Origin of the sequence: Paenarthrobacter sp. YIM B13468 (assembly GCF_042788025.1) — a bacterium.
GTDB classification, from domain to species: domain Bacteria; phylum Actinomycetota; class Actinomycetes; order Actinomycetales; family Micrococcaceae; genus Arthrobacter; species Arthrobacter aromaticivorans.
The window spans coordinates 56,799-111,597 of the sequence record NZ_JBHZPI010000020.1; the positions used below are offsets into that span (position 1 = coordinate 56,799).

Genomic DNA, 54,799 nt, shown 5'->3' on the forward strand with positions numbered 1-54,799 from the left:
TCGTCGCCCAGGATACGGCGGTCCTTCAAATCCGCATCGGTGATTTCACCCACGCTGGAACCGTCCACATAAACGAAGCCGACTTCTACCTGGCCAACAATGTTGGCCTTGTGGTCCTTCAGGTCGATGACAGTGCCGTTGTCGCTGAGGATGATGCCTTCGGAGGGCACTCCGGATTCTTCGGCAATGTTTCCGTTGGCAATCAGGTGACGGGTCTCACCGTGAACAGGCATCGCATTGAGGGGCTCAAGGATGTTGTAGCAGTACAGCAATTCGCCGGCGGCTGCGTGGCCGGACACGTGAACCTTGGCCGTCCCCTTGTGGATGACATCGGCACCGAGCTTCAACAATCCGTTGATGATGCGGAACACGGCATTCTCGTTGCCTGGAATAAGGCTGGAGGCCAGGATCACGGTGTCGCCCTGGCCAACAACCACGCGGTGGTCCCCGTTGGCCATGCGTGAGAGTGCCGCCATGGGCTCACCCTGGGAGCCGGTGGACATGAGGACCACGCGGTTATCCGGGAGGTTGTCAATGTTCTTGATGTCCACCAGGATCCCGTTGGGCACATCAAGGTACCCCAGCTTGGCCGCGATGGCCATGTTCCGAACCATGGACCGGCCGACGAACGCAACGTTGCGGCCGTGCTTGGCTGCGGCGTCCAGAACCTGCTGGACGCGGTGAACGTGGGAAGAGAAGGAAGCCACGATGATGCGCTTCTTCGCCTGCCCGAACAACCGGTCAAGGGTGGGGCCGATTTCCTTCTCGGCGGTGGTGAACCCGGGAACGTCGGCATTCGTGGAGTCTGCCATGAAGAGGTCCACTCCTTCTTCGCCGAGGCGGGCGAAGTGACGGAGGTCCGTGATGCGGCCGTCCAAGGGCAGTTGGTCCATCTTGAAGTCGCCCGTGTGCAGGACGGTGCCGCCCTCGGTGCGGATGAAGACGGCCAAGGCGTCCGGGATCGAGTGGTTCACTGCGATGAATTCACATTCGAACGGGCCGAACTGCTCCACCTGGCCCTCGGTAACGGTCAGCGTGTACGGCTTGATCCGATGCTCCTGCAGCTTCGCCTCCACCAAGGCCAGCGTCAACTGGGATCCGATCAGCGGGATGTCGGCCTTGAGGCGCAGCAGATAGGGAACAGCACCGATGTGGTCTTCGTGGCCATGCGTGAGCACCACACCAACAACATCCTGCAGCCGGTCCTCGATGTAAGAGAAGTCGGGAAGGATCAAATCAACGCCGGGCTGAGTTTCCTCGGGAAAAAGTACGCCGCAGTCAACGATCAGCAACTTGCCGTCGATTTCGAAGACCGCCATGTTGCGGCCTATCTCCCCCAGTCCACCTAGCGGAACGATCCGCAGTGTGCCTTGCGGCAGTTTCGGCGGAGTAACCAGTCCAGGAAGGGCTGTTTGGGTCATATTGTGCTTCTTTCCGGCGGAACCGGCCTAGACGTTGAAGTCCATTCCGGCTTCCGCCAAATCCCCGCGGATGGTTTGGATCTCGGCCTCGTCCGGCTCCACGAGGGGCAAACGGACAACCGAGTTGGGCAGGACTCCCTGCCACTTGAGAATCTGCTTGGCGGCTACAGCGCCTTGGACCCGCGTCATGGTTGCACGCACCACGGGTTCCAGTTCAAAGTTGATGGCCCGCGCCTTGGCAAGGTCATTGGCATTGACAGCGTCAATGAGTTCGCGGAATCTCCGGGTGGCCACGTGCGTGGTAACGCCCACGAGGCCTACTGCCCCCATGGCCATCCACTGAAGGGTGAGGCCGTCGTCGCCGGAGTAAAAGACCAAATCAGTCTCGGCCATGACGCGGGTGGCTGCGGCGAAGTCCGCCTTGGCGTCCTTGACGGCCACGATGTTTGGGTGCTTCGCAAGCCCGATCATGGTCTCCGGCGCGATGGCAATGGACGAGCGGCCCGGGATGTCATAGAGCATGACCGGCAGGTCCGTAGAGGACGCAATCGTCTCAAAGTGTGCCCGAACACCGGCCTGGCTGGGCTTGTTGTAGTAAGGAGTGACGATCAGAAGGCCGTCGATGCCAATCTGGGCCGCGCGCTGGGACAGGTGCACCGAGTGCGCGGTGTCGTTGGTGCCGGTTCCGGCAATAATGGCAGCCTTGCCCCCCACGGCTTCCTTGACCGCACGGAACATGCCGAGGTTTTCTTCGTCAGTAAGGGTTGAGGTCTCTCCAGTGGTACCGGTGACCACGAGTCCGTCGCAACCGTCCTGGACCAGCTTCTCCGCCAATGCCGCAGCTTGGTCGTAGTCGACCTTGCCATCCTCGGTGAACGGGGTGACCATGGCGGTCAGCAGGGTACCAAGTGCGGGAATTTGCGCGCGGGAGTCAGACATAAGAAAAACGTTACCCTGTCACGGCCATGTTCCGGGAATAGGTTCCGCGTGATGGTCGTCATCGGCGCTGCTGACTATGCGGGCTTGGGCGTCCTCGCCGTGCCCTCGGAGCAATATTGCGCCACCGCTTTTTCCTTCAACTGTTCCGCCCAGGCAATCAAACGCTGCGAAGCGCGGACGTAGTCGAAGAGTTCCCTCGGGGTGAGGGCCTCAAGGTCTGTTTCAGCCAGGCGACGTGCAAGCTCAGCACCTGGCGCCTGCTCGGCCAGGACCGTTCCCTCCCGGCGCCACTGGACATCTTCCGGCGGTTCGCCTGCCACGAGTTGCCTGAAAAGGAAGTCGACAACGCCTGGACTCATCGCCCTCATGGGTCCGTGGAGGCCTTCCGGAGGCTTTGGAGCATCATTCATGAAGCCATGTTATTCGAACATATATTCGAAGACAAGGCCGGTGAGCCAGCCTCACACGTCCTACATACTGGTTCCATGCGGGAGACGACTGTGCTGGTCGAGGGCGAAAGTGACCGGCTCGCGGTGGAGACACTGGCCGTTCGCCTTGGCCATGACCTGATGGCTGAGGGCGTGTCTGTGGTGCCGATGGGAGGCGCGACCAACATCGTCCGTTTCCTTGACCGCTACGGCCCGAGTGGCACTGACCACCGCATACTCGGACTATGCGATGCAGGCGAAGCGCAAGGCATCGCCCGCGCGCTCAGCCGCGCAGGCCTAAATTCCGGCTCCTTGTCCGAGAACGGCTTCGAAGTTTGCCACGCGGATCTGGAGGACGAACTCATTCGCTGCCTTGGGGTTGATGCCGTGCTCAACGTCATTGCGGCCCAAGGAGAGCTCGCCTCATTCCGTCTGCTCCAACGCCAGCCCTCACAGCGCGGCAGACCGGCATCGGCGCAGCTGCGCAGGTTCTTCGGGGGACGCAGCGGCAACAAAATCCGATATGCGTCCCTGCTGGTCGACGCACTGCCGGCAGGACAGGCACCCCCACCACTCGCCCGCCTCGTGGGATCACTTCCGCAATGAGCCAGCTGCCGGGAAAAATGCTTCCGGCCCTCTTCACAGCACGGCCACAGTCCCTTATGAGACGATCGCAGCATGACTTCGCAAGAGACGGCGCCAGCCCGGAAGGTGCCCAGGGGACGCAAAGTCTCCACCCGCCTTACGGGCATAGATGCCGCCCGCGGCCTGGCCTTGCTCGGAATGATGGCCACCCATCTGATGCCGACTTTCGGTCCCTCCCCCCAGTGGGAACCCACTTGGGTGGGACTGGTTTTCTCGGGCAGGTCCGCTGCGCTGTTCGCAGTCCTCGCCGGGATCGGGTTGGCACTCACCACCGGAAAGCAGGAGCCGCGCCAAGGCCTGGACCTCTGGGCGGCGAGAAGCGGTGTCGCGATGCGCGCGTTGGTGATTGCCGTCGTCGGGCTGACACTTGGGGGCCTGGACGTCAATATCGCAGTGATCCTGGTGCACTATGCCGTCCTGTTCCTGTGCATCCTGCCGTTTCTGGGATTGCGGCTGAAAGCCCTCTTGTTGTGGGCGCTCGGCTGGGTACTGGTGTCACCGGTGATCGCCTACCTCGTTCGGCCCTGGCTGCTCGACGCAAACCCTCCCTTGCAGTTGGGGCACAACCCAAACAGCGAGGACCTTGAGACGCCGGCACGCTTGGTCGCCGACTTGTTCTTCACGGGCTACTACCCCGTGTTCCAGTGGATCGCCTATTTGCTGATCGGACTGGCGATCGGCCGTTTGGCGCTCACGACGGCGAACGTCCAGTTGCTGCTGTTCACCTGCGGAATCGCCGTGGCCGCCTTGGCCAAAATCGTAGGAACCCTGGCGATGGAGGTATGGGGCGGCCGCGCCGCACTGGAAGCACTGCCCGGAACGCGGGGATACCCGCTGGAGAGCATGCTCCAAGTGAACCTGACCGGCTTGCAGCAGGTGGATTCGTGGTGGTGGCTGGCAAGCGCGGCACCACATGCCGGCACCACCCTGGACCTGCTTCATACCGGTGGGGTAGCTGCCGCCGTCGTCGGGCTCTTCCTGATGCTTGGCACCCTTGCCGAACGCATCAAGGTCAACTTCCTCATACTCCTCAGCGGTCCGGGCGCCATGACCCTTACGCTGTATTCACTCCATGTGTGGGTGGTCTCAGGTTTCCACAACAAGCCACTGCCAGCGGGGTGGACTGCCGAAGGAATGTATTGGACGCAGGCGCTGGCCGCGGTAGGCATCGGCGTGTGCTTTGCCCTCTTCCGACGCCGCGGACCACTGGAGTGGCTGGCCCACCAGGCGTCGCGCCTGGGCAGTTACCGCCCGGCCGCAGTGGGCTGAGAGCGGAACAACTTTACGGCGTCGCGCATTGAAGCGCGGGCACGTTTGCGATCACCGGAAGCGTCGTAGGCGCAGCTCAGCCGGAACCAGGAACGCCAATCCCCGGGTGCTGACTCCGCCTCCGCACGGTACTTTTCGAACTCCGCGTCAGCGGCAGCACGCACAATCCGGCCACCGGGCGTGCGCGGCAGGGTGTCCACAGGCAGGCCACCCTCGGCCTCCAAGACCTTGGCCATCTGTTCGGTCCGCGCCCCAAACAACAGCTCTCGAATGAGCGCCCAAGCGCCAATCATAGGCAATACGAGGTAGGCAGCGCCGATGCCCTTTGCCACCAGATTGGGATCACCAAGCAACAGGATGGAACGTTGGAGGGACACCACCAGGTACAGCACCAACAGCAAGGTGATGGCGCCAACCCAGATTTTGGTGCGGTTTTTCTTCACAGACTGCCAGAGAGTTCCCATGATCCTAAAGCCCCAGGTCCAAGTAGCCGTCCAGGCCCACGGTCAGGCCCGGGTGGTCCGCAACTTTGCGCAGCCCGAGCAGGACACCGGGCATGAACGAGGCACGGTCGAAGGAGTCATGGCGCAGCGTCAGCTGTTCGCCAGGCCCCCCGAAGAGCACCTCCTGGTGGGCCACCAGCCCGCGGAGCCGCACGCTGTGGACACGGACACCCTCCACGTCGCATCCCCGGGCACCGTCCAAGGACGTTTCCGTGGCGTCAGGACTTGCCGGCACACCCGCTTCTTGCCTCGCCTGGGCAATCAGCTGTGCGGTACGCACGGCCGTACCTGAAGGAGCGTCTACCTTGTTGGGGTGATGCAGTTCAATGATCTCCACGGACTCGAAGTACTGCGAAGCTTTCGCCGCAAACGCCGAAGCCAGTACTGAACCCAAAGCAAAATTCGGGGCGATCAGGACGCCTGTTCCCGGTTTCTGTTCCAAGAGCGTCCGTAACGATCCAAGGCGCTGCCCATCCCAACCCGTGGTCCCAACCACTGCATGAATCCCGTGTTCGACCGCGAAACGCACGTTGGCCTCGGTGGTGTCCGGAACAGTCAGGTCCACAACATACTTTGCACCTGCATCGAGCAGTGTCTGCAGGGAATCGCCGCGACCGAGAGCCGCTACCAGCTTCATATCGTCGGCTGCTTCAACAGCCTTCACGGCTTCAATTCCCATGCGCCCATGGGCGCCCAGCACAGCAACAGCAAGTTGTTCGGTCATGCCTTTAACCCTACCGCCGGGCCAGGGTCCGGCAGGAACCGTGACTCCCCGCTTACTCCCCCGAGCCGTCCCCGCTCACTCCCCGGCCCCGACCCATTCCACGGTGCCGTCGCTGAAGAACTGTTCCTTCCAAATGGGCACCTGTAATTTGACCCGGTCCACAAGTTCCGAACAAACGGCAAACGCCTGGCCTCGATGGGCGGCCGCCACGGCACACACCAGCGCGGGATCACCTATCTCCAGCATCCCGATCCTGTGTGCGGCCCAAATCCTGACGGGTTGCTCTGCTTCGCCGGAGTGCTCGGCCACCAACTGCGCGACCACGTCGGCCATGATCCTGTGCGCCGTGGGATGCGCGCTGTAGCTCAGGCGGTCCACAGGCTTACCGGAATCGTGGTTCCGCACGACGCCGCTGAAGCTGACTACTGCCCCGGCCGTTTCAGACTCCACCGCGGCAATTGCCTGGTCCACGGAGATGGGCTCGGCGCTCAGGACCGCGCTAACAACTTCAAAGTCTGTTTCAGTGCCCATGGCTTCCTTCCAATTGATCGCAAAGGTGCCCGATTACCGGATCCAGGACAGTCAAGCCGTCCATGACACCCTTCGGGGAACCGGGCAAGTTGATGATGAATGTCTTTCCTGCTGCTCCTGCGTGCCCACGGCTCAGCATTGCCATGGGCGTCTTTGCAGCGCCCGCCCGCCGGATACCTTCCATAATGCCCGGGATCTCACGATCCAGCAGCGGCAACGTTACTTCCGGCGTCCGGTCGTCCGGGCTCAGGCCCGTTCCGCCACTGGTGATGACGACAGCGGGCTTCTGCGTCAGAAGCGCTCTCAAAGCCGCGCCGACAGGCTCGCCGTCGGGCACCACCATGGTGGGGAAGGCATCAAAGCCATGCTCCTTGAGCCAGTCCAGGATGACGGGGCCGGTTTCGTCGGCGTAGATTCCCGCTGCCGCACGCGTGGACGCTATCACGACGCCGGCCTTCCGCGGCCCGTGGGCGTTTGGTTCGCACGCACTCATGCTTCGGCTCCTCCCGGGCCTGAGGTGCCCCGGCTCCAGTCACCGTGCTTCCAATCCCCACTTTTGCCACCACTTTTTGCCAGCACCTGAATGTCTGTCAGGACTGCGTGCTTATCCACGGCCTTGATCATGTCGTAGACGCTCAGGGCGGCCACGGAGGCAGCGGTGAGGGCTTCCATTTCGACGCCGGTGACACCGCGCGTCTTCACGGTAGCCAGTACATCGATCGAGTCAGCTCCCAACTCAAAATCGACGGTGACTTTGGAAATCGGCAACGGGTGGCACAGCGGGATCAGTTCGGGTGTCTTCTTAGCGGCCATAATCCCTGCCACGCGCGCCACTGCGAGCGCGTCGCCCTTGGGAAGTTCGCCAGCGCCGAGAAGGGCCAGTACTTCGCTGGTGCTGCGCACCGTGGCCGTGGCTGTGGCCTCACGGGTGGTGACTGCTTTCTCTGAGACATCCACCATCTGGGCAGTACCGTCTTGACGTAGATGGGTCAGGCCGCCGGTGTTGCCGGACGTGTTCGTGGGAGTTTCATTCACAGCATCCATACTTCCACTTCGCTTCCCTCCGCGAGTTCCGTGACGTCGCTGGGGATGTGCACCAAGGCGTTCGAGCGCGCCAAGGCGTGCACCAGGTGGCTTCCTGCGCCACCCTCCATTCGGACGGAGCCGTCAGGCAGCACCGTTCCGCGGCGGACTTGATGCTTGCCCTCGGGTGAATGCAGCGGTTCCACCAAGCGCGCCCGCTGTACCGGTCGCGGTGCGGGGACGCCGTGGATCTGCGAAAGGGCAGGGCGCAGGAACATTTCGTAGGAAACGAGGCAGCTGACAGGATTGCCGGGAAAACCGAGGAACGGAACCCCTTCAAAGCGGCCGATTCCTTGCGGGCCTCCTGGCTGCATGGCCACCGGAAGGAAGTCCACATGCTGGCCCGCCATGGCTTGCCGCACTACCTCATAGGCGCCTTTGCTCACCCCGCCGGTGGTTACGATGAGGTCTACCCGGTGCTGGCCGTCTTCGCTGGCCACATGACGATTAAGGACTGCGCGCAACCGTGCGGGGTCGTCGTCGGAGATACCGGTCCGTACCACGTCAAGCCCCGATTGACGCATGGATGCTTCCAGGAGCGTTCCGTTGGAGTCGTAGATCTTGCCAGGAGTCAAGCTCTGGCCCGGTTCGAGAACCTCATCGCCTGTGGTGACCAGCAGAACACGCATGGGCTTGCGGACTTCCGCGGAGGTTAGCCCGAGCGCGGCCAACAGGCCAAGCTGCGCTGGTCCTAAGAAGGTCCCCGCGGGTAGGGCCAGGTCTCCTTCGCCGATGTCACTGCCGATGTGTCGGACATAGGTGCCCGGAGTCGTCGCAGGCAGCAAAACGTCAACGTCCTCCGCCTCTGGGTTCGGGAACGTGCTGGGAAGTGCCCGCTCAATGGGAACCACGGCGTCGGCACCCTCCGGAATCATGGCACCGGTCATGATGGGCGCGGCAAAGCCTGGCTTCAACGGCTCAGGAGCCGCCCCCGCCGGAACAGGTGCCGCTACCCGCAGCTTCGCGCCGTCGTCGGGAATGTCGGCAGAGTTGACGGCAAAGCCGTCCATTTGAGAGTTGGCGAAGGGCGGCAGGGAAAGTGGCGCGTGGAGGTCCACGGCCAGCACCTTGCCCAGCGCCTCGAGCAACGGCAACTGTTCAGTCGCCGTGTTCGCGGCCGGACCGCTCAGTAGTTCCACCACGGCGTCGCGATGGGCAGCAACGGATCTGGGCAAGGACATCCTCCTGTGTGTCACGCTCGCGCCCGGAGATTATCCGGACGTACCCAGAGTAGGGCCTTAAATGACCTTGACGTTGATGGTGTGGTAGCCGGTGGCGCCGTCGGGAGCCACAGGGGTCCGGCCTTCGCTCTGCGGTTTGCCGGTAGAGTCAGTGGCTCGCACCTGGACTTCATAGGTGCCGGGTGTGAGATCAATGCCCAGCTGCCACTGGTACCAGGTATCGGTGGATATCCCTGGTGCGAGCGCCGCCTGCCGCCAAGGGCCGCGGTTCACGCGGAGTTCCACGTGGTCCACGCCGCGATGCTGGGCCCAGGCAACGCCGCCAAACTGCACTTTTCCGGCTTTGACCGTGCGACCACTACGGGGTACGTCAATGCGGGACTGCGTCTTGATGGGGCCGTGATCACTCCAGCCTCGGGGAGTCCAGTAAGCGATATCGTCAGCAAAACGGGTGACCTTGAGTTCGGTGAGCCATTTGGTTGCTGAGACGAAGCCATAGAGTCCCGGCACGATCATCCGCACTGGGAATCCATGTTCCAGGGGCAGTGGCTCACCATTCATGCCAACCGCAAGGAGGGCGTCGCGGTCGTCCGTGAGCGCTTCCAGGGGCGTACTTGCTGTCCAGCCATCGTTGCTGGTGGAAAGCACCATGTCTGCCCCTGGTTTGGGGCCCGCCATGGCCAGGAGTTCCCGTACAGGCCAGCCAAGCCACAGGGCATTACCGATGAGGTCGCCGCCCACTTCATTGGACACGCACGCGATAGTGATGTGCCGCTCCGTCATGGGCTTGGTGAGGAGCGTCGCGAAGTCGAGTTCGACCTCGCGATCCACCATTCCGGTCACCTTCAATTTCCACTGTGGAGGGTCGATGGCCGGAACCGTCAATGCGGTGTCGATACGGTAGAAGTCAGGGTTCGGTGTCACCAAGGGACTGATCCCTTCCAGCGGCAGCGAGGCCCCTGCAGGGATAGCCTGCGGCGTCGTCGATGGAGCTGGCAGCGTCAAAGAGCCCCTGAAACCGGAAGCTACGGTTGTGGCCCGCGTAAGGATGCTGGTGACCACTCCCCCGACAGCCGCCGCAAGCGATGTGGCCCCCAGGGCGTTCAGGAAGCTCCGCCGTGCCAGAGGCGCAGGTTCCGCGTGAGGTGAGGCACCGGCTGGAGCTGATGTCACCACGCCGGATGACGCTTCACGTGCCGGCGCCCAGGTGCCTAGCCGTCGAATCAGCGTGCGGAGCAGCAGCATGGTGACGACGGCGGCCACGATGGGAGCGAAAGCGGCCTGCGGTGTTGTTTGGGCCCGGGTCAGGACGGCGCTTAGGCCCGCCGCGCCTGCCAAGGCCGCCAGAACTAGTCCGAGTCCGGTTCGACGCCGCTCCAGAATTCCGGCCAGGGCAGCCAGAACCACAGCCACGATCAGGATGGAAGCTACCAGCACGATCTTGTCCGCCGTGCCGAAGAGCTGCACGGCAAGGTCCTTCACTCCGGGAGGAACGGAATCGATGACGGCACCGCCTAGTGCCGTCACTGGCGAAACGAGGGGGCTGAGGAACCCGGCGCTCAGTTCGCCTGCTGCAATGCCTGCTGCCCCGGCCGCCACCCCGGCAACCGCAGCCCAGAATCCAGGCTTTCTCATGCTGCGCCTCCTTGGCGATCCACGACAGATGCTGCCGGAAGGGAGCCCGCCGGAAGCGACAGGGCAAACCGGCAACCGCCGTCGACGTTTTCCACCCTCACAGCTCCCCCATGCGCCTTGACGATGCCGGCCACCATGCTCAATCCGATTCCTGCTCCGCTGTAGCTTCCCTGCGGTCCCGCCGGGCTCCCCCGTGAAGGGTCCTTCTGCCAGCCGGTTTCGAACAGGTGGGGAAGGTCCTCCTCAGGGATGCCCCCGCAGTGGTCCTGCACTGCGACCACGGCGTTTCCGTTGTCCCGCCCGACGCTGGTGTGTACGTCCGTGTCCGGCCTGCTGTAAATGATCGCGTTGAGCAGCACGTTCCGGATCGCCCTGGCCATGCTGGGTCCGTCAGCTACGGCCATGCACTCGCGGTCTCCCCCGCCGGTGAGCGTAATGCCACGTTGGGCGGCCAGCGGCGCCAGATCGGACAGGGCATCACTGACAAGGTCGTAGAGGTCCAATGACTCGGCGCGCAACCGAAGGCTTCCAGCCTGGATCTTGGACAACTCCAGAAGATCGTTGACCATGGCAGTCATTTGTTCCGTCTGCCCGATGATCTTCCGGTAGTACTCCGGGATATCGGCCACCATGCCGTCCTCAAGGGCTTCGGTCATGGCGCGCATGCTGGCAAGTGGAGTACGGAGGTCATGTGAAATCCACGAGACGAGTTCGCGCCGCGCGGTTTCAATGGCGGCTTCCCTGGCACGCGATTCCGCAAGGTTCCGGCTGCTGGCCTCCAGTTCCTGGGCCAGTTCAGCGAGTTCCGAGGTCATGGCAGGTTCGGCCCGCTTTCCGTTTTTACCGCTGTGGTCCAGGGTTTCGCCCCGGCCGAGTTTCCTGGCTGCCGCCACAAGGCGCGCCGCGTTCCGGGATACCCCGGCTCCCAGCACGAGCGATAAGGCCACCGCTACCGCCGAAGCCATGGCCAGGATGTACCACATGACCTCAAGGTCCCTGGCAGAAATGAACATGGCGTTGAATGCACTGACCATGCCTGCCACGAGGACAGCCACGGTGGCCACCACTACGAGGCAGATCTGGGCCAACACAGAGGCGCGGCGAAGGACGCGCAGCAGCACGAGCGTGACGGCACCGATGACCACTGCCCATAGGAGTACCCAGGCAAGGATGGTGGCAAGCTCAGTGCCCTCCATGGCCATCCCCCTTGGCGTCGAACCTGTAGCCAATGCCCCAAACGGTCTTTAGGAGCTCAGGTTTGGTGGGGTTGACTTCGATCTTCTCGCGGAGGCGCCGTACGTGGACGGTCACGGTGGAAAGATCGCCGAAGTCCCAGCCCCAGACTGCTTTGATGAGTTCTTCCCGGCTGAAGACCTGGTTGGGCCTGCGCAGCATGAAGGCCAGAAGATCGAATTCACGCACTGTCAACGTCAGCGGCGTTCCAAAATGAGTGACGGTCCGGGACGCGGGATCCAATTCAAAGCCTGCCAATTCGACAGGGGGTTCGGGGGAGAATTCCTTGACGCTGCGGCGAAGCACGGACTTGACGCGAAGGACAAGCTCCCGCGGCGAGAACGGCTTGGTGACGTAATCGTCCGCGCCCATTTCCAAGCCAAGGATGCGGTCATCTTCGGTTCCCAGGGCCGTAACCATGATGACCGGTACGCTCATGCTCTGGCGGAGTCGACGACACACTTCCACACCGTCCAGTCCTGGCAACATGCGGTCCAGAATCACAAGGTCCGGCTGTCGGGTTGCAGCGAGCCTAAGCGCCGAGAACCCATCCCCGGCTACGTCAACCTGGAATCCGGCTTGCAGGAGATAGTCGCGGACGACATCAGCAATGGTCTGCTCGTCTTCGACGAGAAGGATGCGGCGATTACCAGGCTCTGCCGCTGATGATGCCGATTGCATGGTCACGCTTTCAGCATAGGTACGCGGGAGCTGCCCGGCACCGGATACGGGTCACTTCCGGGGGAATGTCCGCATTCCGTAAGAACTGGCTACGGCACGGGACATGACCGCTACCTTCCCAGGAACATCCGAACACTGTCCGCTGAGTGAAACGAAATGTAGCCGGTATCACTGTTCAGGCCGGGGTGGCGTAGCCTGAATTCATGAGTGTTCAGCTAGGTATGCCTGTGCCTCCTTCGGGCAGCGCTGCAGGCGGCCCGGTTCCGCCGCCGCGTCCGGCTGGCACGCCCACCGGTTTGTGGGACCGCTACGGACGCCGGGCGACTGATATGCGCCTATCCCTGACAGACAAGTGCAATCTCCGCTGTACGTACTGCATGCCTGCTGAAGGGCTGGAATGGCTCTCCAAGCAGGCGGTGATGACCAAAGACGAGATCATTCGGATTGTGCGTGTAGGCGTTAACGCCCTGGGCGTGCGGGAACTGCGGCTTACCGGCGGTGAGCCCTTGGTCCGTGCGGACCTGGTTGACGTCATAGCAGGCATCCGGAACGAACACCCCGAACTTCCCATTTCGATGACCACCAATGGCGTGGGCCTGGACAAGAAAGCGGCCGCCCTCAAGGCTGCAGGACTCACCCGGATCAACGTCTCCCTGGATTCGCTCCACGAGGAAACCTTCACCAAGCTCACGCGCAGGCCTTTCCTGGACCGTGTCCTCGCCGGCGTGGACGCCGCGTGGGCCGCCGGTCTCGGCCCAGTCAAGTTGAATGCCGTGCTGATGCGGGGCATCAACGATGCCGAGTCACCGGACCTCCTCGCTTGGGCCTTGGACCGTGGCTACGAACTTCGCTTCATCGAACAGATGCCGCTGGACGCGGACCATGGTTGGACCCGGCGCAACATGATCACTGCAGCTGAAATCCGCGAATTAATGTCAAAGGACTTTGTCCTCAGCCCGGATCCACGCGAACGGGACGGCGCCCCTGCCGAACGTTTTGAAGTACGACGCCGGGAGCAGGCAACGGGTGAAGCTACAGGGGCGGTCCTCGGTACAGTCGGGATCATCGCCTCGGTGACCGAACCGTTCTGTTCAGACTGCCGCCGCACCCGCATCACTGCTGAAGGCAAGATCATGAGCTGCCTGTTCTCCCGTGAGGAGTTCGATCTCCTCGGACTGCTTCGGGAGGGTGCGACGGATGACGAGCTTGCCCAACGTTGGCAGGACGCCATGTGGGTCAAACCCAAAGCCCACGGCATGGACCACACCGGTCTCGGCGCACCGGACTTCGTGCAGCCGGACCGCAGCATGAGCGCAATCGGAGGCTAAACCCTTGCTTGTACGTTACTTCGCTGCCGCACGCGCCGCTGCGGGTGTCGAGGAGGAGATCCATCCGCTCCCGGAAGGATCCAGCCTCGAGGCTCTGCTGGAAGCTGCCCTCGCCGTCGAACGTCCGGTGCCTCCGGAGGGGACACCAACACTTGCCCGCATCGTGGCCCGTAGCAGCTTCCTCAGGAACGAAGTAGCGGTTCGAGACGCTTCTGCTCCTCTAGGCGCCGAGGACGTTATCGACGTCCTTCCTCCCTTCGCAGGCGGCTAAACAGCACAGTCAACAAACCCCGCGCGTCCTGCAGCGCTTGGCCGTCAGGTTTTCCGGAACACGCTCTTGAGCAAGGGACTGAACTCGGCCGTGCCCTCGAGCCGTAGTTCCGCGGTGTGCACCAGGACGCCATCTTCAACACGGAACGCGTGCCGGGCTACGCCCTCCGGCGTTCGCCGTTCCACTGTCAGCGTCCCCGCATGCCATGTACCTCGCACAGGGGCAGTTGGCGGCCGGCCCATGCTGTCCACGTAATACCAGAGCGTTTCCCCATGGGCAGGATCCACCGTGAACATCCCGTGCCCTTCGAAGTGCGTTCCATCCGGCTCACGGTGTCGGTAGCTCTGCACAACGGCGTAGCCCCCGGCCGCTTGCGTGAAAACGGCTTCGGCCTCCGCAGTCCGCGCCGCACCCCAAGGAGACTGTGCTATCTCCGTGATGCCCCGCCAATGTCCGATGAAGTCTTGCAGCAGTTCTGCGGCATGTCCTTTTGGCGGCAGATCCATCACGACTCCAATGTGAGCAGGGCAGCATGATCCTGTGATCATGCTGCCCTGTTTACAGTGCGGGAGTCCAGAGATGGTGGACCAGCTGAACGCGCTGCGTCCTAAAGACCGAAGGTCTCACTTTCTTCAAACGGCCCGACGACGGTGATGGTGCGGGGAGCTGCGGCCAGTTCCCGGGCGAGTTCCTGGACTTCGTCCACAGTGACTGCCTTGATCCGGGCCAATGTCTCGTCAATATCCTGGAACTCCCCGGATACGAGTTCCGCTCGGCCGAGTCTGGACATGCGCGAGCCCGTGTCCTCGAGGGCGAGGACGATGCCGCCGCTGAGTTGTCCCACGGCCTTCCGGAGCTCCTCCTCCGTGATGCCCTCCTTGGCGAGCTTGTCCAACTCAACACCAAGAAGATCAAGCACCTGGCGCACTTTTGACGGCGTGCAGCCTGCATACATGCCGAAATAGCCGGCATCGGCGTACGCGGCGGTGAAGGAATACGTGGAGTAGACCAGGCCGCGCTTCTCGCGGATCTCCTGGAAAAGCCTGGAGGACATTCCGCCTCCCAGCACGGCGTTGAGCATGCTCATGACGAATCGGCGATCGTCCGTTGCCACGATAGTGGGGCAACCCATGATGATGTTTGCCTGCTCCACGGGACGCTTGACCACCTGAAGGCCGGATGTGCCCGTGATCACGGCACGGTTGGTGGCCCTACGATCTACGGGAGCTGCATCCGGATCCAGCTGCCAGCCGGCTGCTTCCAACGCCTTCTGCACGAGATCGCAGACGACGTCATGGTCCAAACCGCCAGCCGCGGTAATAACCAGTTCTTCCGGACGGTAGTAGCGCTGGTAGTGCTCCCAGACCGAGTCCCTGGCTACTGCCTTGATAGCGTCCGGCGTTCCGCCAATAGGACGCGCGAGTGGGTGGCTGCCGAGTACGGCTGCAACAAATTTTTCGTGGGCTACGTCTGTTGGGTCATCGCTGTCCATGGCGATTTCTTCAAGAATGACGTCCCGTTCCTGTTCCAGCTCCGCCGGATCCAGGACAGCACCGGTGATCATGTCCGCTATGACGTCTATGGCCATCGGCAGATCCGAATCGAGCACGCGGGCGAAGTAACAGGTACTTTCTTTGGCAGTCGCAGCGTTGGACTCGCCACCCACCTCATCAAAGGCTGAAGCAATTTCCAAGGCGGTACGACGCTTGGTGCCCTTGAACAGGAGATGTTCCAGGAAGTGCGTAGAACCGTGCTGACCATCGGCCTCATCGCGGGAACCGACTGCCACCCAGAATCCGATGGTGGCCGAACGCTGTCCGGGCATTGCCTCGGTGAGGACGCGGACGCCGCCGGGCAGGACCGAACGCCGTACGACGGAACCGCCCTCGGCACCATGGATCAGGTCGCCGCCGGGAAGTGTCTGCTCCAAAGGCAAGGGTACGACAGTCATTAAGACCTTTCGGGTAAAGCCAGAGGGGCCCGTGGACCTTTCAGCCCACCGGCCCCTCCGGGTACTGCTTACAGACTACTCTGCGGAAACTTCGGCTTCTTCCGCAGCTTCCTCGGAGGCTGCGCCTTCTTCCTCGGCAACAACCGGGGAGAGGGAAAGCTTTCCGCGGTCGTCGATCTTGGTGATCTCGACCTGGACCTTCTGGCCAACCGAGACCACGTCATCAACGTTGTCCACGCGCTTGCCGTTGGCAAGCTTGCGGAGCTCGGAGATGTGCAGCAGGCCGTCCTTGCCCGGGGTAAGGGAAACGAAAGCGCCGAAGGTGGTGGTCTTGACGACCGTGCCCAGGTAGCGCTCACCGATTTCCGGTACCTGCGGGTTGGCGATGGCGTTGATGGCGGAACGTGCTGCGTCAGCAGACGGACCGTTGGTGGCGCCAATGTAGACCGTGCCGTCATCTTCGATGGAGATGTCCGCGCCAGTGTCTTCCTGGATCTGGTTGATCATCTTGCCCTTGGGGCCGATGACCTCGCCGATCTTGTCTACGGGGATCTTGACGGCGATGACGCGGGGGGCGAACTCGGAGAGCTCGTCCGGGGTGTCGATCGCTGCGTTGATGACCTCGAGGATGTGGAGACGGGCTTCGCGGGCCTGCTTCAGCGCTGCGGCCAGCACGGAAGCGGGGATGCCGTCGAGCTTGGTGTCCAGCTGGATGGCCGTGACGAACTCGGACGTACCGGCAACCTTGAAGTCCATGTCGCCGAATGCGTCTTCGGCGCCGAGGATGTCGGTCAGGGCTGCGTAGCGGGTCTGGCCATCAACCTGGTCGGAAACCAGGCCCATCGCGATACCGGCAACAGCTGCCTTCAGCGGGACACCTGCGTTGAGCATGGAGAGCGTCGAAGCACATACCGAACCCATGGACGTCGAACCGTTGGAACCGAGGGCTTCGGATACCTGGCGGATGGCGTACGGGAATTCCTCGCGGGAAGGCAGAACCGGCACGAGGGCGCGCTCTGCGAGGGCGCCGTGACCGATTTCGCGGCGCTTCGGGGAACCGACGCGGCCGGTCTCACCGGTGGAGTACGGCGGGAAGTTGTAGTTGTGCATGTAGCGCTTGCGCGTTACCGGCGACAACGAGTCGATCTGCTGTTCCATCTTGAGCATGTTCAGCGTGGTGACACCCATGATCTGGGTTTCGCCACGTTCGAAGATCGCAGAACCGTGAACGCGGGGCAGAACCTCTACCTCGGCGGTCAGCTGGCGGATGTCCGTGAGTCCACGGCCGTCGATGCGGACCTGGTCCTTGAGGATGCGCTGGCGGACAACGTGCTTGGTGACCGAGCGGAAAGCTGCGGACAGCTCCTTTTCACGGCCTTCGAAGTTGCCGGCGAGTGCGCCCAGGACTTCGTCCTTGAGCTCGTCGGAAGCGTTGTCGCGCTCCTGCTTGTCGGCGATCTGGAAGACTGCAGCCAGCTTGTCGGCAGCAGCGGCTTCCACAGCTGCGTAGACGTCATCCTGGTAGTCCAGGAAGACCGGGAACTCGACGGTCGGCTTTGCTGCGCGGGCCGCAAGATCGGCCTGGGCTTCGCAGAGAGCCTTGATGAACGGCTTTGCGGCTTCGAGGCCCTCGGAAACAACTTCTTCGGTGGGAGCAGTTGCGCCCTGTTCCTTGATGAGGTTCCAGGAGTTGTCCGTTGCTTCGGCTTCAACCATCATGATGGCGACGTCGTCCCCGGCAATGCGGCCGGCAACAACCATGTTGAACACGGCGTTCTCAAGCTGCGAGTGCTTGGGGAAGGCAACCCACTGCGAACCCTGTTCGTCGGCGATGAGGGCAACGCGGACGCCACCGATCGGGCCGGAGAACGGGAGGCCGGAGAGCTGCGTGGACATGGAAGACGCGTTGATGGCTACGACGTCGTAGAGCTCGTCCGGGTTGATCGCCAGGACGGTGACGACGATCTGGACCTCGTTGCGCAGGCCCTTGACGAAGGCCGGGCGCAGCGGGCGGTCCATGAGGCGGCAAGCCAGGATGGCTTCCGTGGACGGGCGGCCTTCACGGCGGAAGAACGAACCCGGGATACGTCCGGCAGCGTACATGCGCTCTTCGACGTCAACCGTCAACGGGAAGAAGTCGAAGCCTTCGCGCGGCTGCTTGCCTGCGGTAGTTGCCGAGAGAAGTGCGGTGTCTTCGTCGATGTAGACCATCGAAGCGCCGGCAGCCTGCTTGGCAAGGCGGCCGGTTTCAAAGCGGATGACACGCTTGCCAAAACGGCCGTTGTCAATAATCGCTTCGGAGAACTGGATTTCGGGACCCTCCATGAGAGTCACCTCCGTTTCTGATTTAGCGGAAGTCCGCCGCATCAACCCAGGCCTCTTCTTTATTCCTGGCCTGTACGACACCCGGTCATCGATCGAGATCCACGGGCAAATCGTCGCCGATTTCTTCCCGGGAATCACTACCGAGGACCGCGAATGCGCGATGCGGTTGATTCCTTTTTTAGTTGTTTTGAAGAAGGCGGCCCGTTCCGCGAGGGACCGGGCCGCCCCCAAAGGCAGACTAGCGGCGCAGGCCGAGGCGCTCGATGAGCGAACGGTAGCGGGCGATGTCAGTGTTCTTCAGGTAGGAAAGCATGCGCTTGCGACGACCAACCATGGCCAGCAGACCGCGCTGGGTGTGGAAGTCGTGCTTGTGCTCCTTCATGTGCTCAGTCAGATCCTTGATCCGCTGGGTCAGGACTGCAACCTGGACCTCGGGCGAACCGGTGTCGCCTTCAGAGGTTGCGTATTCCTTGATGATGGACTGCTTTACAGCGGCGTCAAGTGCCACGTGAACTCCTAGAGTTGTGCCGTGCCTCCCGATGCAGCGCCTCGCTGACGGGTTGCTTCCGATGCGTCTCCGCACACAAAAACAGGTCCAGCCGCCACGGACTGCAGCCGGATCCAGTAACAGTTTACCGGCAGGTCAGCATTGTTGTCGAAATACCGCTAGCGCTGGGTCAGCAGCTCGTGTGCCTGGGCTACATCCAGGCACATCTGCTCCACCAGGGCCTCGGGCCCGCGATATGCCACCATGCCGCGGAGGCGCTGGGTAAATTCGACCGCAACAGTCTGGCCGTAGAGGTCAAAGTCCTCCACATTCTCCTCGGGACGGTCAATAACGTGGGCCTCCACTTGACGGCTCACACCGTCAAACGTGGGGTTGGAGCCGACGGAAATTGCAGCGGGCCACCGCGTTCCGGACTGGTCTATCAACCAGCCTGCATAGATACCGTCCGCTGGTACGTACCCTGTGGAATCATGCGAAAGGTTCGCGGTGGGGAAACCGAGGTTCCTCCCGCGGGCAGCTCCATGAACTACCTCGCCGCGCATGCGGTGGGGGCGTCCCAGAACGGCGGCAGCCGTTACGACGTCGCCTTCGGACAAGGCTTCCCGCACCCAGGTGGAGGAGCAACGGCGGTCGGAATCGCCGTCGTCGTGGACCGGGAAGCCACCTGCGCCATACTCATTGACCACCTGGACGCCAAAGCCCAACTGCTCGCCGAGTTCCTGCATGGTGACGACGTCACCCACATTCCCTGCGCCGAAACGGAGGTCGTGGCCCACCACAACGTGCTCGGCATGAAGGGCATCGAGGAGGATTTGGCGGACAAACTCGATGGGTGTCATGGAGGCAAGGTCCAGCGTGTACTTCATGACCAGGACAGCGTCCACGCCCGTTTCGCCGAGGGCGTCCAGTTTGTCCTGGAGACCCATGATCAGTTCCGGGGCGGATTCCGGGCGGTGGACCTGGGCCGGGTGGGGATCAAAGGTCACGGCCACTGAAGGGATATGGTGCCGTTTGGCGGTGTTTGTCAGTTGCGCGAGAACATGCTGGTGGCCACGATGGACGCCGTCAAAGTTCCCGATGGTAACGACTGTTGGTCCGAAGTCCCCGGGGACTTCGGTGGGATCGTTCCAGATGTGGACCATCAACCTCGCCTTTTACTGCAGATATTCGTTCCGCCCGGCAACCTCCCGGCGCCGGAACATTCTAAGGTTACCCGCTGTGGCTGTTCGCCTTGGACGGCCGCCTCTTGTTCAACCACAGGAGTCCAAGGATGGGCAGCACGAGCGGGACGAAACCATAACCGCGCCCAAACAGCGACCACACAGTGTCATGCGGGAAGGCCACCGGATCGAACAGGCTTATGGCTCCAACCACCAGCACGCCGAGGAGTTCCACGAGAACCGCGGCCAACGACACTTTGAACCACGTGCGGCCCGGTTTTGCCAGTGAGATGGTCGCCACGACATAGACGACGGCGGCGAACGCGGAGAGGATATGCGCCAGCGGAGCTTCGGCAAACTTGGTGGCAATCTGATAGCCGGCGCGGGCAGTGGCCGAGAGTGCGAAGACGGCATAAACCGCGATCAGCAAGCGTCCCGGGCCGGTGTTCCGTGTGTCCTTTTGGGGTGTCCGGCCGGCATTTGCCTCAGTCTCGGTTCCAGTCATGTTTCGTTTTTCCTTCAAGGTCAGTACCAGATCTGATTCATGCGGGCGGCCATGACGAGCGCTGTGACGCCCACCGCCGCCAGGACGAAGTTGCTCCAACGGGTCCGTTCAAGGATGGCCCAGTACACGGCCCCCAGCGGAATCATCAACGCCGTGATCAGGTATCCCCAGAACTCCCAGGCTTCACCGGCCATCCGCTCACCCAGGGCGACCCTGACAATCGAGCCAACCAGGTAGACCAGCAGGGCCAGCTCTACAGCCAGCACGGAGAAGATTGTGACGTCGTTTGGGGCTTTCTTCATCAAACCTGCCACGACACACGCGATCGTGGAGACCAAACCAACAATAAGGATCGAGTAAAAATAGCCGTCCATGCCTACTTTTCCTCGCCTACTGTGGCGGTTCCCGTTCCGGGGGCAAAGACCAGTACAGGCTTCGCGAAACTCCCGGTATCGGCCAGCAGGGCCACCAGCTCCCCCGACGGCGCGAACGCTGCGGCAGGTTTCTCAGCGGTGGCAGCAGCGGACGTTCCCGCACCGGGGCCTGCGGCGATGCGCCTGCCAAAGGAGATCTCGGTGGTTTCTTCGTCGCTCAATTCCCGGTTGGGCATCAGGGAACGTGCGGCAACGGACATGTCGAGGACTTCGAGTTCCCCGGCGAGTTCTTCCAGCGTCCGCGCTTGCTCGATCGTGTAAGGGCCCACCTGGGTTCGCCGCAAGGCAGTGAGATGTCCTCCGACGCCCAAAGCGATGCCAAGGTCACGGGCCAAGGCCCGGATGTAGGTGCCGGAAGAACACTCAACGGTGACCTCGACGTCGACTACCCGGCCGCCGTCGATCCTTGTGATGGAGTGGATATCGAAGCGGTGGATCGTGACAGGACGCGCCGCAAGCTTGACTTCTTCGCCGGAGCGAACACGGGCATAGGAGCGTTCACCGTTGACCTTGATAGCACTGACGCTGCTCGGTACCTGCTGAATGGGACCGGTGAGGGCTGCGACGCCCGCTGCAATGGCGTCCTCACTGACGTCCGCCGCGTTGCGCGCCTCCGTGACTTCGCCTTCGGCGTCATCGGTGATGGTGGTCTCGCCGAGCCTGATGGTAGCCGTGTACGTCTTGGACGTCCCCACAATGTAGGTCAGGAGCCGTGTGGCTTTGTTGATCCCCAGTACCAGCACGCCGGTAGCCATGGGATCGAGCGTGCCCGCATGCCCCACTTTCCGGGTGCCAGCCAGCCGCCGCATCCGGCCAACCACATCATGGCTGGTCCATCCCTGCGGTTTGTCAACGATTACCAGTCCAGAAAGCACGCTTACCAGTATATGGGTGGCTAGGATAGCTCCCATGCCTGAGCTAGCCGCACACGTCCGCGACGTCCCCGTGAACCAGATCCGTGAAATCACCGAGGCCGCCTGGACCACCCCAGGGGCGATCGTGCTCAGCATCGGCGAACCGGGCTTTGCACTCCCACGGCACGTCCTCGACGCCGGAATTGCATGCCTTGAACGGGACGAAACCAACTACACCCCGAACGCAGGAATCCCAGCGCTCCGCGAAGCCTTCGCCAAGAGGTTCCGTGAGCATCATCACGTGGATATCGGTGCCGAACGCGTCTACGTGGTGGACGGAGCCCAACAAGGCCTGCACTTCGCCATGAGCCTGCTTCTCTCCCCCGGGGATGAAATCCTCCTGCCCAACCCCGGCTACCCCACCTTCGCCATGACCAGCCGACTCCTGAACGCAGTCCCCGTTCCGTATCCCCTGTACCCGCATAACGACTTCCAGCCGGACATCGAGGACATTGAAGCCCTCATCACTCCGCAGACCCGGGTCCTCATGCTGAACTCGCCTTCCAACCCCCTGGGCGCAGTCATCAGCGAGGACGCAACCCGGCAGCTTGTGGAACTCGCCGTCCGGCACGATCTCTGGATCCTCTCCGATGAGTGCTATGAGGCCTTCACCTTTGACGTCCCGCATGTCAGCCCTGCCCGGTTCGATAGCGACATCCCCGGTGAGGCGCGCGTCTTCACGTCCCTGACGCTGTCCAAGACCTACGGACTCACCGGCCTCCGGATCGGAGCCTTGATCTGCCCGCCGGGCTTGGAAAAGAAAATGAACAATGTCATGGAAGCGATCGTTTCCTGCGTTGCTTCACCATCGCAGTATGCCGCTTTGGCCGCGTTGACCGGCCCCCAGGACTACGTGAGCGAGGCGCGAAACCACTATAGGAGCAACCGCGACGCCGCCTCCGCCGTCCTGGAAAGCAAGGGCATTCCGTTCCTTGGCGCGCAGGGGGCCTTCTACCTGTGGGCTGACGTTTCCCACGTCAGTGGCGGCGATGTCCGGGCCTGGGTCCACGCCTTTCTGGCCGATTCGGGAGTCGCGTTCGCGCCGGGCACTGCCTTTGGGTCGATCGGCGAGGATTGGATCCGGATTGCGCTGTGCGGCGATCAGCAGGGACTGCTCGACGGCGTCAGCCGGCTTCCTGCCCGGGCGTAAGAGCCGCTAGTAGTCGGTGCGTTCGGTGTTGTTGCGCCAGGCTTCAAAGGGCTCCTCGGAGGCGGCTACCGGCGCATGTTCTACGGGAAGCAACTCAGGCCGGGTCCCAGCGAAGTACTCGTAGAACACTGCATCATCGAAACCGGCCCTGGCGGCTCCGTGCCGGTCCGCAGCGAAATATACGCGGCCAATCCTGGCCCAGAGGGTTGCCGAGAGACACAAGGGGCATGGCTCGCAACTGGCATAGAGCACCGAGCCGCTGAGGTCGAAGTTGCCCATGTCCGCTGCTGCCCGGCGAATTGCCACCACTTCGGCATGCGCCGTCGGATCGTTGTCCCGCGTTACCCGGTTCACGCCCTCATGGACGCTACCGTCCGGGGTGACGACAACAGCGCCAAACGGCCCACCGCCGTCGGATACGTTCTGGACAGCAAGCCGGATGGCCCGGTTCAGGAATTCATCATGGTTCAGGAACTCATGATGCTGCGGTGCATTGTGCGCGGACATGCTCCGATACTAACGAGCATGGACGGCAGAAAGGCCGGTTCCTCAGGAGGAACCGGCCTTTCTGCAAGAAAACTTCTAGCGGTTGGCGTCTTCGTCGAGTTCGTCATCGTCCGTGAGGTCGATGTCTTCTTCGTCGAAGTCGTCTTCGTCGATTTCTTCGGAGCCCTCGCCCTTGTAGGGGTCAGCCTCGCCTGCGTGCTTGGCGCCGGCAGCCAAAGCGGCTACCTCGGCGTCGCGACGCTTTGCTTCACGGAGCAACTCCTCAAGGTTCGATGCGTTGACCGGAATCTGGTCGGCAACGAACTCAAGGGTGGGAGTCAGCCGGACGGTGATGTTGCGGCCGACTTCCTGTCGCAGCACACCCTTGGCCTTCTCCAATGCCCTGGCGGCGTCGGCGTGGGCTATCTCGTCACCAAAGACGGTGTAGTAGATGGTGGCGTGCTGAAGGTCGTTGGTGACGCGGGCGTCGGTGATCGTGATGGACTCGACGCGCGGGTCCTTGACCCTGCGGCCGAGGGCCTCGGCGACGACGACCTTTATCCGCTGCGCCAACTTGGCAGCGCGTGCCGGATCGGCCATGGCTTCCTCCTGGAAAGTAGAAACGGGTGCGGAACGGGTCCGCCGGGGCTACCCGACGGACCCGCTCCAAGCGGAACCTAGACGCGCGGCTTTTCGCGCATCTCGAAGGTCTCGATGATGTCGCCTTCGGAGATGTCGTTGAAGGAGCCAAGACCGATACCACACTCGAAGTCAGTACGGACTTCGGTTGCGTCATCCTTGAAGCGCTTGAGCGTCTCAACGGTGAGGTTGTCACCGATGACCTTGCCGTCGCGGCTAACGCGTGCCTTGGTGTTACGGCGGATGATGCCCGTGCGGACGATCGAACCGGCGATGTTTCCGAACTTGGAGGAACGGAAGACTTCGCGGACTTCGGCAGTACCGAGCTGGACTTCTTCGTACTCCGGCTTGAGCATGCCCTTGAGGGCCATCTCGATGTCATCGATTGCTGCGTAGATGACGGAGTAGAAGCGCATGTCCACGCCTTCACGGTCAGCCAGTTCAGCGACGCGCTCAGCGGGCTTGACGTTGAAGCCGATGATGATGGCGTTGTCCACCGTTGCCAGGTTGACGTCGTTCTGCGTGATGGCACCCACACCGCGGTGGATGACACGGAGCTGAACGTCGTCGTCTCCGACATCGATCTTGAGCAAGGCATCTTCGAGGGCTTCCACGGCACCGGAGACGTCACCCTTGAGGATGAGGTTGAGGGTGTCGATCTTGCCTTCAGCCACGGCTTGGTCGAAGTCTTCCAGGCTGATGCGCTTGCGACGCTTGGCCAGTGCGGCGTTGCGGTCTGCAGCTTCACGCTTCTCGGCGATCTGGCGGGCCGTACGCTCGTCCGGGGTCACCAGGAAGGTGTCACCTGCACGCGGCACGTTGGACAGGCCGAGGACCTGGACCGGACGCGACGGCAGTGCGACATCGAGGGCCTCGCCGTTCTCGTCGAACATGGCACGGACGCGGCCGTGGGCCGTACCGGCCACGATCGTGTCACCCACGGCCAAGGTACCGGACTGCACCAGGACGGTGGCCACGGAACCGCGGCCCTTGTCCAGGTTCGCCTCGATGGCAATGCCTCGAGCGTCCTTGTCCGGGTTGGCGCGCAGATCCAGGGCGGCATCGGCCGTCAGCAGTACGGCGTCGATCAGTTCGTCGATGTTGAGGTTCTGACGGGCAGAAACCTCAACGAACATGGTGTCGCCACCATATTCTTCGGGAACCAGGCCATACTCGGTGAGCTGACCCTTGACCTTGTCAGGGTTGGCGCCTTCCTTGTCGATCTTGTTCACTGCGACGACGATCGGCACGTTGGCTGCCTGGGCGTGGTTGAGTGCTTCCACCGTCTGCGGCATAACGCCGTCGTCGGCTGCAACAACCAGGATCGCGATGTCGGTGACCTTGGCACCACGTGCACGCATGGCCGTGAAGGCCTCGTGACCGGGGGTGTCGATGAACGTGATGTCGCGGGCCGTGCCCTCGTGGATGTGGCTGATCTGGTAAGCACCGATGTGCTGGGTGATTCCACCGTGCTCGCCGGCCACAACATTGGAGTTGCGGATGGCGTCAAGCAGGCGCGTCTTACCGTGGTCAACGTGACCCATGACGGTGACAACCGGCGGGCGGGCCTCAAGGACATCGTCACCCTCGGCGTCAAGCTCGTCCTGGATGTTGATGTCGAACTGGTCAAGCAGCTCGCGCTCTTCGTCTTCCGGCGAAACAACCTGGAGCTTGTAGCCAAGTTCGGCACCAAGCAGTCCAAAGGTGTCTTCGTCGAGGGACTGCGTAGCCGTTGCCATCTCACCGAGGTGGAACAGAACGGTCACAAGCGACGCGGGGTTAGCATCGATCTTCTCTGCAAAGTCCGTGATGGAGGAACCACGGCGCAAACGGATGATGGTCTCGCCATCGCCGCGGGGTACGGACACGCCGCCCAGCGACGGAGCACTCATCTGCTCCAGTTCCTGGCGCTTTGCACGCTTCGACTTGCGCTGCTTGCCACGACCGGCGCCGCCCTTGCCGAAGGCACCCTGGGTACCACCGCGACCGCGGCCACCCTTGCCAAAGCCACCGCCGGCGGGAGCGCCGCCACCGGTACCTGCACCTGGTGCGCCACCGGGCCGACCCGGTCCGCCACCCGGACGGCCTGCGCCACCGGGACGACCAGCGCCACCGGGAGCCGGACGCTCAGTGCGGTTGGGCATCATGCCCGGAGTAGGCCGGTTTCCACCGGGGCCACCAGCCGGACGCGGAGCACCACCGGGACGGGGTGCACCGGGACGCGGAGCACCCGGACGGGGACCACCACTGCCTGCTGCGGGACGGGGACCACCGGCACCTGCTGCGGGACGGGGACCACCGGGGCGTTCGCCATCGTTGCGGCCACCTGCACGGGGCATGCCCTGCGAGGTCGCAAACGGGTTGTTGCCCGGACGCGGCGGACGTTCGCCGTCGCCACCACGGCCGCGGGGCATGCCCTGGGACGTGGCGAAGGGGTTGTTGCCCGGACGGGGACCGCCGGGACGCGGGGCCTGGCCACCTTGGCGGGACGGAGCCGGAGTCTCTGCCTTGGGAGCAGGCCGGGCACCGGGCTTTGCCGAGAACGGCGTGGACGCAGCCGGAGCCGAGGGCGCTGCCGGGGCAGGCGCCGCAGGAGCAGGTGCAGCGGGGGCAGGTGCCGCCGCGGCGGGTGCTGCCGGAGCCGGAGCCTTGGGTGCTGCGGGGCCCGGAGCCGGAGCGGCCGGACGGGATGTTGCGGGAGCAGCCGGAGCCTTGGGGGCGGCTGCAGGTGCGGGGGCAGCTGCCTTGGCAGCGCCTGCACCGGGGTAGGCGTCGCGAAGCTTCTTCACGACGGGGGCCTCAATGGTGGAAGAGGCGGAGCGAACGAATTCGCCCAATTCCTGCAGTTTTGTTACTGCATCTTTGGAAGTAATACCGAGCTCTTTGGCGAGCTCATGTACGCGGACCTTGGCCACATTTCTCCTGTCTCGGTCCGCACCGAGCCAGGCACGAACCGTCTACTTCTTACTGCGGGCCCCTGCCGCTAGCGCGACTGAAAGGCCCATTGCAGAGCGCAACAAAGTTGTCATCGTTACGCACTCATCGCTGGGAACTCATCGGGTTTCCATCAGTTTTCTGACCCGCTTTCAGGTTTGGACGGTTTTCCTGTGGCAGCCGGGGCCTCCACAAGTGGCGCGCCTGACATGAAGTAGCTTTCGACGGCGCCTGTTTCAGTAGCGCCCGCAAGGGCCCTTCCGAAAGCACGCCGCTTGATTGCCAATGCCAAGCACTTTTCGCTGGGATGCAGCCACGCACCCCTGCCGGCCATCCGGCGTCGAACATCGACAAGGACAGTGGACGAACCACCACCTTGGGCGACCAGCCGGACAAGCTCGGACCGGGAGCCTTGCTTCCGGCATCCGATGCACGTACGAACAGGGCCGTGGCCGGGTTCAAGCAGTTCAGCCACGACGTGTCCTTACCTGCCTCTGCAAACTTGCGCTGACGGCCGAGACTGCACATGCAGATAAGGCACGTCAAAGCGCGCGGATACCGGACGTAAGCCCGGTTCCATCTATTCTAGCCCCCCGGCCCCGGACAGCCGAAACCGGCCGCACCGCCAGCGCGGCGCGGCGCGGACGGCAAGGCCGCTGGAACGATCGCTAGTCGACCTTGGCCGGGGCGGCGTCGGACACGATATCAATCCGCCATCCGGTCAGCTTCGCAGCGAGCCGTGCGTTCTGGCCTTCCTTGCCAATGGCCAAGGAGAGCTGGTAGTCCGGCACTACTACGCGGGCCGAGCGCGTTGCCTCGTCCGTGATAGTGACCGAATTCACCCGGGACGGTGACAAGGAGTTGGCGATGAAGGTCGCAGGATCCTCGCTGAAGTCCACGATGTCGATCTTTTCGTCATTGAGCTCAGTCATGACTGCACGGACACGGGAGCCCATTTCGCCGATGCAGGCGCCCTTGGCGTTGACACCCGGGGTATTGGCTTTAACCGCAATCTTGGTGCGGTGGCCGGCTTCCCTGGCAAGTGCAACAATCTCGACTGAACGATCCGCGATTTCCGGAACTTCCATTTCGAACAACTTACGGACCAGGCCCGGGTGCGAACGCGACAACGTAATGGACGGGCCCTTCGCCCCACGGTGGACATCCACCACGAAGGCACGAAGCCTGCTGCCGTGGATGTACTTCTCGCCAGGGACCTGCTCCGGTGGCGGCAACAGGGCCTCCACCGATCCGAGGTTCACCTGGATCATGTGCGGGTTGTTGCCCTGCTGGATCATGCCGGCGACGAGTTCGCCTTCGCGACCCTTGAATTCGCCCAAGACGTTATCGTCCTCAACGTCACGAAGACGCTGCAGGATGATCTGGCGTGCCGTGCTCGCAGCGATGCGGCCGAAACCGGCCGGGGTGTCCTCGAACTCCCCGATGGCCTCGCCGTCGTCGTCGATCTCCGTTGCCCAGATGGTCACGTGGCCGCTCTTGCGGTCCAGTTCGGCGCGGGCCTTCTCGAAGGCACCGGGCGTCTTGTGGTAGGCCACCAGGAGCGCTTGCTCGATGGTGGGAATCAAGAGGTCCAGCGGGATTTCACGCTCACGCTCCAGGAGTCTCAGTGCGCTCATGTCAATATCCATTAGGCCTCCTCGGAAGGTCCATTGTGTTCGTCTGCCAGCCCGGCCTCGTGGAGGTGGCTGAATTCAATCTCGACTTTTCCGTGGCGGATCCTGTCGAAAGGAATAGTGATGGGGTCGCCCTGTTTGGGCTTCATGCCCTTCTTGACCTCGTGCTCCGGAATGAGCGTCACGCCGGCGTCATCTACTGACGCAATCCGGCCAAGGACGTTCTCACCCTGGATGACGTTGACCCTGACCATGCGGCCGCGGGCCCTGTGCCAGTGGCGTGGTTCCGTTAGCGGACGGCCTACTCCCGGCGAAGAAACTTCGAGGTCGTAGGGACGGCCGTCATCGTGGGGATCGTTGTCCAGAATATCGGACAACGCACGCGAGACATCTGCGATGGCGTCAAGGCTGACGCCTCCGGTCTCCTCCTGCGGAAGATCCACGACGACGTGGACCGTGCGGTGTGAACCGGCGACGTGGATGGAAACATCCTCGAGGTAGAGCCTGTTGGCAAGGACTGCCGGTTCGAGCAGCGCCTTTAGCCTGCGCTCTTCCGGGTTGTGGATGGTGGCCGTTGAATCCGACTCAGTACGGTCTGTTGAAGTCGTGGCTTCCGAGTCACTCACGTTGCCCGCCGCCTCCCGATAGATGTTGTTGTGACTACTAGCCTAACGATTTTCGGCAGCACATGGTGCACGGTCTTTCCCTTGTCTGCCCGTCCACATGACACCATGGTGTGTTGTGGACGAGCAGACAAGGGAAAAACGACAATCTCCAGCTTGGGGTCGGCTCCTTCTTATTTCCGTGGTTGCGCTGCTCGTTGCTGGCACGGGAATCCTACTTCTACCGCGGGATTCCGGGACTCCTCCTGAAGTTTCGTTCTCCGAATCTGCCCTCGCCTCCGCTTTCGCCGATACCAAGAGCCTGCAGGAATCGGCTGCTGGATTGATGGCAGCCGCAGGATCCGGTTCCCAAACGGCCGCACTGGACGATGCTGTGACATTGCTGACAACACAGTCCAGGGCCCTCCTTCCACCTTCGGCCGCAGCCAGCGCCATGGTCGGTACTGCTGATCCGGCTGACTCCTCCGCAACCTCGACGGCAAGCGATAAAGATGGCACGGCCGCGAAGGCAACGCCTACTTCGGTCGTGGCTGGCCTGACCGCCAGCGGCCGCCAACGGCTGGACGACGCCCGCGAGGCCGACGGCGGGACCGCCCGGTTGCTCGCCGCCGTCGGATCCGCCCAACTTCTCCAGGGCGAAAAACTGGCTGCGGTGTGGCAGGTGCCGGTACCGTCGCCGACGTCGAGCGGTAACCCGCCTGCCACAACATCTGCTGTGCACCAGTGCCCTTCCGTCAGCCCCACCCCGGATGCAACCGCTGCCACTACTGATGCGGCTCTTGCGGCCACTGTCCGCTCCGAACAGGAAGCCGTCTACATCTATCAGGTGACGCTGAAGCGCTTGGACGCTGGCGCAACTGCCCAAGCCGCCAAGGACCTTGCAGTGCACGAGCGTCTGCTTCAACAAGCCGAAGCCCTGACCCGCCGTAATTGTGGCGACGTCCCTACGCGGGAGGCCGGATACAGGCTGCCTGCGCAGTTCGCTGAAGACCCGGCTGCGGGCTTGGGGGCTCTGGAAACGGACTCTCTGGAGGGATTTGGCGACCTCATCGCGCTTTCGACAGGAGAGACCCGGGCCTGGGCTGCCAGTAGCCTGCTGGCCGCCGTCCGCAGGAGCTTGGATTGGGGTGCCACGCTTGCCGCCTTGCCGGGGTTGGAGCTCGACGTCGATGACTTGCCTCCCCTGCCGACGCCCACCCGCAGTGAGTAAAAGGGGCGGATGGGATAGGCGAGCCTAGCCATGCTGGTCAAGGCGGCCCGCCAGTGCTTGGCTTGAAGCATGGCTTCCGCAGAAACTGCCACCACACACGAGAACGAACCGCACCGTGATGACCTTGCCCACCGGCTGAACTGGCTGCGCGCCGGAGTTCTGGGTGCGAACGACGGCATCGTCTCCGTCGCCGCAATCGTCGTCGGCGTGGCCGGTGCCACCACCAACACCGGCAGTATCCTTGCTGCCGGCACGGCTGGCCTGGTGGGCGGAGCCATTTCCATGGCGCTGGGCGAATATGTATCCGTCAGCAGCCAGAGCGACACGCAGAAGTCGCTCATCGAGAAGGAACGCCGGGAACTCGCCGAGCAGCCGAAGGAAGAACTCGAAGAGCTCGCCGCGATCTACCAGGCGAAGGGGCTCACCGCGCCTACCGCTCGGACAGTGGCGGAAGAACTGACGAAGCATGATGCCCTTGCCGCCCACCTGTCCGCCGAGCTCAATATCCACGAAGACGACATTGTCAGTCCTTGGAACGCCGCCCTTGCATCGGCAGTGGCGTTTACCCTGGGCGCCGTGCTTCCCATGCTGGCCATCCTGCTCCCTCCCCCCGCAATGCGCGTTCCACTGACGTTCGTTGCCGTCCTGCTGGCTCTCGCGATCACGGGAGCCGTGGGGGCTTGGATTGGCGGGGCGCCCAGGTTCCGCGCTGCAGCCCGGGTGGTGTTGGGCGGAGCCTTGGCGCTTGCAGCCACGTTCTCGATCGGAACCCTCTTGGGCGCCAGCGGCGTTTTCTGAGGGTAGTACCGCCGGGCAGAGCTAGGCTGATGGCGTGACCCTTCACGCCATGATTCCGATTCCGGGCGACCTGCACGCCCGATACAACCGCGATTCTGCGGGGCGGGACTGGCTGGCGAGCCTTCCGGGGCTTATCCGTGAGGCTTTGGACCGTTGGCAGTTGTCCGTGGACCTCCTGCCCGGTGAAGAGCCGTGGAACGGACACGGAGCCTTGGTTGTGCCCGTTCTCCAGCACGGCAGGCAGGCTGCGCTGAAGATCGCATATCCGCATGAGGAAGCACTTGTAGAGCGCCATGCTCTGGCCCTGTGGGGTGGCCGCGGAGCTGTCCGGCTCCTGGCTGCCGACGCCGCCAGTTGTTCCATGCTGCTGGAACGCCTTGACGCGTCCCGTTGGCTCCAGGATGCTCCCATGGATGAAGCCCGGCAGGTCTGGGGCGAGATCATGCGCGAGCTTTCAATTGCCCCGGATGATCGTCCCGAGTGGCGGGGATTCGACCACATCGCTGCCACGGCCGAGCGCTGGAGCGACGAAATGCCTTCGGAGTGGGAGCGGCAGGACCGCCCCTTCCCGCGATGGTTATTGGAGGCCGCGCTGGAAGTGTGCCAAACCCGCGGTGCTGTTGGCCGCCGATCCGGCAGGGACGTCCTGGTGCATACCGATCTCCACTTCATGAACATCCTCGCTGCCTTGGGCGCGGACCGCCGCAACTACCTGGCCATCGATCCCCAGCCGCAGATCGGTGAGGCCGAATTTGCGGTGGCACCTGTTCTGTGGAACCGGATCAAGGATTTGTCAGATCGCGATCCGGCGGCTGCCCTGCGGGAGCGATGCCGGGACTTCAGCCTCGCCGCCGGCCTTGATCCGGAGGTCGCGCGACAGTGGAGCATTGCCCGCGAAGTGAATAATGCCCTGTGGTCCGCGGGAAAGCGGGGACACGAAGGCGATCTGGCCCGTTCCCTGTGGGTGGCCAGCTCACTGGCGGGCAGGACGCTCGAAGGACTTCCAACAGCAAAGGATTTGCCGGAGCCCGGGGACGCGGTCAGCTGACGTTGTCGTTCCAGACGTCCACGCCGAGCTTGATGATCAGTGCAGCGACGACGATCAGGAACACGATCCGTACAAAGCTGCTCCCCCTGGCTACGGCTGTCCGGGCACCAAGGTACCCGCCCGCCATGTTCGCCAGCCCCAGCACCAGGCCCACTCCCCACAACAAGGAGCCGTGGGGGAGGAAGAAAATGAGGGCACCGGCGTTGGTGGCCATGTTGACGATCTTGGCCTTTGCACTGGCTTCAAGGAAGGCGTAGCCCATGGCCGAGACCAAGGCGATCACGAGGAATGATCCTGTACCGGGCCCGATCAGGCCATCGTAGAAACCGATCACGGCACCGATCAGGCAGGCCACCACATAGTGCTTGTGCCCATCGTGCCGAAGAGCCGTCAGCTCACCTGCGCTGGGGCGGAGTGCCGTGAAGATCGCGACGGCGATCAGCGCCAGGACGATGATGGGCTTGAAGACGCTGGCCGGCAGGGAGGCAGCGAGGATGGCACCGCCAAAGCTCCCCGCCAGCGCAATCACCGCCATGGGTATTGCCGTCTTGAGGTCCGGTCCCACTCGCCGGTAATAGGTTGTGGCACTGGTGGTGGTGCCGAAGATGGAACCCATCTTGTTCGTGGCCAGGGCCTGGACGGGCGTGATTCCAGGCACCAGCAGCAGTGCGGGGAGCTGGATCAGCCCCCCGCCTCCTACTACCGCGTCAACCCAGCCGGCTGCGAATCCAGCCACCACAATCAGGATGATGGTGGTGAGCTGGATTGTCTCGAAGCCGGAAATCACCGGTTACGAACTGCGTTGACCACGTAATCCACGGCCTTTTCCACCGAGATGTTCTCGGCTTCACCGCTGCGACGGTCCTTGATCTCCACAACGCCGTCCACGAGCCCACGGCCGACGGCCAGGATAGTGGGCACGCCGACGAGCTCGGCATCCCCAAACTTGACGCCGGGAGAAACCTTGGGCCGGTCATCAAAGATGACGTCGAGGCCTGCAGCCTCGAGTTCCGCCGATAGCTTCTCTGCAGCTTCGAAAATTTCGTCACCGCGGCCCACAGCCACAACGTGGACGTCGGCAGGGGCCACCGTCCGTGGCCACACGAGGCCGCGGTCGTCATGGTTGGCCTCGGCAAGGGCTGCGACGGCACGGGTGACACCAACACCGTAGGAGCCCATGGTGACAACAACCTGCTTGCCGTTCTGGTCCAGTACCTTCAGGTCCAGCGCCTCGGCGTACTTGCGTCCGAGCTGGAAGATGTGGCCCATTTCGATGCCACGGGCAGTTTCAAGCGGTCCGGAGCCGTCGGGCGCCGGATCCCCTGCCCGGACGTCGGTGCATTCGATGACGCCATCCCAGGTGAAGTCGCGGCCCGCTACCAGCCCGAAGACGTGCTTGCCATCAATGTTGGCGCCCGTCACCCAGGTTGTGCCGGAGACGACGCGGGGATCCACGAGGAACAGCAGCTTGGAAGATCCTTCCAGGCCCAGCACGGCTTCCTCCAGGGACAAACCAGGCCCGATGTAGCCCTTGACCAACCATGGCAGCTTCTTGAGGTCTTCCTCGTTGGCTGCCTCCAGGCCGATCTCGCCGGCAATGGGAAGGAACGATCCAATGTTCGCTTCCACCCGTTTGAGATCCACGGCACGGTCACCCGGAACGCCGAGGACGACGATCTGGCGTTCGCCGGTGGGGAGAGTCACGGCGAGCACGACGTTCTTCAACGTGTCGGCGGCAGTCCAGGCGCCGCCGTCGGCCTCGCCGCGGGGTGCGAGCTGGTTGGCTGCGTCAACCAGAGTCTCGATGGTCGGTGTGTTCGGTGTGTCCAGAACCTGCGCTGCTGGTGCGTCCGTGAAATCAATATCCTCAGGGACAACCGTGGTGACGGCCTCGACGTTGGCGTAATAGCCGCCGGCCGAGCGCACAAAGGTGTCCTCCCCGATCTCCGTGGGGAAGAGGAATTCTTCGCTCTTGGAGCCGCCCATGGCGCCTGCGGTGGCAGCAACCGGAATGACTTCCAGGCCCAGGCGTTCGAAGATCTTCAGATAAGCAGCGCGGTGGGCGGCGTAGCTCGCGTCCAGGCCGGCGTCGTCAACGTCGAACGAGTAGGAGTCCTTCATAATGAACTCGCGGCCACGGAGGAGGCCTGCACGGGGGCGCGCTTCATCGCGGTACTTGTTCTGGATCTGGTACAGGCTCAACGGCAGGTCCTTGTACGAGGAGTACAGGTCCTTGACCAGGAGGGTAAACATTTCCTCATGCGTGGGAGCCAGGAGGTAATCGGCACCCTTGCGGTCCTGAAGCCTGAACAGGCCCTCTCCGTACTCGGTCCAGCGGTTGGTGGCCTCGTAGGGTTCCCGCGGCAGCAGGGCCGGGAAGTGGACTTCCTGTGCGCCAATGGCGGACATTTCCTGCCGGATGATTTCCTCCACCTTGCGCAGGACGCTAAGTCCCAGTGGCAGCCATGTGTAAATGCCAGGCGCGGCACGGCGGATGTAACCGGCCCGGACCAAGAGCTTGTGGCTGGCGACCTCGGCGTCGACGGGATCTTCGCGCAGGGTGCGAAGGAACAACTGGGAAAGGCGAAGGACCACGGGTACGTATCCGTTTCTATGGCAGGTGTGGCAAAAACAACTGTCTACTAATCTACCGGCTGCCAGCGGGCGGCTCCGCACAGAGAAGAGCCACGCCGTCGCGTCTGGAAGCCCCTGGCCAAAGATCGGCTGGTCATCCTGCGATGGCGTGGCTCAGCGGCCGGCCGGCCGCAGACTCTGTCCGGGGACTAGTCCCCCGTTCCCTCCAGCGGAACGGGATCGCCTGCGACTGGGAAGCATTGGTGACTGCCGAGCTCACGGATGATGCGGCTGCCAAAGGCAGCCTTCAAGGTCTTTGCCATGATTCCCCCTGTAACCACCCGTGCCCCATCGACACGGCTTGGGAAAAACCTATGTGATAGCGGACACGTTTTCAAGGATTTCGATGGCAAAGGCCTATTGACCGCACCTTTGGCCAGACTTAGCGTTAATTCATCACTTGGTGAATTACTCGGGGTTACCGGAGGCAGCCATGTCAGAAGCAGCAATAGAAGCCACAGGCCTGCACATCTCGCGGGGCAGGACAAGGATCCTGCGGGGCCTGGATTTCGCTGTGGCCAGCGGGCGCATCACGGGGCTTCTCGGCCCGTCAGGAAGCGGCAAGACAACACTCATGCGCGGCATAGTGGGGGTCCAGCGGATCACTCGTGGATCCATTAGCGTCCTCGGCCGTCAAGCAGGCAGCGCACCCTTAAGGCACGACGTCGGGTACGTCACCCAAGGTGCCAGCGTCTACTCGGACCTCAGCGTCGAAGCCAACGTCAAGTACTTCGGAGCCATGCACAAGGCATCGGCGACGGACGTGGCGGAGTCGATTGCCGCCGTCGGGCTCGAATCGTTTGCCAAGCAGAAAGCCGGGAACCTCTCGGGTGGGGAGTTCAGCCGCCTGTCCCTGGCATGCGCGCTGGTGGCACACCCTAAGCTGCTGGTCCTGGACGAACCGACAGTGGGTTTGGATCCGGTACTGCGTGCGGAGTTATGGGAGCGGTTCGTTGACATGGCCGCTGGCGGAACAACGCTCTTGGTTTCCAGTCATGTGATGGAAGAAGCGTCGCATTGTTCCTCGCTGCTGCTTCTGCGGGACGGTCTGCTGCTGGCACAGCTCACACCCGCCGAGCTCGCGGAGCGGGGACGCAGCAACGACCTTGAGCGGGCGTTCCTGAACATGATCAAAGACGCCGAACGCGGCCCGGACAGCGGACACCCAGCAAAGAAAAGCGAGGTGGCATCATGAATCTCCGGATGACCTTTGCCACCACCGCCCGGGTCCTGGATCAACTGCGGCACGATCACCGCAGTGTGGCGCTCATTATGGTGGTCCCTGCGCTGCTGCTCACCGCCGTCTATTATCTTTTCGAAAACGAAACACTGCCCCCGGGTTTTCCTCGCACTTTCGACCGCGTTGGCTTGATGATGCTGGCGATCTTCCCGTTCGTCGTAATGTTTCTGGTCACGTCCATCACCATGCTGCGGGAACGAACCTCCGGGACCTTGGAGCGGCTCCTCACCACACCCATCCATAAAGCGGACCTCTTGTTCGGCTACGCCATTGCCTTCTCCATCATGGCCGCGCTGCAGTCCCTGGTGGCGACGGCAGTTGCATATTGGATCTTCAATCTCGACATCAAGGGCAGTCCCGGGTTCGTCGTGATGATCGCGGTCATCAACGCTGTCCTTGGAGTGGCCCTGGGGCTGCTGTGTTCAGCCTTTGCACGCACCGAGTTTCAAGCCGTCCAGTTCATGCCGGTAGTGGTGGTGCCACAGATCCTGCTCTGCGGACTCTTCGTGGCCCGTGAGCAGATGAACGACGTCCTCGAGGCCATCTCCGGCGTCCTTCCCCTGACGTTTTCTGTTGATGCCCTTCAGGAGATCGCAGGAAACGTCGATGCAACTGAAACCCTGTGGCAGGACACCTTGGTGATGGGCGGAATAGTGGTGGGAGTCCTTGTCCTTGCCTCTTTGACGCTGAGGCGGCAGACCTCATGAGCCTGGAACCGCTGCGCCGCGGCCGTCGAAGCGGGAGCGACCATTCGCGCGAAGCCATTCTGGTGGCGGCCCGGAAGTTGTTCGCAGAGCAAGGGTTCGATGGCACGAGCCTTCGGCAAGTGGCGCGGGAAGCCTCGGTGGATCCGGCCATGGTGCATCACTTCTTCAAAGGCAAAGACGAATTGTTCGCCTCCAGCGTAGAGTTGCCTGCCGACCCTGACGAGGTCCTGGCAGGCGTTGAAACCCTGGAACCGGAAGCGAGGGCAGAAGCACTTGTCCGTGCCGTAGTCCGGTTGTGGGAGAGCCCGGCGCAACCCGGCTTGGTTGCATTCGTCCGGGGAACCATCGGATCCAAGGCCAAAACAGCACTGCTGCGGGAGACCGTGAGCCGGACCATCCTGTCCCGGGTCATGGTGGGCGTGCAAGGTCCTGCTGAGGAAGTCCGCCTGCGTGGCAATCTGGTGGCGACACAAGTGGTGGGACTGATGCTGCTCCGCTATGTGATCCGACTCGAACCTCTGGCGAGTGCTGATCAGGAAGAAGTAGTGAGCCTGGTGGCACCCACCATCCAGCGGTATCTGACCGGGAACCTGGACTCCCCCAAGTAAGTGCCTGCTAGAACAAAACCGTTGCGAACGTACCGACCTGCTCGAAGCCGACTCTTTCATAAGTGGCACGCGCTTTGGCGTTGTAGTCATTGACGTACAGGCTCGTTACGGGCGCAAAGGTGCGTGAGAGATTTACGACGGCGGCCATGTAGCCAGCACTCTGGTGGTGTCCACGCATCTCCGGATTCATCCATACGCCCTGGACCTGCGTGACGTCCTGGGTAACTGCACCCAACTCTGCCTTGAAAACAACGGTCCCGGCAGCGTCGATGTGGACCAGGGAATGACCTTGGCGGATGAGCCCCGCAACACGCCTGCTGTAGAAGTCCTGGCCGCCCAGGAACGGCGAGTAGCCAACTTCTTCTTCGAACATTGCGGCGCATGCGGGCAGAATGCGTTCGAAGTCCGTCATCGTGCCGAAGGTCAGCAACGGATTGGCTTCGATGGCCGGACCACCGGAAATAGTCAAAAGGGGCTGCCTGGAACGGACTTCGTGCGCGAAGTGTCCCAACTGCTCAAAACGGGAGTAGAGCGCCAGCACTGTTTCGGCCGGTCCGAAGATGGAGGCGTACCGCCTGCCGGATTGGTGGGCCGCCGTAGCCACATATCCGGTGAGCCCTGGGTCCAGCTGCACCGGGACCAGATTGGCCCCCGCCCAACAGGCTCCAAGGAGGGTGTCGTCGTCGAACACGCCAAAGACGCTGGCGCCTCCGCTGGTGGGCGCTGCCGTTCCTACGCTGTCCAGATGCGCCAGGATGAAGACGTTGGCAACGGGATCTTCGCTGGCAAGCGCGCGAAGGGCCAAGGTGTCGGCACTGCCGAGCACCCTGACCCCCAGGCCTGTCTCGTTACGAGACGCTAACCACGGGGCTACCCTTGACAGCATCTTCGCCATCGGCCTCCCCCATCTCTTCAGCGATACGCATGGCCTCTTCGATCAGTGTCTCAACAATTTCGCTTTCAGGCACTGTCTTGATGACTTCGCCCTTCACGAAAATCTGGCCTTTGCCGTTTCCGGAGGCCACACCGAGGTCTGCTTCACGGGCTTCGCCCGGGCCGTTGACTACACAACCCATGACGGCCACGCGGAGGGGGATTTCCATCCCCTCAAGGCCAGCGGTCACTTGCTCAGCCAAGGTGTACACGTCCACCTGGGCACGCCCACAAGACGGGCAGGACACAATCTCAAGCTTGCGCGGGCGCAGGTTCAATGACTGCAGGATCTGGTTGCCAACCTTGATTTCCTCCACGGGCGGCGCCGAGAGGGAAACGCGGATAGTGTCACCGATGCCGCGGGACAGCAGTGCCCCGAAAGCGGTTGCAGACTTGATGGTCCCTTGGAAGGCCGGACCGGCCTCGGTCACGCCAAGGTGCAGGGGCCAGTCGCCCTTCTCGGCGAGCATCTCGTAGGCAGCCACCATGATGACGGGGTCGTTGTGCTTTACAGAGATCTTGAAGTCGTGGAAACCGTGCTCTTCGAAGAGCGAGGCCTCCCAGACAGCCGACTCCACCAGTGCTTCAGGAGTGGCCTTGCCGTACTTCTTCATGATGCCCGGCTCCAGGGAACCAGCGTTGACGCCAATCCGGATGGACGTGCCGTGGTCCTTCGCGGCTGCCGCGATTTCCTTGACCTGGTCATCGAACTTCCGGATATTGCCGGGGTTCACTCGGACCGCTGCACATCCCGCTTCAATAGCCGCGAAAACGTACTTCGGCTGGAAGTGGATATCGGCGATCACGGGAATCTGGGATTTGCGGGCAATGATCGGCAACGCCTCGGCGTCGTCGGCTGACGGACAGGCAACGCGGACGATGTCGCAGCCCGAAGCCGTCAGTTCAGCGATCTGTTGAAGCGTGGCGTTGATATCCGTGGTGGGCGTCGTAGTCATGGACTGCACGCTGATGGGTGAATCGGAGCCAACGCCAACAGACCCCACCTTGATCTGCCGCGTCTTACGGCGCGGGGCAAGGACGGGGGGTGGGGCGGCTGGCATTCCCAGGCTGACCGAGGTCACGTGGACTCCTTGGGTTTGGGGTGGATCGTTGTGGTGGAGGACGCCTGGGCTAGGACGCGTGGGCAGCCAGGACGCCGATGATGGGGTCCCATCCAGTGGTGCGGATGCCAGCTATGACTCCGGCTTCGGCAAACGGATCCTGCTTCAGGAGGTCATTGAGTTCGGCTTCATCTGCTGACTTGAAGATGAGCAGAGCGCCGGCACCGTCACCGTAGGGTCCACTCGCAAGCAGCGTGCCATCCTCTGCGAGGTCGCCCAGCCAGGCCCGGTGCGCCGGGCGGGCTTCGTCGCGGAGGGCGCCGGATTCGGCGACGTATACATACTCAACAGCGAAAACAGTCATGAAACTAGCCTATCCCGCCGCGTCCGATGATCCGCCATCCATTCCAGCTCACGCTGCCGGCTCCAGCTCACCCTGGGGGCCCGGTGCGGGAATCTCAGCCAAAGATGTTCACCGGCTTGACGATGTCCGCGTAGATCAACAGCGCGCCCATGGCCATCAGCAGCGCGGCCACCACATACGTGGCAGGAAGGAGCTTTGCGATATCAAAAGCACCCGGATCCGGCTTTCCCCTCAGCTTGGCCACTTGACGCCGGGCCCCCTCATACAGCGCACCTGCCACGTGGCCGCCGTCGAGAGGCAGCAGGGGTACCAGGTTAAAGATGGCCAGCGCGAAGTTCAGGCCAGCAAGCAGACCTACCAACGTTCCGATTCGTGCTTGGAGCGGTACCTCTTCCATCGCAGCGACTTCGCCGGCCACCCGACCGACGCCAACCACACTGATGGGGCCGTTCGGATCCCGGGGTTCCTCGCTGAAGGCGGCCTTCGCCACACCCACCACGCGGGCAGGCAGGTTAAGGATTACTCCCGAAATCTGCTTGATGTTCTCCCCCGCCATGGGAAGAACCGACGACGCCGGCTGGGGAACCAAGGCGCTCTGCGCGCCGATTCCCAGGAAACCAACCTCCTGGTACTTCAGCACGCCATTGGCGTCCTGCTCCTGGCGTCCATCGGCACCCACAACCGGCCGCGAGGACAAGACTGGGGTAACGGTGGTGGAAACTTCCGAGCCGTTGCGTTCAACGGTGATGGGTACCTCCCTACCCGCCGAGGCCCGGATCCAGCCGGTGAGTTCATCCCAGCTGGTGACGGTTTTGCCGTCGAAAGTCTTGACGGTGTCGTTCGGCTGCAGCCCGGCAGCTGCCGCGGGCGTTGGCTTGCAGTCCGCTGAATCAGGATCCACCGTTTTCCCCGCAGCGACCTGGCACTTTGAGACGTCCGCGATGGTCGTGGTGGCCGTGGCAACGCCAAAACCCATGAGCAGGATGGCAAGGAGAACCAAACCGATCAGCATGTTCATGGCCGGACCGCCGAGCATGATGATGATCTTCTTCCAGACCGGCAGCTTATAAAAGACCCTGCCTTCGTCCCCGGGGCCTACTTCTTCGTGCGCGACGGAACGGGCCTCGCTGGCAAGTGTCTGGAACATACCCGTGCTGGAGGGACGTACCCCACCATCTTCTTTGTTGGGCGGGTACATGCCGATCATGGCCACGTAGCCACCCAACGGAAGGGCCTTGAAACCGTACTCCGTTTCGCCCTTCTTCCTGGACCACAAAGTGGGTCCAAAGCCAATCATGTACTTGGTCACGCGCACTTTGAAGAGCTTGGCGGGGACCAGGTGGCCAACCTCGTGCAAGGCGATGGACACTGCGACGCCAAGGGCGACGAAGACGACTCCGAGGATGAAAAGAAGGACGGGACTCATGCCGACGGGACTGCTTCCATAGGGTTTTCTTTGCTGGGTTTCTTTACTAAACGGCGCTGTTGGCTAAACGATCATGGGTGCGTGTGCGTGCCCAACTCTCAGCATCCAGCACGGACTCCACCGTAAGCTCCGAAGAACCTGAATGTTCGCTGAGGACGGACTCCACCGTGTCCACGATGTCCGTGAAACGGATGCGACCGGCGTGGAAAGCCTCCACGGCTTCCTCGTTGGCCGCGTTGAAGACGGCAGGATAGGTGCTGCCCTGCTTCGCGGCCTCTTTGGCGAGCTCCACTGCCGGAAAGGCAACCGAGTCCAGTGGTTCGAACGTCCAGCTTGTGGCTTGGGTCCAGTCGCATGGCTGGACAGCCTTGGGAACCCTCCCCGGCCAGCCCAGCCCCAGGGCGATGGGAAGCCGCATGTCAGGCGGCGACGCCTGGGCGATGATGGACCCATCCACAAACTGGACCATCGAGTGGACCACCGACTGTGGATGGACCACGACGTCGATCCTGTCCAGGGGTACGTCGAACAGCAGATGTGCCTCGATCACTTCAAGGCCCTTGTTAACGAGGCTCGCCGAGTTGGTGGTGACCATGAGGCCCATATCCCAGGTGGGATGCGCCAGAGCCTCGGCCGGTGTGACATCGTGAAGCTGTTCACGGCTGCGGCCCCGGAAAGGTCCGCCGGACGCCGTGAGAATCAACTTCTCCACCTCCTGCTCAGTACCCGAACGCAGGCACTGGGCGATGGCCGAATGTTCGGAATCGACAGGCACAATCTGGCCGGGGCGGGCAGCTGCTTTCACGAGTGCACCACCGACAATCAGCGACTCTTTATTGGCGAGCGCCAAGGTGGCACCGGATGCCAGCGCGCCCAGGGTTGGCGCCAGGCCAATGGAGCCAGTGATGCCGTTGAGAACGACGTCGCATTCCACTTCGGCGATGCGGGTGGACGCGTCCGGTCCAACGAAGATTTCCGGGGCAAAGTTGCGCAAGCCGCTTCGGGCCGCCGCGGCGTCAATCAGGTTCTGCAATGCTTCTGGATCGCCGTGGGCAATGCCTACGGCCAACGCCCGCGTGTGCACTGCTTGATGGGCAAGCAATTCCAGGTTCCCGCCGCCGGCGCTCAGGGCCACCACTTCGAAAAGGTGCGGGGCGCCGTCGACGACGTCAATCGCCTGTGTGCCGATGGAACCGGTGGACCCGAGGATGACGATCTTGCGCGGCTGCATTGCTTAAGTATCCCAGCAGCCGCAGAAGGGTGCGAACGTAGCACCCGGGTAAGTGGATAACCCTGCTTGACCACTTCTTTCCCGCGCGTAACGTGGAATTGTGGAGTGGCTGGACTGGTTTGACGCGCGGAACTACGAATTCGCCCGGCAGGTATTGCAACGCGGTACTGCCGCCCTTTATCTGGTTGCGTTCCTCTCCACCATGAACCAGTTTCCTGCACTCCTTGGCGAGCACGGCCTGCTTCCCGTCCCGTCATTCCTTGACATAGCGCGCCGCCTCGCCCGGCCCACTCTCTTCCAGTGGCGGTACTCGGATGCCTTGTTGCGCACGGTCTGTTGGGTGGGAATTGCCATGTCCGCCTTGCTGGTGTTGGGCTTACCGCAGCTGGGCCCACCGTGGCTGCCGATGCTGGCGTTCCTCACCCTCTGGTTCCTGTACATGTCGATCGTGAATGTGGGCCAGACGTTCTATGGCTTTGGCTGGGAGATACTGCTGCTGGAGGCTGGTTTCACCGTAGCTTTCCTTGGCTCGGACCAGGTTCCGCCACCCACCACCATCCTGATCCTGGTTGCGTGGCTGGTGTTCCGGCTTGAGTTCGGTGCGGGAATGATCAAAATCAGGGGCGGCCGTGAGTGGCGCGACCTTACGGCGATGTTCTATCACCACGAGACGCAGCCGATGCCCGGACCGCTGAGCCGGCAGGCCCACCTCCTCCCCCGTCCGTTGCACAAAGTGGAAGTGGTGGGAAACCACTTCGCGCAGTTGGTGGTTCCGTTCTTCCTGTTCGCGCCCCAACCGCTGGCAAGTATCGCGGCGGGAATCATCATCGTGACGCAGCTTTGGTTGGTGGGCAGCGGTAATTTTGCCTGGCTGAACTGGATGGCGATCGTTCTCGCCTTCGCGGCAGTGAGCGATCCGGTGGCGCATGCGGTTCTTCCCGTTATCCCGCTCGAGTGGCACACAGGTGCCGAAACTCCGGTGTGGTGGCTCGTCGTCGTACTTGCCGTGACGGTCCTTTTGCTGGTCCTCAGTTACCGCCCCCTCCTGAACCTCTTCTCACGCCAGCAACTAATGAATGCGAGCTTCAACCGCTGGCGCCTGGTCAATGCCTATGGTGCGTTCGGTACTGTGACGAAGCAGCGGATCGAGATCGTCGTTGAAGGCACTATGGCTGAAGAGCCAGATGCATCTGACGAGCACTGGCTGGAGTATGGCTTCAAAGGCAAGCCCGGGGACGTGCGCCGCCTCCCGCGGCAGTGGGCGCCGTATCACCTCAGGCTTGACTGGCTCATGTGGTTCCTGCCGCTGCGGACCGTCCACGAGGGGTGGTTCTACACCTTCCTGGAGAAGCTGTTGGAGGCAGACAGGCCCACTCTTGGGCTGCTTCGCCATGACCCGTTCGACGGCGAACGCCCGCGTTGGGTGCGTGCGCGCAGCTATCTTTACCGTTTCGCCAGCCGTGCGGAGTTCCGTGGCACGGGTGAGCGTTGGGTACGGGTATTACTGTACGACGCCATTCCGCCGGTCTCACTCACGCCTCGACGGCGGCGGCTCCTTTAGCGTTGCCTGACCTGGCCCCGGACGCCCGCACGCCCGGACACGGGCGGTGGCGCTGTGGATTCACGGACCACCAGATGCGTAGCCAGCTCCACCCGGCGGGAGTCGATGTCCTCGCCATGGACCTGGCGGAGGATGAACCGCAGGGCCGAACGGCCCATCTCCTGTAGTGGCTGTGACACGGACGTCAGGGGTGGAACGGATTCTTCCGCTTGGTGTGTGCCGTCAAAACCGACGAGGCTCATGTCCTCCGGAATCCGGATGTCCTGCCTTCGCGCTTCAGCCAGGACACCCAGCGCGATGCTGTCACTTCCAGCGAATATTGCCGTGGGCGGATCCTCAAGTGCCAGCAGGGCCTTCATGCCTCGCACACCGTTCTCGGGCCTGAACGCGCCGGAGGAAACATAGTCGTCGTCCACGGTGATGCCCTCTGCCATGAGGGCCGCCATATAGCCGTGGAGCCGCGCCTGGCTGCATTCCGCCGTGGCCGGTCCGCCTATATAGGCGATCCTGCGGTGTCCCAACCCGAGCAGGTGGGTAGCTGCGGCCTTGCCTCCGGCCCAGTTGCTCGCGCCCACGCTGAAGACGTCTGCCGGTGGCGGGTTGAGGGGGTCCACCACCACGATCGGGATCCGGCGGCGTTGGAAGGCTTCCAACTGTGCGGAGCCAAAGGCGGAAGTGACCACGATCATTCCGCTGCGGCCTTCGTCGATGATGCGTTGAGCCCGCTCCTCGGGTCCCAAAGGTGACGCCGTTTGCCTGCTGGTCACCGAGAGGATGACCTCCATGTCCGAGACCGCCGCATGCTCCATGACCCCGTTGAGGACTTCCACGGAGTAGGCAGAGTTCAGGGAGTCGAAAACCACCTCAACTGACTGCCGGGCCGGAAGGCTTTTGCGTTGGAGCGGCGACTTGTATCCGCTGCGCTGCAAGGCCGCCAGCACGCGCGCCCGGGTTTCCTCGGCCACGTCCTCCCTGCCGTTCACCACTTTGGAAACCGTAGGCGCTGAAACACCCACCTCTTTGGCCACGGCAGCCAGTGTGAGCTTGAGCGGACGTTGCTCGCGTTCCATAATCCCCCTGCTTTCGAAATATTTCGGCTTGCTTCGAGTATGGGGGACGGGGATGGAAAGCTCAAGATTGCTGCAGTTACAGGCCGACAAGAACAAACGCGGCCCCTGACGTGTGATGGAATGCACTTTAGTTTAGACCGTGACCTAAACAGCATTCGCGAAATATTTCGGTATTTTTCGATACGTGGTCACTCCTTTTGGGAGATGGGCACCGCAAGGTGCCCAACGAGGCGACTACACATGGAGAAGCAATGAAGCAGTTCCAATCATCACGGCGTTCTTTTCTGGCTCTAGCGGCAGTTACACCCTTCGCAGTCATGGCAACCAGTGCCTGCGGTACGTCCGGACCGGGCAGCGCGAGCGGAGGAGGCGCCAGCATGTGGTTCCTCTCCGGTGAGCCGAACCAGACCACCATCCAGAAGGCCGTCGATGCTTTTGGTTCGTCGAATCCCGACAACAAGATTGCTGTCACGTACTTCCAGAACGATGCTTACAAGACGAAGATCAAAACTGCGATCGGCGCCGGCCAGGCCCCAACCATCGTTTATGGATGGGGTGGCGGGACGTTGAAGACCTACGCCGAGGCCAACCAGGTGGAGGACCTGACCAGCTGGTTCGAGGCCAACCCGGATCTAAAAAACAAGTTCTTCCCCGCTTCCTTCGGTGCAGCCACCGTCAACGGCAAGATCTACGCCCTCCCCAACCAGTACGTGGCGCCTATCGTCCTGTTCTACAACAAGGAGCTCTTTGAAAAGGCCGGGGTGCAGCCACCCAAGACCTGGGACGACATCATGTCGCTGGTAAAGACCTTCAACGATATGGGCGTTGCCCCGTTCTCCCTGGGCGGTCAATCCCGCTGGACCTCCATGATGTGGCTGGAATACCTGCTGGACCGCATCGGAGGGGCCGACGTATTCAAGGCGATTTTCGAAGGCAAACCCAATGCCTGGATGGATCCGGCCGTGATCGAAACGGGTACCAAGATCCAGGAACTGGTATCCGCCGATGGCTTCATCAAGGGCTTCTCCTCCATTACGGCGGATTCGAAAGCGGATCAAGCGTTGTTGTTCACGGGCAAAGCAGCAATGTTGCTTCAAGGCTCCTGGACGTACGGACCCATGAAGAAGGAAGGCCAAAACTTTGTCCAGGACGGAAAACTGGGCTTCGTCACCTTCCCGACCATCCCGGGAGGCAAGGGAGATCCGAAGAATGGCGTAGGCAACCCCGCCCAGTACATGTCGATTTCAGCCAAGGCCACCGACAAGGAAAAGGAAACGGCTAAGAAGTTCTTCAAGGACGGCATCATGACGGAAACGGTCATCGACGCCTATATCAACTCCGGTTCGGTCCCGATCGTCAACGGAATTGAAGACAAGCTCGCAACGTCCCCGGACAAGGACTTCCTGAACTTCGTCTACGACCTCGCCAAGAATGCCCCGAACTTCCAGCAGTCATGGGATCAAGCCCTGAGTCCCACTGCGGCCGAGGCCCTGCTTAACAACATCGACCAACTCTTCCTGAAGTCGATCACGCCACAGCAGTTCGCCGAGAACATGAATGCCACCCTGGGCAAATGAGCTCAACAACCACTCACAGGGCTGCCACTGCATCGCGGAAAATCGAGCAGACCGGGCAGCAAAAATCTGCCCTTGCATGGCTGACGGTGCCGGCTTTGATCTTCTTCGTGGTGTTCGCACTTGCGCCACTGGTAGGTGTCCTCGTTCTGAGCTTCGCCAACTGGGACGGCATCGGCGCCATCGGAGCAGCCGGTCTGGAGAACTGGTCCTCGGTTCTCAGCGATCCCGGACTGTACAACGCACTGGGCCTGACTTTCCTGATCATGATTGTCTCCTGGCTGGTTCAGACTCCCATCAGCCTTCTCCTGGGAGTCTTCACGGCCGGCACGCAGCGTTACAGGGCTGCCCTGGCGGTGTTGTACTTCCTACCGCTGCTCCTCTCCTCCGCGGCAGTTGCCATCGCGTATAAAGCACTGTTGGACCCTAACTTTGGCCTGGCGGTGGGGCTGGGTTTGCCCTTCCTCGCACAAGACTGGCTGGGCGTCCCACAGTTGGCATTGGGCTTGGTCATCTTTGTGATCGCCTGGCAGTTCGTGCCCTTCCATACGCTCATCTACCAAGGTGGTGTCCGGCAAATCCCCAAGTCCCTGTACGAGGCAGCACAGATCGATGGTGCGGGAATCATTAAGCAGTTCTTCCACATCACGCTTCCGCAGTTGAAATACACCATCATCACCTCGTCCACCCTGATGGTTGTCGGATCGCTGACGTACTTCGACCTCATCTTCGTCCTGACCGGCGGCGGGCCGGGTAACTCCACCCGAATCCTGGCGCTGGACATGTACTTGCGCGGCTTCCGGGCCAACCTGATGGGCCCGGCAAGTGTCATCGCGGTCATCCTCGTCGTCATCGGCCTTGTCCTTGCCCTGTTCCTCCAGCGCCTTGGAGGCAAGGACAAACAGGGCAGCCAATTGGAAGGTTTGTAAGGTGAGCACTGTCCTTCAAAGCGATTCGAAAACCGCTCCGGCCACTCCCCCGGGCCATTCCATCAAGGCCAAGCAGAGCCTCGGTTCACGGGTGAAGCGGCTGAACATTCCCGGAGGCCTTGGCGGTTGGATATGGCTGGCCATCATCATTGTGCCGATCTACTACATCGTCATCACCAGCCTGAAGACGTCCGAAGGGTACTTTGGGCAGAATCCGCTGGCCCTCCCGACGGCACCTACCTTGGAGAACTACCAACTGGTTCTCGAGGCCAACTTCGCTACGTACTTCATGAACAGCGTGATCGTCACGCTAGGCTCCGTGATCCCCACGGTATTGATCTCCTTCATGGCTGCCTTCGCGATTGTTCGTGGCCGCGGCCGTTACCTGAAGTTTGTGAACGGCATGTTCCTCATGGGCTTGGCGATTCCGCTCCAGGCAACCATCATTCCGATCTACCTGATGATCATCCGGCTGAACCTGTACGACAGCCTCCTTGCCATCATGCTTCCCTCCATAGCGTTCGCCATTCCTTTGACGGTCCTGATCCTCTCCAACTTCATCCGCGATGTCCCGAACGAATTGTTCGAGTCAATGCGCCTGGATGGCTGCAGTGATTGGCAAACGATGTGGAGGTTGGCGCTGCCCTTGACCCGTCCGGCGATCGTAACCGTGGCAATTTACAACGGCCTGCATGTCTGGAACGGATTCCTGCTGCCCCTGGTACTCACCCAAAGCCCGGGACTGCGTGTCCTCCCGTTGGGACTGTGGACTTTCCAGGGCGAGTTCAGCGTCAACATCCCCGCCGTGCTTGCCTCCGTCGTCCTGAGCACCCTGCCAATCCTGGTGATTTACGTCCTCGGACGCCGTCAGTTGGTCAGTGGCCTTACCGCAGGCTTCAGCAAGTAGCCGGCTGCTAGCCGAGTGCCAAGTCAGACAAGAAAGGACTTTCACATGTCAGAACCGAAACGCCTCCGCGTGGGCATGGTGGGCTATGCCTTCATGGGCGCTGCCCACTCGCACGCCTGGCGGACGGCCCCGCGATTCTTCGACCTCCCCGTGGTACCTGAACTGACTGCCGTCGCCGGCCGCAACCCGGACGGCGTGCGTGCGGCTGCCACGAAGTACGGCTGGGATTCCGTGGAAACCGACTGGCGCCGCCTGATCGAGCGCGATGACATTGACCTCATCGATATCTGCACCCCCGGAAACACGCACGCCGAGATCGCCATCGCCGCCTTGGAAGCGGGCAAGCACGTGCTCTGCGAAAAGCCACTGGCCAATTCAGTGGAAGAGGCAGAGAAAATGACAGCGGTTGCCCAGGCGGCAGCCGAGCGCGGCGTACTCTCCATGTGCGGATTCAGTTACCGCCGCACTCCGGCTTTGGCCTTGGCTAAACGGATGGTGGAGGAAGGGCGCCTGGGCGACATCCGCCATGTCCGGGCGCAATACCTGCAGGACTGGCTCAGTGACGCGGATGCGCCGCTCACGTGGCGCCTGGACAAGTCCAAGTCCGGCTCCGGTTCACTGGGCGATATCGGCGCCCACAGCATCGACGCCGCACAGTGGATCACCGGCTCCACCATCACCGGCGTCTCGGCCCTGCTGGAAACCTTCGTGAAGGAACGCCCCGTGGGCGGTGACTTCGTGGGCCTCGGTGGGCGCGGCGGTTCGGACGCTCCCAAGGGCCCGGTCACCGTGGACGACGCCGCGCTGTTCACCGCTCGGTTTGCCGGAAAGCACGACGACGGTGCTGCCGCCGGCACCGATTCCGGCGCTGTTGCAGGGCCCATCGGCATCTTCGAAGCCACGCGTTTTGCCCTGGGCCGGAAGAACGCAATGCGCCTGGAGCTCAACGGGACCAAGGGCTCGCTGGCTTTCGACTTCGAGGACATGAACTCGCTTCAGTTCTACGATTCTGCGTTGGAACCTGATGCCGGATTCCGCAAGATCATTGTCACCGAACCGTCACACCCGTATACGGGCAATTGGTGGCCCACCGGGCACGGCCTTGGCTACGAGCACGGATTCACCCACCAGGTGGTGGACCTGGTGAATGCCATCGGCGCCGGGGAGCAGCCCTCGCCGTCGTTCGCTGATGCCTTGCAGGTTCAAAAGGTGCTGGCCGCCGTTGAGGCGAGCGCGGGCAACGCGAGCCGCTGGCAGAACGTCTGAGAGGAATCATCATGACCCGACCCATCACCCTTTTTACCGGCCAGTGGGCCGACCTGCCGTTTGAGGAAGTAGCGCGCCTGGCTGGCGAGTGGGGCTTCGACGGCCTGGAGATTGCCTGCTGGGGCGATCATCTGGATCCCCGGCGCATCGTCGAGGACGACTCGTATCTTCAAAGCAGGCTGGACATCCTGGGGAAGCACAGCCTCTCGGTCCACGCGATCGCCAATCACCTCACCGGACAAGCAGTGTGCGATGACCCCATCGATGAACGTCACCGGGACATCCTGGCCCCAGACGTGTGGGGCGACGGCGATCCTGAGGGCGTCCGTCAGCGTGCTGCCGAAGCGATGAAGACCACGGCACGTGCGGCGGCAAGGCTTGGCGTGAAAACCGTCACGGGGTTCACTGGCTCGTCCATCTGGAAGTGCGTTGCGATGTTCCCGCCGGCTTCAGAAGGCATGATCGAGCGCGGCTACCAGGACTTCGCAGACCGTTGGAACCCCATTCTGGATGTCTTTGACGAGGTAGGAGTCCGTTATGCCTTGGAAGTCCATCCTTCGGAGATCGCCTACGACTACTGGACGGCCAAACGCACACTGGACGCGATCGGGCACAGGGACAGTTTTGGCCTGAACTTTGACCCCTCCCACTTCATCTGGCAGGACCTGGACCCGGTGATGTTCCTCCAGGACTTCGCGGACAAGATCTTTCATGTCCATGTGAAGGAGTCCGTGCGCCAACTCAATGGACGCAACGGTCGCCTTGGATCCCACCTGCCCTGGGCGGATCCGCGCCGTGGCTGGGATTTCGTCACCGCAGGCCATGGAGACGTGAACTGGGAACCCATTTTCCGGATGCTCAACTCGATCGGGTATGCCGGACCCACCAGCATCGAATGGGAAGACGCGGGTATGGACCGGCTGATCGGCGCTCCGGAAGCGTTGGACATGGTCCGCCGACTGGCTGCTATCCGGCCCCCGGCAGCAGCTTTCGATGCCGCCTTCGCCGCCCGCTGAACGCGCTTTCGAAGAACCACCAGACTCACCCGGACGTTTACGAATACGAAGGAAAACATGACAACCAAGAGTAAGACCGCACTTGTGGTTCGAGGGGGCTGGGACGGACACCAGCCGGTGGAAGCCACCGAATTGTTCCTCCCCTTCCTCAAAGAGAACGGCTTTGAGGTCAGGGTGGAGGAATCCCCCAAAATCTACGCGGACACTGAATACATGGCCGGAGTGGACCTCATCGTGCAGTGCATGACGATGTCCACCATCGAAAAGGACGAGTTCGAGGGGCTCCGCACGGCGGTCGAAAATGGCACTGGGCTTGCCGGATGGCATGGTGGGATCGCCGATTCCTACCGCAACACCTCGGACTACCTGCACTTGATCGGGGGCCAGTTCGCCTGCCACCCGGGCAAGCACGAGGACGAACGGATCGGCGAACAGTCGGATAACTATGTTCCCTACACGGTGAACATGCTCCCGGCCGCAGCAGAGCACCCCATTACGCAGGGAATCGCCGACTTCGACCTCGTCACCGAGCAGTATTGGGTTCTGGCCGATGACTACATCGATGTCCTGGCGACCACTACGCAGAAAGTCCGCGAATGGGACCCGTGGAACCGTGAGGTCACCTCCCCCGCCATTTGGACCAGGCAATGGGGCAAGGGAAGAATTTTCGTCTCCACTCCGGGCCACCGCGTGGAAATCCTCCAGGACAGCAACGTCCGCACGATCATCGAAAGGGGCATGCTGTGGGCAAGCCGCTAAATGTAGGAATCATTGGCTGCGGCGCCATCATCGCCCAATACCTGGCAAACTTCCGTCGGCTGGATTCCATCAACCTCGTGGCCGTCGCGGACCTCGATCCCGCCCGCGCCCAGGCAGTTGCCGACTCCTACGACGGCGTCCGTGCATTGGGCGTGGATGAGCTGCTTGAGGCGGACGACGTCGAACTTGTCCTCAACCTGACCATTCCGGCAGCGCATGCTGAGATCGCGCTCAAGGCAATCGCGGCGGGCAAGTCCGTTTATGGCGAGAAGCCGTTGGCTGCAACCACGGCCGAGGCCCGGCAAGTACTTGAGGCGGCAGATGCCGCAGGAGTGACTGTGGGATGCGCTCCGGATACTGTCCTCGGCACCGGTATCCAGACCGCCCGAAAAGCGATCGACGACGGCCTGATTGGCGCTCCTGTTTCGGCGACAGCCACGATGGCCACGCCAGGGCATGAACGCTGGCATCCGAATCCGGACTTCTATTACCAGCCCGGTGGCGGGCCGCTGCTGGACATGGGCCCCTACTACGTGTCCGCGCTGGTCACGTTGCTTGGGCCCGTCGTGTCGGTGGTGGGCGCAGCCAGCCATACGCGCAACGAACGCACCATCGGTTCCGGTCCCCGCCAAGGGCAAAAAGTACCGGTGGCTATCGATTCCCACGTTACCGGTGTACTGGTACACGCGTCCGGAGCACTGTCGACGCTGTTCATGAGCTTCGACGCCGTCCAGACAAAGAGTCCCAACATCGAAATCCACGGGGAGAAGGGTTCGCTCGTTGTTCCGGACCCCAACCACTTCGACGGCGATGTGCAGCTGTTCGAGCTAGGCGCCGGGGACTGGAAAACGCTGCCCGTATCCGCTGGCTACGTGGACGCCGGCCGCGGCTTTGGCATCGCTGATCTGTCAGCCACCCCGGTGGGACAAGAGCCCCGCGCCGGCGGCAAACTTGCCTTCCATGCCCTTGAGGTCATGGAGTCTGTGCTGGAATCCGCCAAGACAGGACAGGCCGTAGCTATCCAGAGCACCGTCAAGCGTCCGGACATGGTGGAACTGGCAGAACTTTCGACGCCGGTACGCGCCTAACGTTCCGGCCGCCGCCAAACATCCCGCCCGGCCACAAATCCGGCCCTTGTTCGCTCACCTCACCGTTCTGCGGGGTGTTGGGCGAACGAGGGCCGGATTCGTCGTTAGTGACGAGCGCGGCGCAGTGTTGCCTCGGCGTGTTTGAGGATGGGGCCATCGATCATCTTGCCTTTGAACTGGAAGACGCCCGTTCCGGCCGCGGATGCTGCATCGAGAAGCTCGGCGGCCTCGGTCACGGCTTCCGGCGTGGGTGCGTAGGCTTCCCGAACGGTTGCCACCTGGCTGGGGTGGATGCACGCCTTTGCACCGAAGCCGCTGGCCACCGCGTCAAGGGATTCCACAGACAGGCCCTGGAGATCGGGGATGTTCACGTACACGGAGTCGATGGCTTCCTTGCCGGCCGCTTTGGCTGCAAGCAGCACAGCGGACCGTGCGTGCAGGGCCACGGCCCGGTAGCCGCCGTCGTCGTTCCGGCTGGACAGACCGCCCAGGGAAGCCAGCAGGTCCTCGGCGCCCCACATCAAGGCAACCACGTTGGGTTCCGCGGCGATAGCTGAAGCATTGACGATGCCTGCCGCCGTTTCACAGAGTGCGATCACGCGGTAGCCCTCAAGTGCCCTGAGCTGCGCGGCGCTCTCCGCCTTGGCGAGCATGACAGTGCGGTAGGGCGTGTGCGCCAGGCTGTGCAGGTCCTTTTCGAATTCCGCGGAGCCCACCGGATTGACGCGGATAATCGTCCGGCTCGGGTCCAGCTCAGCAGTGTCTCCTTCGGATCCGAGCTGCGCGAGGATCGCGCCCCGGGCCCGCTGCTTGTCCCCCGGAGCCACGGCATCTTCGAGGTCCAGGATCACGGCGTCCGAGCGCTCCGCCGCCTTGCCGAAGCGTTCCGGCCGATCAGCAGGGCAGAAGAGGAGTGCCGGCCCCATGATGAACGGTGTAACCGCACCGCGGAGGGAAGAGTCGGGAGAAGACATAGAGGGTTCCTTGCTGGTGGAATGCTGACAAGTGCGGAAAACAGCCTAGGACTGTGCGGCGTGTGCTTCCTGGGTCCACATCAAGCAGGTCCGCGTGGCAAGTGCCACCACCACTCCGTCCTGGTTCCTGCCAGTATGTTGCATAGTCACCACACCCTGGCCAGGACGCGAGGACGACAACCGTTTGGCGGTGATCACCGTTTCCGTGTACAGGGTATCCCCGTGATACAGCGGGTGGGGAAAGGTGACATCCGTCAGCCCCAGTTGGGCGATGATGGTGCCCTGCGTCAGCTGGGTCACCGACTGCCCCACCATCGTGGACAAGGTGAACATCGAATTCATCAACCGCTGCCCGAACGGTTGCTGTGAGCTCCAGGCTGCGTCCAAGTGCAGCGCCTGGGTGTTCATGGTCAAGGTAGTGAACAGGACATTGTCCGTCTCCGTCACGGTTCGTCCGGGTTTGTGGGCGTAGATCACGCCCTCTTCAAGCTCATCGAAGTACAGTCCACGCTGCTCAACAACACGCGTCATACGGTGAGTTCCTGGTCCTCTTCGAAGAGTTCGGCCCCGGTGGCAGCCACGACGTCGTCCAAAGTGACGTTGGGGGCCAGCTCGCGAAGGACCAGGCGCGGCTCACCTTCGTCCTTGACGACGTCGATCACGGCGAGGTCGGTGATGATCCGGTCCACGCAGCCTTTGCCCGTGAGGGGCAGGGTGCAGTCCTTGACGATCTTGGGCCTGCCGTTGCGGTCCACATGCTCCATCATGACGATCACCTTCTTTGCGCCGAACACGAGGTCCATGGCCCCACCCATGCCCTTGACCATCTTTCCGGGGATCATCCAGTTGGCAAGATCGCCGTTGGCGGCCACTTCCATGGCACCCAGGACCGCCACATCCACGTGGCCGCCCCGGATCATGCCAAAGGACGAGGCCGAATCGAAGAACGCGGCGCCTGGTTTGATGGTGACAGTTTCCTTGCCGGCGTTGATGAGGTCCGGATCAATCTGGTCCTCGGCCGGATAAGGCCCGACGCCAAGGATGCCGTTCTCGGAATGGAGGATCACTTCAACGCCCGCAGGAATGTAGTTGGGGATCAGGGTGGGCATCCCAATCCCCAGGTTCACGTACTGGCCGTTGGTGAGTTCATGGGCTACCCGCGCAGCAAGTTCGTTGCGGCTCCAGCCTTTGGCTTCGTGATGGTCGACGTCGGCACGTCGGTACTCGTGACGCACGGCTTCGGGACGGGGCGGGATGTCC

Annotated in this window: 57 protein-coding genes (2 of these 57 only partly in view); 20 read left to right on the plus strand and 37 right to left on the minus strand. The window is 62.4% G+C overall.

All coding sequences use genetic code 11. The features are described 5' to 3' along the window. The 3 genes from ACFX4T_RS18185 to ACFX4T_RS18195 form a co-directional block, all read right to left on the minus strand. Window positions 1–1,421: the 5' portion of a ribonuclease J gene (locus ACFX4T_RS18185; protein ID WP_216925264.1), read on the minus strand. Its footprint begins 271 nt before the window's first position; the window shows 1,421 of its 1,692 coding nt (coding positions 1–1,421); it begins with the start codon at window positions 1,419–1,421; its stop codon lies off the left edge, out of view. 27 nt (window positions 1,422–1,448) lie between these two features. Further along, the gene (gene dapA / locus ACFX4T_RS18190; RefSeq protein WP_216925265.1) at window positions 1,449–2,360 is read right to left on the minus strand and encodes a 4-hydroxy-tetrahydrodipicolinate synthase; all 912 of its coding nucleotides are present in this window, start codon (window positions 2,358–2,360) and stop codon (window positions 1,449–1,451) included. 74 nt (window positions 2,361–2,434) lie between these two features. Continuing rightward, window positions 2,435–2,770, minus strand: coding sequence for a hypothetical protein (locus tag ACFX4T_RS18195; protein ID WP_223948556.1), 336 nt, complete (start codon window positions 2,768–2,770; stop codon window positions 2,435–2,437). Window positions 2,771–2,845: 75 nt separating this feature from the next. Here ACFX4T_RS18195 and ACFX4T_RS18200 point away from each other — a divergent pair, with 75 nt between their 5' ends. Then, a complete protein-coding gene (locus tag ACFX4T_RS18200; RefSeq protein WP_216925267.1) occupies window positions 2,846–3,394 on the plus strand; it encodes a TOPRIM nucleotidyl transferase/hydrolase domain-containing protein in 549 nt (182 codons plus the stop codon). A 72-nt stretch (window positions 3,395–3,466) separates the two neighbouring features. Continuing rightward, entirely contained in the window at window positions 3,467–4,702 is a 1,236-nt protein-coding gene (locus ACFX4T_RS18205; protein ID WP_216925268.1) for a heparan-alpha-glucosaminide N-acetyltransferase domain-containing protein, read from the plus strand. Here the strand turns inward: ACFX4T_RS18205 and ACFX4T_RS18210 are convergent. The 9 genes from ACFX4T_RS18210 to ACFX4T_RS18250 all read right to left on the minus strand — a co-directional run bounded on the left by ACFX4T_RS18210 (window position 4,678) and on the right by ACFX4T_RS18250 (window position 12,273). Beyond that, window positions 4,678–5,166 carry a hypothetical protein gene (locus ACFX4T_RS18210; protein ID WP_377653146.1) on the minus strand — a complete coding sequence of 163 codons (489 nt, stop codon included), beginning with the start codon at window positions 5,164–5,166 and terminating at the stop codon, window positions 4,678–4,680. The two genes, ACFX4T_RS18205 and ACFX4T_RS18210, sit on opposite strands and share 25 nt — an antisense overlap. Before the next feature lie 4 nt (window positions 5,167–5,170). After that, window positions 5,171–5,929 (minus strand): 4-hydroxy-tetrahydrodipicolinate reductase, encoded by a 759-nt coding sequence (dapB, locus tag ACFX4T_RS18215; protein ID WP_377653148.1) that lies wholly within the window; start codon window positions 5,927–5,929, stop codon window positions 5,171–5,173. Between the two features lie 75 nt (window positions 5,930–6,004). After that, window positions 6,005–6,460, minus strand: a complete 456-nt coding sequence (locus ACFX4T_RS18220) for a molybdenum cofactor biosynthesis protein MoaE (protein WP_216925271.1) — start codon at window positions 6,458–6,460, stop codon at window positions 6,005–6,007. Next, the gene (locus tag ACFX4T_RS18225; RefSeq protein ID WP_216925272.1) at window positions 6,450–6,953 is read right to left on the minus strand and encodes a MogA/MoaB family molybdenum cofactor biosynthesis protein; all 504 of its coding nucleotides are present in this window, start codon (window positions 6,951–6,953) and stop codon (window positions 6,450–6,452) included. The genes ACFX4T_RS18220 and ACFX4T_RS18225 overlap by 11 nt, the downstream gene beginning before the upstream one ends. Next, window positions 6,950–7,504, minus strand: coding sequence for a cyclic pyranopterin monophosphate synthase MoaC (gene moaC / locus ACFX4T_RS18230; protein ID WP_377653151.1), 555 nt, complete (start codon window positions 7,502–7,504; stop codon window positions 6,950–6,952). The genes ACFX4T_RS18225 and moaC overlap by 4 nt, the downstream gene beginning before the upstream one ends. Then, window positions 7,492–8,724 (minus strand): gephyrin-like molybdotransferase Glp, encoded by a 1,233-nt coding sequence (glp, locus tag ACFX4T_RS18235; RefSeq protein ID WP_377653153.1) that lies wholly within the window; start codon window positions 8,722–8,724, stop codon window positions 7,492–7,494. The genes moaC and glp overlap by 13 nt, the downstream gene beginning before the upstream one ends. Before the next feature lie 57 nt (window positions 8,725–8,781). Then, window positions 8,782–10,359, minus strand: coding sequence for a molybdopterin-dependent oxidoreductase (locus ACFX4T_RS18240; RefSeq protein WP_377653155.1), 1,578 nt, complete (start codon window positions 10,357–10,359; stop codon window positions 8,782–8,784). Beyond that, a complete protein-coding gene (locus tag ACFX4T_RS18245) occupies window positions 10,356–11,555 on the minus strand; it encodes a sensor histidine kinase (RefSeq protein WP_377653157.1) in 1,200 nt (399 codons plus the stop codon). The genes ACFX4T_RS18240 and ACFX4T_RS18245 overlap by 4 nt, the downstream gene beginning before the upstream one ends. Beyond that, window positions 11,542–12,273: a response regulator transcription factor gene (locus ACFX4T_RS18250; RefSeq protein ID WP_377653201.1), complete on the minus strand. Its 732-nt coding sequence runs from the start codon at window positions 12,271–12,273 to the stop codon at window positions 11,542–11,544. Before ACFX4T_RS18250 ends, ACFX4T_RS18245 begins: the two co-directional genes overlap by 14 nt. Before the next feature lie 203 nt (window positions 12,274–12,476). Here ACFX4T_RS18250 and moaA point away from each other — a divergent pair, with 203 nt between their 5' ends. Both moaA and ACFX4T_RS18260 read left to right on the plus strand, forming a co-directional pair. Further along, window positions 12,477–13,601 (plus strand): GTP 3',8-cyclase MoaA, encoded by a 1,125-nt coding sequence (moaA, locus tag ACFX4T_RS18255; RefSeq protein WP_223948548.1) that lies wholly within the window; start codon window positions 12,477–12,479, stop codon window positions 13,599–13,601. A gap of 4 nt (window positions 13,602–13,605) precedes the next feature. Continuing rightward, window positions 13,606–13,872, plus strand: coding sequence for a MoaD/ThiS family protein (locus ACFX4T_RS18260; protein ID WP_377653159.1), 267 nt, complete (start codon window positions 13,606–13,608; stop codon window positions 13,870–13,872). Between the two features lie 44 nt (window positions 13,873–13,916). Here ACFX4T_RS18260 and ACFX4T_RS18265 read toward each other — a convergent pair whose 3' ends face one another. The 8 genes from ACFX4T_RS18265 to truB form a co-directional block, all read right to left on the minus strand. Beyond that, window positions 13,917–14,378: a DUF1579 family protein gene (locus tag ACFX4T_RS18265; protein WP_216925280.1), complete on the minus strand. Its 462-nt coding sequence runs from the start codon at window positions 14,376–14,378 to the stop codon at window positions 13,917–13,919. A gap of 101 nt (window positions 14,379–14,479) precedes the next feature. Continuing rightward, window positions 14,480–15,823: a M16 family metallopeptidase gene (locus ACFX4T_RS18270; RefSeq protein WP_377653161.1), complete on the minus strand. Its 1,344-nt coding sequence runs from the start codon at window positions 15,821–15,823 to the stop codon at window positions 14,480–14,482. 75 nt (window positions 15,824–15,898) lie between these two features. Then, window positions 15,899–18,148 carry a polyribonucleotide nucleotidyltransferase gene (locus ACFX4T_RS18275; protein ID WP_216925282.1) on the minus strand — a complete coding sequence of 750 codons (2,250 nt, stop codon included), beginning with the start codon at window positions 18,146–18,148 and terminating at the stop codon, window positions 15,899–15,901. Between the two features lie 238 nt (window positions 18,149–18,386). Further along, window positions 18,387–18,656, minus strand: coding sequence for a 30S ribosomal protein S15 (gene rpsO / locus ACFX4T_RS18280; RefSeq protein ID WP_144652206.1), 270 nt, complete (start codon window positions 18,654–18,656; stop codon window positions 18,387–18,389). 158 nt (window positions 18,657–18,814) lie between these two features. Then, on the minus strand, window positions 18,815–19,798 hold the full coding sequence (locus tag ACFX4T_RS18285) for a bifunctional riboflavin kinase/FAD synthetase (protein WP_223948547.1): 984 nt from the start codon (window positions 19,796–19,798) through the stop codon (window positions 18,815–18,817). A 67-nt stretch (window positions 19,799–19,865) separates the two neighbouring features. Continuing rightward, window positions 19,866–20,321 carry a hypothetical protein gene (locus tag ACFX4T_RS18290; protein WP_223948546.1) on the minus strand — a complete coding sequence of 152 codons (456 nt, stop codon included), beginning with the start codon at window positions 20,319–20,321 and terminating at the stop codon, window positions 19,866–19,868. 20 nt (window positions 20,322–20,341) lie between these two features. Beyond that, window positions 20,342–20,695, minus strand: coding sequence for a hypothetical protein (locus tag ACFX4T_RS18295; RefSeq protein ID WP_216925286.1), 354 nt, complete (start codon window positions 20,693–20,695; stop codon window positions 20,342–20,344). Between the two features lie 2 nt (window positions 20,696–20,697). Next, complete coding sequence (gene truB / locus ACFX4T_RS18300; protein WP_223948545.1) at window positions 20,698–21,630, minus strand: tRNA pseudouridine(55) synthase TruB; 933 nt, start codon at window positions 21,628–21,630, stop codon at window positions 20,698–20,700. 34 nt (window positions 21,631–21,664) lie between these two features. Between truB and ACFX4T_RS18305 the strand changes: the two genes are divergently transcribed. Then, entirely contained in the window at window positions 21,665–22,819 is a 1,155-nt protein-coding gene (locus tag ACFX4T_RS18305) for a pyridoxal phosphate-dependent aminotransferase (protein WP_377653165.1), read from the plus strand. A 6-nt stretch (window positions 22,820–22,825) separates the two neighbouring features. Here ACFX4T_RS18305 and ACFX4T_RS18310 read toward each other — a convergent pair whose 3' ends face one another. The 4 genes from ACFX4T_RS18310 to ACFX4T_RS18325 all read right to left on the minus strand — a co-directional run bounded on the left by ACFX4T_RS18310 (window position 22,826) and on the right by ACFX4T_RS18325 (window position 27,266). Then, window positions 22,826–23,326 carry a nucleoside deaminase gene (locus ACFX4T_RS18310; protein ID WP_377653167.1) on the minus strand — a complete coding sequence of 167 codons (501 nt, stop codon included), beginning with the start codon at window positions 23,324–23,326 and terminating at the stop codon, window positions 22,826–22,828. A gap of 75 nt (window positions 23,327–23,401) precedes the next feature. Next, window positions 23,402–23,905: a 30S ribosome-binding factor RbfA gene (gene rbfA, locus ACFX4T_RS18315; protein WP_216925290.1), complete on the minus strand. Its 504-nt coding sequence runs from the start codon at window positions 23,903–23,905 to the stop codon at window positions 23,402–23,404. Between the two features lie 77 nt (window positions 23,906–23,982). Continuing rightward, on the minus strand, window positions 23,983–26,859 hold the full coding sequence (gene infB, locus ACFX4T_RS18320; RefSeq protein WP_216925291.1) for a translation initiation factor IF-2: 2,877 nt from the start codon (window positions 26,857–26,859) through the stop codon (window positions 23,983–23,985). 152 nt (window positions 26,860–27,011) lie between these two features. After that, entirely contained in the window at window positions 27,012–27,266 is a 255-nt protein-coding gene (locus tag ACFX4T_RS18325) for a YlxR family protein (protein WP_308169369.1), read from the minus strand. Between ACFX4T_RS18325 and ACFX4T_RS18330 the strand changes: the two genes are divergently transcribed. Further along, a complete protein-coding gene (locus tag ACFX4T_RS18330; RefSeq protein WP_377653206.1) occupies window positions 27,186–27,389 on the plus strand; it encodes a hypothetical protein in 204 nt (67 codons plus the stop codon). The genes ACFX4T_RS18325 and ACFX4T_RS18330 overlap by 81 nt on opposite strands. A gap of 157 nt (window positions 27,390–27,546) precedes the next feature. Here the strand turns inward: ACFX4T_RS18330 and nusA are convergent, their stop codons facing one another. After that, window positions 27,547–28,527: a transcription termination factor NusA gene (gene nusA / locus ACFX4T_RS18335; protein ID WP_216925293.1), complete on the minus strand. Its 981-nt coding sequence runs from the start codon at window positions 28,525–28,527 to the stop codon at window positions 27,547–27,549. Next, a complete protein-coding gene (gene rimP, locus ACFX4T_RS18340; RefSeq protein WP_223948542.1) occupies window positions 28,527–29,138 on the minus strand; it encodes a ribosome maturation factor RimP in 612 nt (203 codons plus the stop codon). Before rimP ends, nusA begins: the two co-directional genes overlap by 1 nt. Window positions 29,139–29,253: 115 nt before the next feature. On the opposite strand from rimP, the gene ACFX4T_RS18345 reads away from it, so the two are divergent. The 3 genes from ACFX4T_RS18345 (at window position 29,254) to ACFX4T_RS18355 (ending at window position 32,191) form a co-directional block, all read left to right on the plus strand. Continuing rightward, window positions 29,254–30,345, plus strand: a complete 1,092-nt coding sequence (locus ACFX4T_RS18345) for a DUF4439 domain-containing protein (protein ID WP_377653170.1) — start codon at window positions 29,254–29,256, stop codon at window positions 30,343–30,345. 69 nt (window positions 30,346–30,414) lie between these two features. Then, window positions 30,415–31,143, plus strand: coding sequence for a VIT family protein (locus ACFX4T_RS18350; protein ID WP_223948540.1), 729 nt, complete (start codon window positions 30,415–30,417; stop codon window positions 31,141–31,143). A 49-nt stretch (window positions 31,144–31,192) separates the two neighbouring features. Continuing rightward, window positions 31,193–32,191, plus strand: coding sequence for an aminoglycoside phosphotransferase family protein (locus ACFX4T_RS18355; RefSeq protein WP_216925422.1), 999 nt, complete (start codon window positions 31,193–31,195; stop codon window positions 32,189–32,191). On the opposite strand, the gene ACFX4T_RS18360 is transcribed toward ACFX4T_RS18355, so the two are convergent. Next, the gene (locus tag ACFX4T_RS18360) at window positions 32,184–32,978 is read right to left on the minus strand and encodes a TSUP family transporter (RefSeq protein ID WP_216925296.1); all 795 of its coding nucleotides are present in this window, start codon (window positions 32,976–32,978) and stop codon (window positions 32,184–32,186) included. The two genes, ACFX4T_RS18355 and ACFX4T_RS18360, sit on opposite strands and share 8 nt — an antisense overlap. Beyond that, window positions 32,975–34,786, minus strand: a complete 1,812-nt coding sequence (locus ACFX4T_RS18365; RefSeq protein WP_216925297.1) for a proline--tRNA ligase — start codon at window positions 34,784–34,786, stop codon at window positions 32,975–32,977. Before ACFX4T_RS18365 ends, ACFX4T_RS18360 begins: the two co-directional genes overlap by 4 nt. 472 nt (window positions 34,787–35,258) lie before the next feature. Here ACFX4T_RS18365 and ACFX4T_RS18370 point away from each other — a divergent pair, with 472 nt between their 5' ends. The 3 genes from ACFX4T_RS18370 to ACFX4T_RS18380 are packed head-to-tail and all read left to right on the plus strand — an operon-like array spanning window position 35,259 to window position 37,380. Then, window positions 35,259–36,020 (plus strand): ABC transporter ATP-binding protein, encoded by a 762-nt coding sequence (locus ACFX4T_RS18370; protein WP_216925298.1) that lies wholly within the window; start codon window positions 35,259–35,261, stop codon window positions 36,018–36,020. 8 nt (window positions 36,021–36,028) lie between these two features. Beyond that, window positions 36,029–36,772 carry an ABC transporter permease gene (locus ACFX4T_RS18375; protein WP_223949264.1) on the plus strand — a complete coding sequence of 248 codons (744 nt, stop codon included), beginning with the start codon at window positions 36,029–36,031 and terminating at the stop codon, window positions 36,770–36,772. Further along, window positions 36,769–37,380 (plus strand): TetR family transcriptional regulator, encoded by a 612-nt coding sequence (locus ACFX4T_RS18380; RefSeq protein WP_223948536.1) that lies wholly within the window; start codon window positions 36,769–36,771, stop codon window positions 37,378–37,380. Before ACFX4T_RS18375 ends, ACFX4T_RS18380 begins: the two co-directional genes overlap by 4 nt. A 7-nt stretch (window positions 37,381–37,387) precedes the next feature. On the opposite strand, the gene ACFX4T_RS18385 is transcribed toward ACFX4T_RS18380, so the two are convergent. The 5 genes from ACFX4T_RS18385 to dxr all read right to left on the minus strand — a co-directional run bounded on the left by ACFX4T_RS18385 (window position 37,388) and on the right by dxr (window position 42,395). Continuing rightward, a complete protein-coding gene (locus tag ACFX4T_RS18385; RefSeq protein ID WP_223949263.1) occupies window positions 37,388–38,266 on the minus strand; it encodes a GNAT family N-acetyltransferase in 879 nt (292 codons plus the stop codon). Then, complete coding sequence (ispG, locus tag ACFX4T_RS18390; protein ID WP_216925300.1) at window positions 38,229–39,395, minus strand: flavodoxin-dependent (E)-4-hydroxy-3-methylbut-2-enyl-diphosphate synthase; 1,167 nt, start codon at window positions 39,393–39,395, stop codon at window positions 38,229–38,231. Before ispG ends, ACFX4T_RS18385 begins: the two co-directional genes overlap by 38 nt. 49 nt (window positions 39,396–39,444) lie before the next feature. Continuing rightward, the gene (locus tag ACFX4T_RS18395; protein ID WP_216925301.1) at window positions 39,445–39,738 is read right to left on the minus strand and encodes a YciI family protein; all 294 of its coding nucleotides are present in this window, start codon (window positions 39,736–39,738) and stop codon (window positions 39,445–39,447) included. A 94-nt stretch (window positions 39,739–39,832) separates the two neighbouring features. Next, complete coding sequence (locus ACFX4T_RS18400; protein WP_377653174.1) at window positions 39,833–41,164, minus strand: M50 family metallopeptidase; 1,332 nt, start codon at window positions 41,162–41,164, stop codon at window positions 39,833–39,835. Window positions 41,165–41,210: 46 nt separating this feature from the next. Continuing rightward, window positions 41,211–42,395 (minus strand): 1-deoxy-D-xylulose-5-phosphate reductoisomerase, encoded by a 1,185-nt coding sequence (gene dxr, locus ACFX4T_RS18405; protein ID WP_377653176.1) that lies wholly within the window; start codon window positions 42,393–42,395, stop codon window positions 41,211–41,213. Window positions 42,396–42,495: 100 nt separating this feature from the next. On the opposite strand from dxr, the gene ACFX4T_RS18410 reads away from it, so the two are divergent. Beyond that, complete coding sequence (locus ACFX4T_RS18410; protein ID WP_377653178.1) at window positions 42,496–43,956, plus strand: lipase maturation factor family protein; 1,461 nt, start codon at window positions 42,496–42,498, stop codon at window positions 43,954–43,956. Here the strand turns inward: ACFX4T_RS18410 and ACFX4T_RS18415 are convergent. Next, window positions 43,953–45,026, minus strand: coding sequence for a LacI family DNA-binding transcriptional regulator (locus ACFX4T_RS18415; RefSeq protein WP_377653180.1), 1,074 nt, complete (start codon window positions 45,024–45,026; stop codon window positions 43,953–43,955). The two genes, ACFX4T_RS18410 and ACFX4T_RS18415, sit on opposite strands and share 4 nt — an antisense overlap. A 251-nt stretch (window positions 45,027–45,277) precedes the next feature. On the opposite strand from ACFX4T_RS18415, the gene ACFX4T_RS18420 reads away from it, so the two are divergent. From ACFX4T_RS18420 to ACFX4T_RS18450, 7 genes are read left to right on the plus strand one after another with little or no spacing between them, the layout of a single operon-like run. Beyond that, the gene (locus ACFX4T_RS18420) at window positions 45,278–46,603 is read left to right on the plus strand and encodes an extracellular solute-binding protein (protein WP_216925305.1); all 1,326 of its coding nucleotides are present in this window, start codon (window positions 45,278–45,280) and stop codon (window positions 46,601–46,603) included. Further along, window positions 46,600–47,529 carry a carbohydrate ABC transporter permease gene (locus ACFX4T_RS18425; RefSeq protein ID WP_216925306.1) on the plus strand — a complete coding sequence of 310 codons (930 nt, stop codon included), beginning with the start codon at window positions 46,600–46,602 and terminating at the stop codon, window positions 47,527–47,529. Before ACFX4T_RS18420 ends, ACFX4T_RS18425 begins: the two co-directional genes overlap by 4 nt. A 1-nt stretch (window position 47,530) precedes the next feature. Next, entirely contained in the window at window positions 47,531–48,436 is a 906-nt protein-coding gene (locus ACFX4T_RS18430; protein WP_216925307.1) for a carbohydrate ABC transporter permease, read from the plus strand. Between the two features lie 45 nt (window positions 48,437–48,481). Next, entirely contained in the window at window positions 48,482–49,702 is a 1,221-nt protein-coding gene (locus ACFX4T_RS18435) for a Gfo/Idh/MocA family protein (protein WP_216925308.1), read from the plus strand. Window positions 49,703–49,713: 11 nt separating this feature from the next. Then, on the plus strand, window positions 49,714–50,718 hold the full coding sequence (locus tag ACFX4T_RS18440; protein ID WP_377653184.1) for a sugar phosphate isomerase/epimerase family protein: 1,005 nt from the start codon (window positions 49,714–49,716) through the stop codon (window positions 50,716–50,718). 57 nt (window positions 50,719–50,775) lie between these two features. Further along, entirely contained in the window at window positions 50,776–51,477 is a 702-nt protein-coding gene (locus ACFX4T_RS18445) for a ThuA domain-containing protein (RefSeq protein WP_216925310.1), read from the plus strand. Then, window positions 51,462–52,565 (plus strand): Gfo/Idh/MocA family protein, encoded by a 1,104-nt coding sequence (locus ACFX4T_RS18450; RefSeq protein WP_377653186.1) that lies wholly within the window; start codon window positions 51,462–51,464, stop codon window positions 52,563–52,565. The genes ACFX4T_RS18445 and ACFX4T_RS18450 overlap by 16 nt, the downstream gene beginning before the upstream one ends. A 104-nt stretch (window positions 52,566–52,669) precedes the next feature. Here ACFX4T_RS18450 and ACFX4T_RS18455 read toward each other — a convergent pair whose 3' ends face one another. The 3 genes in view from ACFX4T_RS18455 to ACFX4T_RS18465 are tightly spaced (at most 45 nt apart) and all read right to left on the minus strand, a layout consistent with a single transcriptional unit that may run on beyond the window. After that, window positions 52,670–53,539, minus strand: coding sequence for a CoA ester lyase (locus ACFX4T_RS18455; RefSeq protein ID WP_216925312.1), 870 nt, complete (start codon window positions 53,537–53,539; stop codon window positions 52,670–52,672). 45 nt (window positions 53,540–53,584) lie between these two features. After that, a complete protein-coding gene (locus ACFX4T_RS18460; protein WP_216925313.1) occupies window positions 53,585–54,070 on the minus strand; it encodes a MaoC family dehydratase in 486 nt (161 codons plus the stop codon). Continuing rightward, window positions 54,067–54,799 carry the 3' portion of a CoA transferase subunit B gene (locus tag ACFX4T_RS18465; protein ID WP_377653189.1) on the minus strand. It continues 20 nt past the right edge of the window, so the window shows 733 of its 753 coding nt (coding positions 21–753); its start codon lies off the right edge, out of view; it ends in the stop codon at window positions 54,067–54,069. The genes ACFX4T_RS18460 and ACFX4T_RS18465 overlap by 4 nt, the downstream gene beginning before the upstream one ends.

What these genes read in the sequence shown, in the direction of transcription:
- ACFX4T_RS18400 (WP_377653174.1), bottom strand. Translation starts at nt 41,164, where the DNA reads ATGAGTCCCGTCCTTCTTTTCATCCTCGGAGTCGTCTTCGTCGCCCTT.
- ACFX4T_RS18455 (WP_216925312.1), bottom strand. Translation starts at nt 53,539, where the DNA reads ATGTCTTCTCCCGACTCTTCCCTCCGCGGTGCGGTTACACCGTTCATC.
- ACFX4T_RS18200 (WP_216925267.1), top strand. Translation starts at nt 2,846, where the DNA reads ATGCGGGAGACGACTGTGCTGGTCGAGGGCGAAAGTGACCGGCTCGCG.
- ACFX4T_RS18445 (WP_216925310.1), top strand. Translation starts at nt 50,776, where the DNA reads ATGACAACCAAGAGTAAGACCGCACTTGTGGTTCGAGGGGGCTGGGAC.
- ACFX4T_RS18460 (WP_216925313.1), bottom strand. Translation starts at nt 54,070, where the DNA reads ATGACGCGTGTTGTTGAGCAGCGTGGACTGTACTTCGATGAGCTTGAA.
- ACFX4T_RS18290 (WP_223948546.1), bottom strand. Translation starts at nt 20,321, where the DNA reads ATGACTGGAACCGAGACTGAGGCAAATGCCGGCCGGACACCCCAAAAG.
- ACFX4T_RS18385 (WP_223949263.1), bottom strand. Translation starts at nt 38,266, where the DNA reads ATGCTGTCAAGGGTAGCCCCGTGGTTAGCGTCTCGTAACGAGACAGGC.
- rbfA (WP_216925290.1), bottom strand. Translation starts at nt 23,905, where the DNA reads ATGGCCGATCCGGCACGCGCTGCCAAGTTGGCGCAGCGGATAAAGGTC.
- ACFX4T_RS18265 (WP_216925280.1), bottom strand. Translation starts at nt 14,378, where the DNA reads ATGGATCTGCCGCCAAAAGGACATGCCGCAGAACTGCTGCAAGACTTC.
- ACFX4T_RS18275 (WP_216925282.1), bottom strand. Translation starts at nt 18,148, where the DNA reads ATGGAGGGTCCCGAAATCCAGTTCTCCGAAGCGATTATTGACAACGGC.
- ACFX4T_RS18375 (WP_223949264.1), top strand. Translation starts at nt 36,029, where the DNA reads ATGACCTTTGCCACCACCGCCCGGGTCCTGGATCAACTGCGGCACGAT.
- ACFX4T_RS18295 (WP_216925286.1), bottom strand. Translation starts at nt 20,695, where the DNA reads ATGGACGGCTATTTTTACTCGATCCTTATTGTTGGTTTGGTCTCCACG.
- ACFX4T_RS18245 (WP_377653157.1), bottom strand. Translation starts at nt 11,555, where the DNA reads ATGGAGGGCACTGAGCTTGCCACCATCCTTGCCTGGGTACTCCTATGG.
- ACFX4T_RS18270 (WP_377653161.1), bottom strand. Translation starts at nt 15,823, where the DNA reads ATGACTGTCGTACCCTTGCCTTTGGAGCAGACACTTCCCGGCGGCGAC.
- ACFX4T_RS18440 (WP_377653184.1), top strand. Translation starts at nt 49,714, where the DNA reads ATGACCCGACCCATCACCCTTTTTACCGGCCAGTGGGCCGACCTGCCG.
- ACFX4T_RS18415 (WP_377653180.1), bottom strand. Translation starts at nt 45,026, where the DNA reads ATGGAACGCGAGCAACGTCCGCTCAAGCTCACACTGGCTGCCGTGGCC.
- nusA (WP_216925293.1), bottom strand. Translation starts at nt 28,527, where the DNA reads ATGGATATTGACATGAGCGCACTGAGACTCCTGGAGCGTGAGCGTGAA.
- ACFX4T_RS18205 (WP_216925268.1), top strand. Translation starts at nt 3,467, where the DNA reads ATGACTTCGCAAGAGACGGCGCCAGCCCGGAAGGTGCCCAGGGGACGC.
- ACFX4T_RS18195 (WP_223948556.1), bottom strand. Translation starts at nt 2,770, where the DNA reads ATGAATGATGCTCCAAAGCCTCCGGAAGGCCTCCACGGACCCATGAGG.
- glp (WP_377653153.1), bottom strand. Translation starts at nt 8,724, where the DNA reads ATGTCCTTGCCCAGATCCGTTGCTGCCCATCGCGACGCCGTGGTGGAA.
- ACFX4T_RS18330 (WP_377653206.1), top strand. Translation starts at nt 27,186, where the DNA reads ATGCAGCCACGCACCCCTGCCGGCCATCCGGCGTCGAACATCGACAAG.
- ACFX4T_RS18420 (WP_216925305.1), top strand. Translation starts at nt 45,278, where the DNA reads ATGAAGCAGTTCCAATCATCACGGCGTTCTTTTCTGGCTCTAGCGGCA.
- ACFX4T_RS18250 (WP_377653201.1), bottom strand. Translation starts at nt 12,273, where the DNA reads ATGCAATCGGCATCATCAGCGGCAGAGCCTGGTAATCGCCGCATCCTT.
- ACFX4T_RS18305 (WP_377653165.1), top strand. Translation starts at nt 21,665, where the DNA reads ATGCCTGAGCTAGCCGCACACGTCCGCGACGTCCCCGTGAACCAGATC.
- ACFX4T_RS18285 (WP_223948547.1), bottom strand. Translation starts at nt 19,798, where the DNA reads ATGGTCCACATCTGGAACGATCCCACCGAAGTCCCCGGGGACTTCGGA.
- ACFX4T_RS18210 (WP_377653146.1), bottom strand. Translation starts at nt 5,166, where the DNA reads ATGGGAACTCTCTGGCAGTCTGTGAAGAAAAACCGCACCAAAATCTGG.
- ACFX4T_RS18380 (WP_223948536.1), top strand. Translation starts at nt 36,769, where the DNA reads ATGAGCCTGGAACCGCTGCGCCGCGGCCGTCGAAGCGGGAGCGACCAT.
- ACFX4T_RS18370 (WP_216925298.1), top strand. Translation starts at nt 35,259, where the DNA reads ATGTCAGAAGCAGCAATAGAAGCCACAGGCCTGCACATCTCGCGGGGC.
- dxr (WP_377653176.1), bottom strand. Translation starts at nt 42,395, where the DNA reads ATGCAGCCGCGCAAGATCGTCATCCTCGGGTCCACCGGTTCCATCGGC.
- ACFX4T_RS18435 (WP_216925308.1), top strand. Translation starts at nt 48,482, where the DNA reads ATGTCAGAACCGAAACGCCTCCGCGTGGGCATGGTGGGCTATGCCTTC.
- ACFX4T_RS18395 (WP_216925301.1), bottom strand. Translation starts at nt 39,738, where the DNA reads ATGACTGTTTTCGCTGTTGAGTATGTATACGTCGCCGAATCCGGCGCC.
- dapB (WP_377653148.1), bottom strand. Translation starts at nt 5,929, where the DNA reads ATGACCGAACAACTTGCTGTTGCTGTGCTGGGCGCCCATGGGCGCATG.
- ACFX4T_RS18425 (WP_216925306.1), top strand. Translation starts at nt 46,600, where the DNA reads ATGAGCTCAACAACCACTCACAGGGCTGCCACTGCATCGCGGAAAATC.
- ACFX4T_RS18240 (WP_377653155.1), bottom strand. Translation starts at nt 10,359, where the DNA reads ATGAGAAAGCCTGGATTCTGGGCTGCGGTTGCCGGGGTGGCGGCCGGG.
- ACFX4T_RS18355 (WP_216925422.1), top strand. Translation starts at nt 31,193, where the DNA reads ATGATTCCGATTCCGGGCGACCTGCACGCCCGATACAACCGCGATTCT.
- ACFX4T_RS18220 (WP_216925271.1), bottom strand. Translation starts at nt 6,460, where the DNA reads ATGGGCACTGAAACAGACTTTGAAGTTGTTAGCGCGGTCCTGAGCGCC.
- ACFX4T_RS18310 (WP_377653167.1), bottom strand. Translation starts at nt 23,326, where the DNA reads ATGTCCGCGCACAATGCACCGCAGCATCATGAGTTCCTGAACCATGAT.
- dapA (WP_216925265.1), bottom strand. Translation starts at nt 2,360, where the DNA reads ATGTCTGACTCCCGCGCGCAAATTCCCGCACTTGGTACCCTGCTGACC.
- ACFX4T_RS18225 (WP_216925272.1), bottom strand. Translation starts at nt 6,953, where the DNA reads ATGAGTGCGTGCGAACCAAACGCCCACGGGCCGCGGAAGGCCGGCGTC.
- moaA (WP_223948548.1), top strand. Translation starts at nt 12,477, where the DNA reads ATGAGTGTTCAGCTAGGTATGCCTGTGCCTCCTTCGGGCAGCGCTGCA.
- ACFX4T_RS18350 (WP_223948540.1), top strand. Translation starts at nt 30,415, where the DNA reads ATGGCTTCCGCAGAAACTGCCACCACACACGAGAACGAACCGCACCGT.
- moaC (WP_377653151.1), bottom strand. Translation starts at nt 7,504, where the DNA reads ATGGATGCTGTGAATGAAACTCCCACGAACACGTCCGGCAACACCGGC.